At 64.9% G+C, this 55,129-nt stretch carries 53 protein-coding genes, 1 tRNA gene and 2 pseudogenes (2 of these 56 only partly in view); 22 read left to right on the top strand and 34 right to left on the bottom strand.

The genetic code is table 11. The features are described from left to right. Positions 1-1,137, bottom strand: the 5' portion of a protein-coding gene (locus LZ016_RS02570) for a CaiB/BaiF CoA transferase family protein (RefSeq protein ID WP_241445646.1). It extends 63 nt beyond the left edge of the window; the window shows 1,137 of its 1,200 coding nt (coding positions 1-1,137); its start codon is at positions 1,135-1,137; its stop codon lies off the left edge, out of view. After that, positions 1,134-2,729: pseudogene (locus LZ016_RS02565) on the bottom strand (phytoene desaturase family protein); the annotation flags it as partial. The pseudogene LZ016_RS02565 and the gene LZ016_RS02570, both read right to left, overlap by 4 nt. Positions 2,730-2,886: 157 nt before the next feature. Here LZ016_RS02565 and LZ016_RS02560 point away from each other — a divergent pair. Then, positions 2,887-4,218: a S41 family peptidase gene (locus tag LZ016_RS02560; protein WP_241445644.1), complete on the top strand. Its 1,332-nt coding sequence runs from the start codon at positions 2,887-2,889 to the stop codon at positions 4,216-4,218. On the opposite strand, the gene gorA is transcribed toward LZ016_RS02560, so the two are convergent. Both gorA and pgi read right to left on the bottom strand, forming a co-directional pair. Further along, positions 4,215-5,555 (bottom strand): glutathione-disulfide reductase, encoded by a 1,341-nt coding sequence (gene gorA / locus LZ016_RS02555; protein WP_241445643.1) that lies wholly within the window; start codon positions 5,553-5,555, stop codon positions 4,215-4,217. The genes LZ016_RS02560 and gorA overlap by 4 nt on opposite strands. Beyond that, entirely contained in the window at positions 5,555-7,054 is a 1,500-nt protein-coding gene (gene pgi / locus LZ016_RS02550) for a glucose-6-phosphate isomerase (RefSeq protein ID WP_241445642.1), read from the bottom strand. The genes gorA and pgi overlap by 1 nt, the downstream gene beginning before the upstream one ends. A 79-nt stretch (positions 7,055-7,133) precedes the next feature. Between pgi and lepB the strand changes: the two genes are divergently transcribed. From lepB to era, 3 genes are read left to right on the top strand one after another with little or no spacing between them, the layout of a single operon-like run. Next, positions 7,134-7,982, top strand: a complete 849-nt coding sequence (gene lepB / locus LZ016_RS02545; RefSeq protein WP_241445641.1) for a signal peptidase I — start codon at positions 7,134-7,136, stop codon at positions 7,980-7,982. After that, on the top strand, positions 7,979-8,641 hold the full coding sequence (gene rnc, locus LZ016_RS02540) for a ribonuclease III (protein ID WP_241445639.1): 663 nt from the start codon (positions 7,979-7,981) through the stop codon (positions 8,639-8,641). The genes lepB and rnc overlap by 4 nt, the downstream gene beginning before the upstream one ends. After that, a complete protein-coding gene (gene era / locus LZ016_RS02535; RefSeq protein ID WP_241445637.1) occupies positions 8,638-9,540 on the top strand; it encodes a GTPase Era in 903 nt (300 codons plus the stop codon). Before rnc ends, era begins: the two co-directional genes overlap by 4 nt. Here era and LZ016_RS02530 read toward each other — a convergent pair. Continuing rightward, a complete protein-coding gene (locus LZ016_RS02530) occupies positions 9,537-10,238 on the bottom strand; it encodes an NAD-dependent deacylase (RefSeq protein WP_241445635.1) in 702 nt (233 codons plus the stop codon). The genes era and LZ016_RS02530 overlap by 4 nt on opposite strands. A gap of 375 nt (positions 10,239-10,613) precedes the next feature. Here LZ016_RS02530 and LZ016_RS02525 point away from each other — a divergent pair, with 375 nt between their 5' ends. From LZ016_RS02525 to nth, 9 genes are all read left to right on the top strand, one after another. Continuing rightward, a complete protein-coding gene (locus LZ016_RS02525) occupies positions 10,614-12,440 on the top strand; it encodes an SGNH/GDSL hydrolase family protein (protein ID WP_241445633.1) in 1,827 nt (608 codons plus the stop codon). A 249-nt stretch (positions 12,441-12,689) separates the two neighbouring features. Continuing rightward, on the top strand, positions 12,690-13,673 hold the full coding sequence (locus tag LZ016_RS02520) for a histidine kinase dimerization/phosphoacceptor domain -containing protein (protein ID WP_241445631.1): 984 nt from the start codon (positions 12,690-12,692) through the stop codon (positions 13,671-13,673). A gap of 47 nt (positions 13,674-13,720) precedes the next feature. After that, the gene (locus tag LZ016_RS02515; RefSeq protein ID WP_241445630.1) at positions 13,721-14,215 is read left to right on the top strand and encodes a YybH family protein; all 495 of its coding nucleotides are present in this window, start codon (positions 13,721-13,723) and stop codon (positions 14,213-14,215) included. A 22-nt stretch (positions 14,216-14,237) separates the two neighbouring features. Then, complete coding sequence (locus LZ016_RS02510) at positions 14,238-14,987, top strand: DUF72 domain-containing protein (protein WP_241445629.1); 750 nt, start codon at positions 14,238-14,240, stop codon at positions 14,985-14,987. 136 nt (positions 14,988-15,123) lie between these two features. Beyond that, positions 15,124-15,561 (top strand): hypothetical protein, encoded by a 438-nt coding sequence (locus LZ016_RS02505; protein WP_241445628.1) that lies wholly within the window; start codon positions 15,124-15,126, stop codon positions 15,559-15,561. Positions 15,562-15,623: 62 nt separating this feature from the next. Beyond that, positions 15,624-16,340: a 4-hydroxy-tetrahydrodipicolinate reductase gene (gene dapB, locus LZ016_RS02500; protein WP_241445627.1), complete on the top strand. Its 717-nt coding sequence runs from the start codon at positions 15,624-15,626 to the stop codon at positions 16,338-16,340. After that, positions 16,337-17,668 carry an APC family permease gene (locus LZ016_RS02495; RefSeq protein ID WP_241445626.1) on the top strand — a complete coding sequence of 444 codons (1,332 nt, stop codon included), beginning with the start codon at positions 16,337-16,339 and terminating at the stop codon, positions 17,666-17,668. Before dapB ends, LZ016_RS02495 begins: the two co-directional genes overlap by 4 nt. After that, a complete protein-coding gene (locus tag LZ016_RS02490) occupies positions 17,665-18,744 on the top strand; it encodes a pyridoxal phosphate-dependent aminotransferase (protein WP_241445625.1) in 1,080 nt (359 codons plus the stop codon). Before LZ016_RS02495 ends, LZ016_RS02490 begins: the two co-directional genes overlap by 4 nt. Beyond that, a complete protein-coding gene (gene nth, locus LZ016_RS02485) occupies positions 18,741-19,502 on the top strand; it encodes an endonuclease III (RefSeq protein ID WP_241445624.1) in 762 nt (253 codons plus the stop codon). The genes LZ016_RS02490 and nth overlap by 4 nt, the downstream gene beginning before the upstream one ends. On the opposite strand, the pseudogene alr reads toward nth, so the two are convergent. The 3 genes and pseudogenes from alr to LZ016_RS02470 form a co-directional block, all read right to left on the bottom strand. Then, a pseudogene (gene alr, locus LZ016_RS02480) lies at positions 19,450-20,409 on the bottom strand (alanine racemase); the annotation flags it as partial. The gene nth and the pseudogene alr overlap by 53 nt on opposite strands. Positions 20,410-20,427: 18 nt before the next feature. Continuing rightward, positions 20,428-20,808, bottom strand: a complete 381-nt coding sequence (locus LZ016_RS02475; RefSeq protein ID WP_241445623.1) for a GFA family protein — start codon at positions 20,806-20,808, stop codon at positions 20,428-20,430. 87 nt (positions 20,809-20,895) lie between these two features. Continuing rightward, positions 20,896-21,246, bottom strand: coding sequence for a UrcA family protein (locus LZ016_RS02470; protein WP_241445622.1), 351 nt, complete (start codon positions 21,244-21,246; stop codon positions 20,896-20,898). 152 nt (positions 21,247-21,398) lie between these two features. On the opposite strand from LZ016_RS02470, the gene LZ016_RS02465 reads away from it, so the two are divergent. Beyond that, positions 21,399-22,313: a LysR family transcriptional regulator gene (locus tag LZ016_RS02465; protein WP_241445621.1), complete on the top strand. Its 915-nt coding sequence runs from the start codon at positions 21,399-21,401 to the stop codon at positions 22,311-22,313. On the opposite strand, the gene LZ016_RS15625 is transcribed toward LZ016_RS02465, so the two are convergent. The 11 genes from LZ016_RS15625 to LZ016_RS02410 all read right to left on the bottom strand — a co-directional run bounded on the left by LZ016_RS15625 (position 22,310) and on the right by LZ016_RS02410 (position 36,150). Continuing rightward, complete coding sequence (locus LZ016_RS15625; protein ID WP_241445620.1) at positions 22,310-22,843, bottom strand: YcxB family protein; 534 nt, start codon at positions 22,841-22,843, stop codon at positions 22,310-22,312. The two genes, LZ016_RS02465 and LZ016_RS15625, sit on opposite strands and share 4 nt — an antisense overlap. Next, on the bottom strand, positions 22,840-24,663 hold the full coding sequence (gene glmS / locus LZ016_RS02455) for a glutamine--fructose-6-phosphate transaminase (isomerizing) (RefSeq protein ID WP_241445619.1): 1,824 nt from the start codon (positions 24,661-24,663) through the stop codon (positions 22,840-22,842). The genes LZ016_RS15625 and glmS overlap by 4 nt, the downstream gene beginning before the upstream one ends. A gap of 205 nt (positions 24,664-24,868) precedes the next feature. Further along, positions 24,869-26,227, bottom strand: a complete 1,359-nt coding sequence (gene glmU, locus LZ016_RS02450) for a bifunctional UDP-N-acetylglucosamine diphosphorylase/glucosamine-1-phosphate N-acetyltransferase GlmU (RefSeq protein ID WP_241445618.1) — start codon at positions 26,225-26,227, stop codon at positions 24,869-24,871. Between the two features lie 21 nt (positions 26,228-26,248). After that, the gene (locus LZ016_RS02445) at positions 26,249-27,388 is read right to left on the bottom strand and encodes a site-specific DNA-methyltransferase (protein WP_277622497.1); all 1,140 of its coding nucleotides are present in this window, start codon (positions 27,386-27,388) and stop codon (positions 26,249-26,251) included. Between the two features lie 152 nt (positions 27,389-27,540). After that, a complete protein-coding gene (rnhB, locus tag LZ016_RS02440; RefSeq protein ID WP_241445617.1) occupies positions 27,541-28,212 on the bottom strand; it encodes a ribonuclease HII in 672 nt (223 codons plus the stop codon). Between the two features lie 59 nt (positions 28,213-28,271). Continuing rightward, complete coding sequence (gene thiD, locus LZ016_RS02435; protein ID WP_241445615.1) at positions 28,272-29,453, bottom strand: bifunctional hydroxymethylpyrimidine kinase/phosphomethylpyrimidine kinase; 1,182 nt, start codon at positions 29,451-29,453, stop codon at positions 28,272-28,274. 82 nt (positions 29,454-29,535) lie between these two features. Further along, complete coding sequence (glmM, locus tag LZ016_RS02430; protein ID WP_241445614.1) at positions 29,536-30,876, bottom strand: phosphoglucosamine mutase; 1,341 nt, start codon at positions 30,874-30,876, stop codon at positions 29,536-29,538. Between the two features lie 40 nt (positions 30,877-30,916). After that, entirely contained in the window at positions 30,917-31,564 is a 648-nt protein-coding gene (locus LZ016_RS02425) for an NnrU family protein (protein ID WP_277622596.1), read from the bottom strand. Positions 31,565-31,569: 5 nt separating this feature from the next. After that, positions 31,570-32,955 (bottom strand): amidohydrolase family protein, encoded by a 1,386-nt coding sequence (locus LZ016_RS02420; protein WP_241445612.1) that lies wholly within the window; start codon positions 32,953-32,955, stop codon positions 31,570-31,572. Continuing rightward, a complete protein-coding gene (locus LZ016_RS02415) occupies positions 32,952-34,352 on the bottom strand; it encodes an amidohydrolase (RefSeq protein ID WP_241445611.1) in 1,401 nt (466 codons plus the stop codon). The genes LZ016_RS02420 and LZ016_RS02415 overlap by 4 nt, the downstream gene beginning before the upstream one ends. Continuing rightward, entirely contained in the window at positions 34,339-36,150 is a 1,812-nt protein-coding gene (locus LZ016_RS02410) for a peptide MFS transporter (protein WP_241445610.1), read from the bottom strand. The genes LZ016_RS02415 and LZ016_RS02410 overlap by 14 nt, the downstream gene beginning before the upstream one ends. Positions 36,151-36,259: 109 nt before the next feature. Between LZ016_RS02410 and LZ016_RS02405 the strand changes: the two genes are divergently transcribed. Then, entirely contained in the window at positions 36,260-36,847 is a 588-nt protein-coding gene (locus tag LZ016_RS02405) for a nitroreductase family protein (RefSeq protein ID WP_241445608.1), read from the top strand. Between the two features lie 31 nt (positions 36,848-36,878). Beyond that, the gene (locus LZ016_RS02400; protein WP_241445607.1) at positions 36,879-37,235 is read left to right on the top strand and encodes a GntR family transcriptional regulator; all 357 of its coding nucleotides are present in this window, start codon (positions 36,879-36,881) and stop codon (positions 37,233-37,235) included. On the opposite strand, the gene LZ016_RS02395 is transcribed toward LZ016_RS02400, so the two are convergent. After that, entirely contained in the window at positions 37,232-38,923 is a 1,692-nt protein-coding gene (locus LZ016_RS02395; protein WP_241445605.1) for an acyl-CoA dehydrogenase family protein, read from the bottom strand. The genes LZ016_RS02400 and LZ016_RS02395 overlap by 4 nt on opposite strands. A gap of 46 nt (positions 38,924-38,969) precedes the next feature. Between LZ016_RS02395 and LZ016_RS02390 the strand changes: the two genes are divergently transcribed. Next, positions 38,970-39,890, top strand: a complete 921-nt coding sequence (locus tag LZ016_RS02390; protein WP_241445603.1) for an L-threonylcarbamoyladenylate synthase — start codon at positions 38,970-38,972, stop codon at positions 39,888-39,890. Here LZ016_RS02390 and msrA read toward each other — a convergent pair. Next, entirely contained in the window at positions 39,887-40,435 is a 549-nt protein-coding gene (msrA, locus tag LZ016_RS02385) for a peptide-methionine (S)-S-oxide reductase MsrA (RefSeq protein ID WP_241445601.1), read from the bottom strand. The genes LZ016_RS02390 and msrA overlap by 4 nt on opposite strands. 76 nt (positions 40,436-40,511) lie before the next feature. Beyond that, positions 40,512-41,213, bottom strand: a complete 702-nt coding sequence (locus LZ016_RS02380; RefSeq protein ID WP_241445599.1) for a PilZ domain-containing protein — start codon at positions 41,211-41,213, stop codon at positions 40,512-40,514. Positions 41,214-41,350: 137 nt separating this feature from the next. Between LZ016_RS02380 and LZ016_RS02375 the strand changes: the two genes are divergently transcribed. Together LZ016_RS02375 and LZ016_RS02370 are read left to right on the top strand one after the other, a co-directional pair. Beyond that, on the top strand, positions 41,351-41,740 hold the full coding sequence (locus LZ016_RS02375) for a response regulator (protein WP_241445597.1): 390 nt from the start codon (positions 41,351-41,353) through the stop codon (positions 41,738-41,740). Continuing rightward, positions 41,737-42,588 carry an EAL domain-containing protein gene (locus LZ016_RS02370; RefSeq protein WP_241445595.1) on the top strand — a complete coding sequence of 284 codons (852 nt, stop codon included), beginning with the start codon at positions 41,737-41,739 and terminating at the stop codon, positions 42,586-42,588. Before LZ016_RS02375 ends, LZ016_RS02370 begins: the two co-directional genes overlap by 4 nt. On the opposite strand, the gene amaB is transcribed toward LZ016_RS02370, so the two are convergent. The 3 genes from amaB to LZ016_RS02355 are packed head-to-tail and all read right to left on the bottom strand — an operon-like array spanning position 42,547 to position 46,243. Continuing rightward, entirely contained in the window at positions 42,547-44,010 is a 1,464-nt protein-coding gene (gene amaB / locus LZ016_RS02365; RefSeq protein ID WP_241445593.1) for an L-piperidine-6-carboxylate dehydrogenase, read from the bottom strand. The two genes, LZ016_RS02370 and amaB, sit on opposite strands and share 42 nt — an antisense overlap. After that, positions 44,007-45,158 carry an aminotransferase gene (locus LZ016_RS02360; RefSeq protein WP_241445591.1) on the bottom strand — a complete coding sequence of 384 codons (1,152 nt, stop codon included), beginning with the start codon at positions 45,156-45,158 and terminating at the stop codon, positions 44,007-44,009. The genes amaB and LZ016_RS02360 overlap by 4 nt, the downstream gene beginning before the upstream one ends. After that, entirely contained in the window at positions 45,155-46,243 is a 1,089-nt protein-coding gene (locus LZ016_RS02355) for a CaiB/BaiF CoA transferase family protein (RefSeq protein ID WP_241445589.1), read from the bottom strand. Before LZ016_RS02355 ends, LZ016_RS02360 begins: the two co-directional genes overlap by 4 nt. 92 nt (positions 46,244-46,335) lie before the next feature. Between LZ016_RS02355 and LZ016_RS02350 the strand changes: the two genes are divergently transcribed. Both LZ016_RS02350 and LZ016_RS02345 read left to right on the top strand, forming a co-directional pair. Continuing rightward, a complete protein-coding gene (locus LZ016_RS02350; protein WP_241445588.1) occupies positions 46,336-46,548 on the top strand; it encodes a hypothetical protein in 213 nt (70 codons plus the stop codon). Between the two features lie 11 nt (positions 46,549-46,559). Beyond that, positions 46,560-46,811 carry a glutaredoxin domain-containing protein gene (locus tag LZ016_RS02345; RefSeq protein WP_241445587.1) on the top strand — a complete coding sequence of 84 codons (252 nt, stop codon included), beginning with the start codon at positions 46,560-46,562 and terminating at the stop codon, positions 46,809-46,811. Here the strand turns inward: LZ016_RS02345 and LZ016_RS02340 are convergent. The 3 genes from LZ016_RS02340 to LZ016_RS02330 form a co-directional block, all read right to left on the bottom strand. Next, positions 46,808-47,926, bottom strand: a complete 1,119-nt coding sequence (locus tag LZ016_RS02340) for a glycoside hydrolase family 53 protein (RefSeq protein ID WP_241445586.1) — start codon at positions 47,924-47,926, stop codon at positions 46,808-46,810. The two genes, LZ016_RS02345 and LZ016_RS02340, sit on opposite strands and share 4 nt — an antisense overlap. Then, a complete protein-coding gene (galA, locus tag LZ016_RS02335; protein ID WP_241445585.1) occupies positions 47,923-50,391 on the bottom strand; it encodes a beta-galactosidase GalA in 2,469 nt (822 codons plus the stop codon). The genes LZ016_RS02340 and galA overlap by 4 nt, the downstream gene beginning before the upstream one ends. Before the next feature lie 52 nt (positions 50,392-50,443). Continuing rightward, positions 50,444-50,518 (bottom strand) — tRNA-Gln (locus LZ016_RS02330). Positions 50,519-50,610: 92 nt separating this feature from the next. On the opposite strand from LZ016_RS02330, the gene LZ016_RS02325 reads away from it, so the two are divergent. Next, positions 50,611-50,955, top strand: a complete 345-nt coding sequence (locus LZ016_RS02325) for a DOPA 4,5-dioxygenase family protein (protein WP_241445584.1) — start codon at positions 50,611-50,613, stop codon at positions 50,953-50,955. 13 nt (positions 50,956-50,968) lie between these two features. Here the strand turns inward: LZ016_RS02325 and LZ016_RS02320 are convergent, their stop codons facing one another. The 6 genes from LZ016_RS02320 to LZ016_RS02295 all read right to left on the bottom strand — a co-directional run. Continuing rightward, positions 50,969-52,072, bottom strand: coding sequence for a branched-chain amino acid aminotransferase (locus tag LZ016_RS02320; protein WP_241447428.1), 1,104 nt, complete (start codon positions 52,070-52,072; stop codon positions 50,969-50,971). A 74-nt stretch (positions 52,073-52,146) separates the two neighbouring features. Next, a complete protein-coding gene (locus LZ016_RS02315) occupies positions 52,147-52,944 on the bottom strand; it encodes a pyrroline-5-carboxylate reductase family protein (protein WP_241445583.1) in 798 nt (265 codons plus the stop codon). A gap of 41 nt (positions 52,945-52,985) precedes the next feature. Further along, on the bottom strand, positions 52,986-53,495 hold the full coding sequence (locus tag LZ016_RS02310; protein WP_241447427.1) for a type III secretion system chaperone family protein: 510 nt from the start codon (positions 53,493-53,495) through the stop codon (positions 52,986-52,988). Further along, positions 53,492-53,797, bottom strand: coding sequence for an accessory factor UbiK family protein (locus tag LZ016_RS02305; protein ID WP_241445582.1), 306 nt, complete (start codon positions 53,795-53,797; stop codon positions 53,492-53,494). The genes LZ016_RS02310 and LZ016_RS02305 overlap by 4 nt, the downstream gene beginning before the upstream one ends. Positions 53,798-53,901: 104 nt before the next feature. Further along, positions 53,902-54,876 (bottom strand): aspartyl protease family protein, encoded by a 975-nt coding sequence (locus tag LZ016_RS02300; protein ID WP_241445580.1) that lies wholly within the window; start codon positions 54,874-54,876, stop codon positions 53,902-53,904. A 75-nt stretch (positions 54,877-54,951) separates the two neighbouring features. Next, a protein-coding gene (locus tag LZ016_RS02295) for a TspO/MBR family protein (protein WP_241445579.1) crosses the window boundary here: on the bottom strand, positions 54,952-55,129 show its final stretch. 341 nt of this gene lie beyond the right edge of the window; 178 of the gene's 519 nt are visible here — the last part of the coding sequence; the start codon falls outside the window, past its right edge — the gene reads right to left on this strand; its stop codon occupies positions 54,952-54,954.

Genomic DNA, 55,129 nt, shown 5'->3' with positions numbered 1-55,129 from the left:
GAGCACTTCATCCGTATGCTCGCCCAGGCCCGGGGGCGGCAGGTCCGAATCCGCCCGCTCTCCATCCAGCCGCACCGGGGATCCGACCAGCGGCATCCCGGCAATCGTCCTGACCGTCTGTCGATGCTGCGCCTGGACGTCGTGCAGCGCCTGAGTGATCGTGTTGATCGGACCCGCCGGAATACCCGCAGCCTCCAACTCGGCAAACCATTCGTCTGCAGACTTCTGGCGGATGCACTCCGAAACCAGCTTCACCATCTCCGCCCGGTTCGCGACGCGCGCGGCATTGGAGGCGAAACGCTCGTCGCTGGGCCATTCCGGATGGCCGCAGATCGCGGCAAGCTTTGCGAACTGGCGATCATTGCCCACCGCAATCACCAGCGGCTTATCGGCCGCCTCGAACGGCTGATACGGCACGATGTTGGGGTGTGTGTTGCCCTGCCGCGGCGGGTCCTTGCCGGAGACCAGGGCATTCGACGCCTGGTTGGCGAGCACCGCCAGCTGCGTATCGAACAGCGCGGCGTCGATGTGCGCGCCCTCCCCGCTCCGCTCGCGCCGGAACAAGGCCGCCAGGATCGCGACGGCTGTGTAGAGTCCGGTGAACAGATCGACGACCGCAACGCCAACCCGCATCGGTCCGCCGCCGGGCGAGCCGTCGGGCTGGCCGGTAATGCTCATCAGCCCGCCCATGGCCTGGATGATGTAATCGTACCCGGCGCGCTCGGCGTAGGGGCCGTCCTGACCGAAGCCGGTGATCGACGCGACGATCAGGCGCGGGTTCGTCGCACGCAGGCTCTCCGCGTCCAATCCGAACTTCTTGAGACCGCCCACCTTGAAGTTCTCGACGACGATGTCGCTCTGCTCGGCGAGCTTGCGCACGAGTGAGGCGCCTTCAGGCTTCGCAAAGTCGATTGCCGTCGACTTCTTCCCTCGGTTCGCGCTGAGGAAATAGGCCGCGACGCGGTCTTCTCCGTCGCCGTACCACGGCGGACCCCAATGTCGCGTATCGTCTCCCGCTCCGGGGCGCTCGATCTTGATGACCTCCGCGCCGAGGTCGGCGAGAAGCTGCGTGCACCAGGGACCGGCGAGGACGCGGCTCAGGTCGAGCACGCGGATGCCGGCAAGCGGTGGGCTCACGGCTTGCGCCTGCTCCACGGCTTGCGGTCGGCAAGCACGGCGTGGGCCGCATTATGGCCCGGCGCGCCTGTCACGCCACCGCCGGGATGCGCGCCCGATCCGCAGAGATAGAGGCCCTTGAGCGGCATGCGATAATCGGCTGCACCGATCATCGGGCGTGCGCTGAATAATTGGTCCAGGCTCATCTTGCCGTGGAAGATGTCGCCGCCGATCAGGCCGAAGCGGCGCTCGAGGTCGAGCGGCGAATGGATCTGCCGCCCGATGACCGATTTGGCGAAGCCCGGGGCATGCGAGTCCACCTTGGCGATAATCGCATCCGCCGCCTTCTCGCGCTCGTCGTCCCAGCTGCGGCCGGGCCCAAGATCGTAGCGGAAGTGCTGGCAGAACAGCGACGCGACATGCTTGCCGCGCGGGGCCAGCGTCGTGTCCAGCGTCGACGGGATCAGCATCTCGACGATCGGGTTCTTGGTCCAGCCGTTGAGCTCCGCATCGAGCCAGGCCTGGTGCATGTAGCCGAGGCTCGGCGCCATGATGATGCCGGCGGTCAAATGGTCGCCCTTCTTCGGCAGCACGGTGAACTTCGGCAGCTCCGACAGCGCCACGTTCATGCGGAAGGTCGCGCTTTCGCCCTTCCAGTGATGCATCCGGTTCTGGACGTCGGCATCGACCGCGCCCTGCGGGATCAGCCGGTCGAACAGCAGCTTCGGGTTGACGCCCGCGACGACGGTCTTCGCCCGCCACGCCTTGCCGCCCGCGACGACGCCGGCTGCCTTGCCCTTGTCGACGATTATCTCCTCGACCGGCGTCCCAAGAAGGATGTCCACGCCCTTCTCTCGCGCAGCGCGGGCCATCGCCTGAGTGATCGAGCCCATGCCACCGATCGCATGGCCCCAGGCACCCGGAACGCCGGCGGCCTCGCCGAACAGATGATGCAGAAGAACGTAGGCGCTTCCCGACGCGTTCGGCGACGCGAAATTGCCGACGACGCCGTCGAAGCCGAACAACGCCTTGACGATGTCCGTCTCGAAATAGCGGTCGAGCACTTCGGTCGCGCTGCGCAGCGCGAAATCGTGGACGATGCGCGTCTCGGCGAGCGAGAGCCCGGCCATGTCCTTGCCCAGCGTCAGGACCTTCGGCAGCGCGCTCAGCTTCGCACCGACGTTCGGTGGGGCGCGGAGCAGCCACTTCTTCAGCAGGCCCACGACCGCGTCGAGGTCGGAAACGTAGCGGTCGTAGCCTTCCGCGTCGCGCTTCGAATGCCGCGCGATCTCCTTGCGGGTGAGCCCGTTGCGGCCGGACAGCAGATACTGCCCGTCGCCCGGTAGGAAATTGTCGGTCTTGCGAAGGACGACCTTCAGCCCGTGCCGCTCCAGCTCCAGGTCGCGGATGACCTTCGGATTGAGCAGGCTGACGGTGTAGCTCGCCGCCGAATTGCGGAAGCCCGGCAGGAACTCGTCGGTGACAGCGGCCCCGCCTACCGTCTCCGCGGCTTCCAAGACCGCGACCTTCAGGCCCTTGGCAGCGAGATAATAGGCGCAGGTAAGGCCGTTATGACCCGCGCCGATGATGATGACGTCGAATTCCATCCAGTCCCCACCGGTATCGAAGCTTTCCGCCTAAAGGGGCGGCCTGCCCGCGTCCAGTAGCCGACAGCCGCGCACAAATTTGGCATGAACAACCGCGACTTTGCGCTTTTTGGCTACCGTATTGCTCTAGTAATACGCCTACAGGTGTTTTCGGAGTGCGGAGATGAAGTACGTGACCTTGATGATCGGTGCCGCGACGCTCGGCATTTCGGCGGCGAGCAATGCGGCACAACCCGCGCCCGCGCCTGTTGCGAGCGCCACCCAGGTGGACGCCAAGGCGGTCGTAGCGGACGTCCGCCGCATCATCGCCGCCAACTACGTGCTCGCCGATGTCCGTCCGAAGCTGGACGCCGCGCTGGCCAAGGGGCTCGAGGCCGGCCGCTACAACGTCAGCGACCCCGGCGATCTCGCAGCGCGGCTCAACGAGGATATGACCGCCGTCGCGCACGACAAGCATCTCGGCATCCACTACGATCCACGCGAGCAGGCAAGCCTCGCCGCCCGGCCGCCCGGAGCGGGCGACGATGACGCCCCTCCGAGCCCCGAAGAGCTGCACCAGGCGACGCAGTTCAACCACGGCATCCTTCAGCTCAAGGTCCTGCCCGGAAACATTCGCTACATGGAGACGCTCGGTTTCTTCTGGGGCGGCAAGCCGACCGCCGAGGCCTACGACAACGCGATCCGCTTCCTGCGGGACGGCGATGCGATCATCATCGACCTGCGCCGCAACGGCGGTGGCAGCCCAGACGCGGTCCAGTACCTGATCAGCCACTTCCTGAAGCCCAGCACGCCGATCGTGACCTTCTACATGGGCGCGAACAAGGTCGATAAGCTATCGAGCCTGCCGAACCTCCCGGCCGGCCGCCTGATCGGGAAGCCGCTTTACGTGCTGACCAGCGGCAACAGCGCCAGCGCCGCCGAGGAATTTATCGGCCACGTCGCCGGGTTCAAGCTTGGCGAGATCATCGGCGAGAACACGGCCGGCGCGGGCTTCCGCAACAGCTTCTTCCCGGTGACCGGCGGCTACGTGATCAGCGTTTCCGTCGGCCGTGCCGTTCTCGCCTCGACCGGCAAGGACTGGGAAGGCGTCGGCATAGCGCCGACGACCCAGGTCGACGTGGACAAGGCCCTCGAGGTTGCCCAGGTCCACGCCCTGAAGCGCATCGCCAGGACCGCCACGGGAGAAGACAAGCGCGTCCTCGAAGCGCGCGCCGCCGTGCTCGACGCGCAGCTAAATCCGGTCGCGACGGCGCTCCCGCTGAACGATTATGCGGGTGCCTATGGCGAGCGGTCGGTCAGCCTCACGAACGGGAAGCTGTTTTGGCAGCGCGGAAACGGCCCCAAGATCGCAATGGTCGCCATCGCGCCGAACGAATTCTCGTTCGAGGACGACCCGGTGACGCACGTGAAATTCAACGTTGCGGGCAATGCCGTGACCGGGCTCGAGCTGTTGCGTGGTGACGGCAGCAGGGTCGCCGCCTCCCGCAACCGCTAGCGCATCAGGACCAGCTCTTCCGCCATGGTCGGGTGGAGCGCGATCGTCGCGTCGAAGTCGGCCTTCTTGAGCCGCGCCTTCACTGCGACAGCAGCCGCCTGGAGAATCTCCGGTGCATCCGGGCCGATCATGTGGACTCCCACCACATGGTCGGTCTCGCCGTCGAGCACGAGCTTGTAGAGCGAGCGCTCGTTCCGGCCCGCCAGCACGTTTTTCATCGGCCGGAAGTCGGACACGAACGTCTTCACTGATCCAAGTCGGTTGCGCGCCTGCCCTTCCGTCATCCCGACTCCCGCAAGCGGCGGGTGGCTGAAGACGGCGCTCGGCACGCAGGAATAGTCGACCCGGTGCGGCTTGTTGCCGAAGAAGGTGTCCGCGAACGCATGACCCTCGCGGATCGCGACCGGGGTCAGCTGGATGCGGTCCGTGACGTCGCCCACCGCGAAGATCGAGGGCACGCTGGTGCGATTGTCTTCGTCGACTTTGATCTGGCCCTTCTCGCCGAGCTCGACGCCCGCCGTCTCGCAGCCGAGGTTCTCGACGTTCGGTCGGCGGCCTACCGCGAACAGCACCTGGTCGGCCTCGATATCGTCGCAGCCGGTCATTCGGACGTGCAGAGTGCCGTCGTCGCGTTTCGTGATTTCCTCGATCGTCGAGTTGAACCGGAAGTCGATGCCCTTCTTGACGGAAATCTGCATCAGCCGGTCGACGACCTGCTGGTCGTAGCCGCGCAGCAGCACGTCCGTCCGGTTCACCAGGATCACGTGGCTTCCGAACTGGTGAAAAATACCCGCGAACTCATTGGCGATGTAGCCGCCGCCGACGATCACGATCCGCCTGGGCAGTTGATCAAGATGGAAGGTCTCGTTGGAGCTGATGGCGTGCTCAATGCCGGGGATGTTGGGCATCAGCGGCCGGGCGCCGGTGGCGATCAGGATCTTGTCCGCGGTGACCGTTCTGCCGGATGCAAGCTGAACGGAGTTCGGCCCGGTCAGTACTGCACGTTCCTTGAAGACCGTGACCTGGTGGTTGGTCAAAGTCTCGGTGTAGGCGCCTTCCAGCCGACCGACTTCGCTCAGCACGTTGTCGCGGAGGACCGCCCAGTCGAACTTCTTTTTCGGCACGTCCCAGCCGAACATCGCAGCATCGTCCAGGTCCTCGGCGAAATGCGCGCCGTAGACGAGCAGCTTCTTCGGAACGCAGCCGCGAATGACGCAGGTCCCACCGACCTTATATTCCTCGGCGATGGCGACGCGCGCACCATAGGCGGCGGAGACACGCGCTGCGCGCACTCCGCCGGAGCCGGCGCCGATAACGAAAAGGTCGAAGTCGGCCATTACAGCCCCGCTCTCTCGATCAACGCACGCGTGGACGGGTCGAAGCTGTCGTCGTCGGCGGACTCGTCGAGCTTGCGCGCGATTTCCTTGCCGAGCTCAACGCCGAACTGGTCGAACGGATTGATGCCGAGCAGGACTGCGTTGGCAAAGGTCCGGTGCTCGTAGAACGCCAGCAGCGCGCCAAGCGTCCGCGCATCGAGCCGGTCGAGGAGGACCGTAATGCTCGGACGGTCGCCCGGATAGCTGCGGTGCGGATCGTCGCTCTGCCGCCCCGCCATCAATGCGGCACCCTGCGCGAACGCGTTGAGGAGAAGCTGCCGATGATGCGCGGGGGGAAGCGAGTCCTCTGCCTCCGTCACCGCAACGAACTCCACCGGCACCAGAACCGTGCCTTGGTGCAGCAGCTGGAACACCGCATGCTGAGCGTCCGTGCCCGTCCCGCCCCAGGTGACCGGAGCGCTTGGCTGACCGACCGGCGAGCCGTCGACCTTCACCGACTTACCGTTCGATTCCATCTCCAGCTGCTGGAGGTAGAAGGGCAGCAGCCGCAGGCGCTCGTCGTAAGCGAACACCCCGCGGGTCTGGCATTCGAACTTGCGCACGTAGAGCCTGTCGATGAAGGCACCCACGAGCGGCACGTTCTTGCTAGGCTCCGCATAGCGGAAGTGGCGGTCCATCTCCGCGGCGCCTTCGAGAAGCTCCTCGAACACGCTCCAGCCGAGCGCCAGCGCCGCCGACAGGCCGACAACGCTCCACAGCGAATAACGCCCGCCCACGCCTTCCGAGAATTGCAGGATGCGGCTCTCGTCGATCCCCGCTTCGAGAGCGGCTTCTGGACGAGCCGTAACCGCGATGACGCGCCCGTAGGGGTCGTCGACGCCGCCTTCCTTCAGCCATTCCATCGCCGCGCTGAGGTTCGCCATCGTCTCGGCGGTCGTGAACGTCTTGGACGCGGCAACGACGAGCGTCGTCTCCGGGTCGAGCATGCTGACCGCATCGTCGAACGCCTCGCCGTCGATGTTCGAAAGGAAACGCACTTCCAGCCGTTCCAGCCGCCGGCCGAGAGCATCGACCAGGAGCGCGGGGCCGAGCACCGAGCCGCCGATCCCGATGTGCAGGATGCCGGTGATCTCGCCGAAGGCTCCGGCCTCGATCGCGTCGACCAGAGCCCGCATCCGCGCGCGTCGGCTCGCGGCCAGCTCCACGGCATCCGGCGCGCCCGTTCCACGCTCGGCTGCATGCTCGGCGGGACGGCCTTCGGTCGGATTTACGATTCCGCCCTGGAAGAAGGAATCGCGAAGGGCTGCAAAGCCTTGGGCCTCGGCAATGCTCGTGAACGCGGCAAGCAGGTCGGCCGACAGATGCGTCTTCGACCAATCGAAATAGATTCCGGCGACTTCCTCGCTGAACGACGCAATTCGGTTGTCGTCTCGCTCGAACAGAGTTGCGAGCGGCTTCACGTCGTACGCGTCGATCGCGTCCCAAGCCTTTCCAGTCATGCCGGGCGTCATAGTCAGGCGCCGCGCAAAAACCATCCCCGCTTGACGCGGGGGGTCCGCCCCGAAAGAAGCTCAAGCGATGGCATTCAGTTATGCTCGCCGGGCCGGCGCAAGGGATGGTCGTAAGGAGCGCCGGGGCAGCCTGCTGCGCCTCGTCGTGGAAGTCCTCCTGATCGCCTGGGTGATCCGGAGCTTCGTCTTCGCGCCCTTCAACATTCCGTCCGGGTCGATGCTGCCCGCATTGTACATCGGCGACTACGTCCTCGTCGCGAAGTGGCCCTACGGCTTTTCGCGCTACAGTTTCCCTTGGGATATCCCTTCCTTCGACGGCCGCCTGTTCGGCGATTTGCCCAAGCGCGGCGACGTGGTCGTCTTCCGCGTTCCCGGCAGCGAAGACGATTACATCAAGCGCGTCGTTGGGCTTCCGGGCGACACGATCGCGGTCCAGGACGGCATGCTGATCGTGAACGGGCGGCCCATCCCGCGTCAGCAGGAGGGCACGTTCGCGATGCCGATCTCGGCTAACAGCCCATGCCGGGTCGTCTCGGGTGCAACGGCGATGACTGGACAAACGGACAGCGGCGAACCGGCCTGCCTGTACCCCATCTATCGCGAGACCCTGCCGGCGGGACGGTCGTACCGCGTCATCGATCAGGTCGATAACCCGCGCGCCGACCATGTCGCGCCGATCAAGGTGCCCAACGGCCATGTCTTCCTGATGGGCGACAACCGCGACGACAGCCTCGACAGCCGCTTCACGACTGCGGAAGGCGGCATCGGCTTCGTCCCCGTCGAAAACCTGATCGGTCGGGCGACGACCGTCTTCTGGTCCACCAACGGGACCGCCGAGTATGCGAAGCCGTGGACCTGGTTCAGCGCGCTTAGACGCGACCGGATCGGCAACGGATTCAGCGGCAAAGAGCAATGAGCGAGACCGCGAAGTTCCTTCAGGACACACTCGGATACCGGCCCAAGGACTCCTCGCTCTTCGAACGGGCGCTCACCCATTCAAGCGTCGGGAAGGATAGCTACGAGCGTCTCGAGTTCCTCGGAGACCGCGTCCTCGGCCTCGTCATCGCCCGCTGGCTTTGCGAGCGCTTCCCGAATGAGCCCGAAGGCAAACTCTCCCGCCGCTACAACGACCTCGTGGCGCGCCAGACGTGCGGCGAGATCGGGCGCGGCCTCGGGCTTCCAGCAGTCATCCATGTCGGCAAGCAGGCGCGCGAGGATGGAGCGAACTGGAGCGAAAACGTCGTCGGCGACGTCGTCGAAGCGCTGCTCGGGGCAATGCTGCTCGATGCAGGGCTGGAGCAGGCCGAAAGTTTCATCCGGCGCGCCTGGGAGCCCTTCGTCGAATCGCAGGGCAAGGCGCCGAAGCATCCGAAGTCCGCGCTTCAGGAACTCGCCGCGGCCCGCAACCTCAAATCCCCGGAATATGAGCTTGAACGCAAGAGCGGCGCGCACCATGCCCCGCGCTTCACCGTCCGCGTGTCCGTCCCGGGCCTGGGGGACGCCACGGCGGAGGGATCGAGCAAGCAGGAAGCGGAAACCACCGCGGCCGCCGAACTGTTGAAGAAGGTGCAATGACCGACGCCACACCTCGCGCAGGCTTCGTCGCCGTGATCGGCGCTCCGAATGCCGGCAAGTCGACGCTGGTGAATGCGCTCGTCGGGCAGAAGGTCGCCATCGTCAGCCCGAAGGCTCAAACCACCCGCGCCCGTCTCATGGGCATTGCGATCAAGGAGACGTCGCAGATCCTCCTCGTCGACACGCCCGGCATTTTCGAACCGCGGCGGCGGCTCGACCGCGCGATGGTCGCCGCGGCATGGGGCGGTGCCGGGGACGCGGATCTCATCCTGCTCGTCATCGATGCCGACGCTGGCCTGAACCGTGCAGTCGAGCGGATCGTTGAAAGCCTGCAGGAGCGCCAGCATCCGCTGTGGATCGCGCTCAACAAGGTCGACATCGTGAAGAAGCCCAAGCTCCTGGGTCTGTCCGCGGCGCTGACGGAGCGGCTGAACCCGGACAAGGTCTTCATGATCAGCGCGGCGCAAGGCGAAGGCGTGTCCGACCTCAAGGAAGCGCTTGCCGAGGCTATGCCCGAAGGGCCTTGGCTCTACCCGGAAGACGAAGTCTCTGACGCCACCGACCGCATGATTGCGGCCGAACTGACGCGCGAGCAGGTCGTCAACCAGCTCCACCAGGAACTGCCCTACGCGACGGTCGTCGAGACCGAGAGCTGGGAGGACCGGGAAGACGGCTCAACGGTGATCCACCAGCAGATCCTCGTCGAACGCGACAGCCAGAAGGCGATCGTGATCGGCAAGGGGGGGTCGCGGCTGAAGGCCATCGGCGCAGGCGCGCGCGAGGAAATCATGAGCCACCTCGGCCGCAAGGTGCACCTGTTCCTGCACGTGAAGGTCAATCCGCGCTGGGACGAGGACCGCTCGATCTACCGCGAGATCGGCCTGGAATGGGCCGACTAGCCCAGCAGCTCGTCCACCCACTCGGGCACCAGCTTGCCCGCCGGACCGGTCCGGCTCTCATCGAAGAAATAGCTGCCGAGGCTGGGCTCGAGGTTCATTTCCAGCGTCTTCGCGCCGCAATAGCGGGCAGTCTGGACGAAGCCGGCCGCCGGATAGACTGCGCCTGACGTTCCGATCGATACGAACAGGTCCGCGCGCTGAAGCGCCTCGTCGATCCGCTCCATGTCGTAAGGCATCTCACCGAACCAGACGATATCCGGCCGGACGTGACCAGCGGCACCGCAGTCGGGGCAGACAGCCCCTTCGCCCATTGGCCCCTCCCACGCGAACTTCTCGCCGCAGGCCAGGCACCAGCCGCGGGTAAGCTCCCCATGCATGTGGAGCAGGCGCCTCGACCCCGCCCTCTCGTGCAGGTCGTCGACGTTCTGGGTGACGAGCAGCAGGTCGCCCCGCCATTCGGCATCGAGCCGAGCCAAGGCCTTGTGCGCCCCATTCGGCTGCACCGTACCAAGCTTCTCGCGGCGGGCGTCGTAGAAGGCATGCACCAGAGCCGGGTCGCGTCGGTATGCCTCGGGTGTGCAGACGTCCTCGACGCGATGCCCCTCCCAAAGGCCATCCGGACCGCGAAAAGTGGCGAGGCCACTCTCCGCCGATACGCCGGCGCCTGTCAGGATCACGATGTTTCGAATGTCGGCCATGCCGCAGACTTACGACCCATCACGAGTATCCGCTACGGGTCGAAAGGACATCACCAGGGTACGACGAACCCGATTACTATGAGCGTGAAAAGGGCGGTCAAAAGCCATACATTCGCCCGGCGGCCCAGGACGAAAACCGTGACCAACGCCCTAGTGAAAAAACCGCGTTGAACCCGATGACCCACCACGACGGCTGAACTTTGGTGCGGGGACCGGAAAGTTAGAGTCTGGCCGCGGTTCTTTCCGGACGCCGTACGATTTCAACGGCCGCTGGCGAAGGTGCGCTAAGCAGCTCAATCAATATCCAATTGAAATATAAAGCATTTTGGCTTTCAATCCGTACCGGCGACTGAGTCGAGGCTTGAGAGGCAGGTCATGGGCTACTCCGGTGTCATCGTGTTCGGCGACAGTCTGGTCGACCCCGGAAACGCACTCGGTCTAGCCAACTGGTACGGCAGCCTGCCCTTTACCGAGGACGTCGATGCAGCACCCGCCGCTGCCAAGGGGTATTACGCCGGCAGGTTCACGAACGGGTTCACGTTCGCCGACTTGATCAGCAACAAGTACATCGGCGTCGCGACGAAGCCCGTCTTCCCTTACGAGTATAAGGACCCGTATCTCGGCGTCCGAATAGCGCCGTTCGCATCCGACCCGACGGGTAACAATCTAAATTTCGCGTACGGCGGAGCCCAGATGCGGCGTGGCGACGAGAAGGTTCCCGACATTGACGGTCAGACGGATGCCTGGCGCGATGCCGTCGACGGTGATGCGGACCCCAACGCCCTTCACCTGTTCGCATTCGGTGCCAATGATGTGCACGATCTCGTCCCTAAAACAGGTGCTTGGGCCAGCCTCGCGACCGCCACTGCGACGCTGACCAAAGCGGCCGACAAGTTCATCCACGAAATTCTCCAGACGATCGAGGACGGCGTAAATCACGTGCTCGTGATCGGAGTGCCCGATATTGGCATTCAGCCGTACTACAACGGCCTCACGGACGAAGCGGCACGGCGGGCCGTCGCCACACAATATTCGGCGCTGCTGGACAGCATGACCCAGTCCAGGGTCGCGGCCCTTCAATTACCGGCCGACGTAGAGTTCCGCTACGTGAGCTTCACGCAGATGGCGGCACAAGTGATCGATAAGATCGATGACTTGTACCCGGCCTCGCAGATCTATCCGCTCAATCAGAGCACAGTCGTCTTCTTCGACAAGGCTCACCCGACAGCTCAAGTGAATGCGTTGGGCGCGGCATATCTTCTCGACCAGCTGAACGGAACGGTCTCGGGTGACAAGCTGCCTCTGAACGCGCCTGATTACAGTTTGAACGCCGCCATTAGTGTGAAGGGCGAGGTCGACAGCGTCGTTCTCTCGCTCGCTGCGAACACCACTTACACCCTCAACATGTTGGGCTTGAGCTCCCTCGGTGGCAATTACTCCGTACTTGCGGATTCCACGCTTAAAGTACTCGGGCCGACAGGAGCGGTTATTGGCTCGAACGATGACGGCGGCGTCGGACTGGATGCCAGCCTGACCTTCACGACGACATCGGCTGGCGATTACGTTCTTCAATTAGCCGGCGTTGGCAGCATGACCGGGACGTACAAGCTGCAGGCCGACGGAACTGCGGCAGCCAATACCAACTACTTCGTGACCCACAGTTCGGCGGTCATCCTCGAGCGTGCCGGCGAAGGGACCGACACCGTTTTCAGCAGCGTCAGCTACGTTCTTCAGCCGGAGGCATCGATCGAGCTGCTGAGAACTGCATCCGATGGCGGAACGCCAAGCATCAATCTCACCGGCAACGGCTTGGCCCAGACCATCGTCGGCAATGCTGGCAACAACATCATCGAGGGAAAGTCTGGCGCGGACTCACTGTGGGGCCTCGCCGGGAACGACAAGTTCGCTTTCAGCACGCCCCTTGGACCGGCCAACGTTGATCGGATCTACGATTTCAATGCGGTCGATGACACCATCCTCCTTGAGGATACGATCTTTTATGGTTTGAGCGTTGGAGCTTTGACTGTTGGCGCCTTTGTCGCTGGAGCCTCGGCGCAGCAGGCGGATGACCGTGTCATCTACGACCCGCTTACGGGCTCGCTCTATTTCGATCCGGACGGTGCAGGCGGCGTGGCACAGATCCAATTTGCCACGCTGTCGAGCAGCCTAACGATCTCCGCGGCTGACTTCGTCGTGGTTTGATGAAGAAACTTGAAGCCGATACCCTTCCCAAAGACCATCTCCACCGCGGAGTCGCGGGGCCATTCTCTCCCGGAACGCCGCCGACCGTCAGAATAACGATGTTTGTCAATAACATGTCGGTCTACACATATGTTAGAAGCTTTTGTGCGCGTGTATCGGTGACAGGAAATTCCCGCTTGATATACAGTGGCTTCGACGGGAACTCTTTGACTGGCGGGGGCCACGATCCGGAAGATCCTTCATTCGCGATTGCCGCAGCGTTTCGCCGACCGGGTGCCGCCGTCGCTCCTGGAACTCGCGGTGGGCTTGGCGCTTGCGTTCATCGCCTTTCTCGTTCGCGCGAACCTTACGCCCATTCTCGGCGGCGTCGCCCCCTACGCGACGGTGTTCATTGCCACGGCACTTGCCTCGGTTATTGGGGGCTGGCGCAGCGGGCTCGTCTGCATGCTGGCCGGGCAGATGCTGGTGTCGATCTACATCCTGGAACCGGCGGGGGCTTTTTCTCTTTCGAACGAGCAGCAGCGCAGCACCTTCATCGTTGCGACCATTTCACAGCTCATCCTGCTGCTCATCATCGGCCTCTATCAGCGCGAAGTGGACAAAGGCCTTGCCGAACGTGAGCGTCGGCTCGACCTCCTCGACAAGGCGCTGAACGAGATCGATCACCGCACGCGCAACAATTACCAGACGGTACTCGCGCTGGTTCACCTGCAGGCGCAGCGCGCCGCGGAGCCAAAGGTCAAGGAGGCCCTGCAGCAGGTGACTGATCGCATCCAGGCGATTGCGTCCGCATCGGAGCGGCTGGCGCTCAAGAGCGGCGACCTGGGCCAGATCCGTCTGGACGAACATCTCACCGAACTCTGCGATCAGATCGGCCGCGGACTGTCGCGGGAAGAGATACGGGTAACTTGCGAGGTCGACAGCGTGACCGCGAACGCGGATGCCGCGACTTCCATCTCCATCATCGTCAACGAGCTCGTGACCAACGCGATCAAGCATGCCTTCAACGGCGAGCAGTCGGGCAGCGTGCATGTCAGCGGCAAAGGCGGCGGGGCCTTTGAGTTGACCGTTGCCGACGATGGCCGGGGCATCGCCGCGGTTGGGAAGAGCAAGCGGGCCGGGCTGGGCACCAAGCTCGTCGAAAGCTTCGTGCAGCAGCTCGACGCGCACCATGAGGTGATATCGAGCGAGAATGGCACTATTCACCGCCTCGTCATTCCGAACCTGGAGTAGCGATCGGGTTCCAGTCCGCGTGCGTTCGACATTGGGGAGGACACGCGATGATCATCAAGACTGCAACAGCCCTGGCGCTTGTCACCATGGCATTGTCCGGTTGCAACAAGGAGGCCCCGGCCAAAGTCGACACGGCCGCGATCGAGCAACAGATCCGCGACAATGAAGGGAAGTGGCAACAGAGCTACAATGCGCACGACGCCAAGGCGCTGGCGGCCAATTACGCCGCCGATGCCGCGCTGGCGAACCCCGGCGAACCGCTGATTACGGGCACGGAGGGGATCAACAAGACGACCGCCGGCTTTGCTTCCGATCCGAACCTGAAGGTCGAGTTCGCGGCCGACCGGGTCCAGGTCGCGGCGTCGGGGGACCTCGCCTACACGCGCGGTCATTACACGATGACCACGACCGATCCGGAAACGAGGAAGCCGGTCGAGGGCGCCGGAAGCTATCTGACGGTTTACAAGAAGCAGACCGATGGAAGCTGGAAGGCGGTCGAGGATTTCATCACGCCTGGTCCGGCACCGGCTGCAGCCAAGTAGCGTCGAAGGAGTTACTGCCGTTGTGAGCGAGGGCACGATCCGCATCGGTGTCGGCGGTTGGACGTACGAACCGTGGCGAGGGACCTTCTATCCCTCCGACCTGCCGCAGAAACGCGAGCTGGAATATGCGTCGCGTGCCCTCACGGCCATCGAGATCAACGGCACCTTCTACTCGCGGCAAAGCCCGAAGAGCTGGGAAGCCTGGGGCAAGACCGTGCCTGACGACTTCCAGTTCGCGGTCAAGGCGTCGCGCTACTGCGTCACTCGACCGAAGCTCGCCGAGGCAGGCGAAGGCATCGGCAATTTCTTCGCCCAAGGCATGACCGCGCTCGGCTCAAAGCTCGGGCCGATCCTCTGGATGCTCGCTAAGTTCCGCAGGTTCGATCGCGAGGACATCGCCGGGTTCCTCAAGCTGCTGCCGAGCGAGTGGGACGGCATTCCGCTTCGGCACGCCATCGAGCCGCGGCACGAGAGCTTTCGCGACGAAGCCTTCTACGACCTCTGCCGCAATCACAATGTCGCGATCGTTTACGGGGACGACGACGAGTTTCCGTGCGTCGACGCCGACACGGCCGATTTCCGCTACGCGCGCCTTCAGCGGATGAACGAGGACGTCCCGACGGGATACGACAGTGCTGCGCTCGACAAGTTCGCCGAGCAGGCGCGCGGATGGGTTTCGGGCGGCGATTCCGCCTACATTTTCATGATCAACGGAGCGAAGGTCCGCGCTCCGGCGGCAGCGCAGGCGCTCCAGGCTAGGCTGGCCGTCTAACTGGCGTTAGGCGCGACTCGGTACGGCAGTTTATCAACGCACGCGGAACGCCGTAGTTGTTGCTTCCAGCTTGAGCGCCGGTCCTTTTGGCCGGTCGGCCGCTAGAGAGCGCGGCCCAATATCGGGGGACAATCCAATGCGGAAACTTCTACTCGGCGCTGTTGCGCTGGCTGCCTTCACGTGGGCGCTTCCGGCGTCGGCGCAGGACAGCTCCGTGAAATCGGGTCCATTCTGGCAAGCGAACCGCATCTATGTCGAAGACGGACAGTTCGAGAACTACATGGACTGGCTGACGAAGACCTGGGCGTCGAACCAGGAATTCGCCAAGTCGCAAGGCTGGGTGCTCGAATATCACATCCTCAACAGCGTGAACCCGAGGGACGGTGAGCCCAACATCATTCTTCTCACGCGCTTCAACGACTTTCCTTCTGCCAAAGAGGCAGACCGGCGAGGCGCGCTCATCAACCAGCACATGCAGCAAACGGACCATACCGCCGATTCAGCGAGCGGTGACCGCACCAAGATGCGCAAGCTGATGGGCAGCGCTCTCTACGTCGAGATGCTCAAGCGCTAAGACGGCGTCAGCGCCGGTGCCTGTTGCGCGGGCACCGACGCTGAGCCATCAGTGCCACCACCATGCGCACTGACGACCAGCCGATCCGCATCAGCCTTTTCGCTCCGAACGGCCGCATGGGCATAGCCATTGCTGCGGCGGTGGCCGAAGACCCTGGGTTCGAGATCGATGCGGACCATGGCGACGTGCTCGTAGACTTCTCGGCTCCGTCAGCCCTGCAAGCGAGCCTCGATCGAGCGATTGCGGCAGGGACTCCGATACTGGTCGGCACGACCGGGCTCGACGACTTCGCGAGCCGCCGGATCGCAACCGCTGCGGAGCAGGTTCCCGTCCTTCGCGCGGCGAACACGTCTCTGGGTGTCGCCCTGCTCTCCGATCTCGTGGAGCGCGCCGCGCGCGTGCTTGGGCCGCAGTGGGACATCGAAATCCTCGAGATGCATCATCGGATGAAGGCCGATGCGCCTTCGGGAACGGCCCTCGCTCTTGGCGATGCGGCAGCGCGTGGACGCGAAGCGAAGATGAAAGCGGAGCGCGGACGCGACGGCACCAACCTCAAGCGCGAGGAGGGCGCGATCGGCTTCGCATCGCTGCGCGGCGGAACGGTGGCCGGCGATCATGACGTGATCTTTGCCGGGCCGGAGGAGCGGCTGATCCTCTCCCATCGCGCCGAGAACCGCATGATCTTCGCGCGTGGAGCGCTCGCTGCAGCGCGTTTTCTCGTTGGCAAGCCTGCCGGTCTTTACTCAATGCGCGACGTCATCGGGGCCGACGAAGCTTGAACGAGGCCGCGGCGGCGCCCGCTACGTCTCACGGGCTCGTCCGGCGGCTCGGCCTGTTCGATGCGACGATGCTGGTCATGGGCGGCATCATCGGATCGGGCATCTTCGTAAATCCCGCCGAGGTCGCCCGGCACGTGCAGAGCCCCGGACTGATGGTCGGCGTCTGGCTGCTCGGCGGCCTTATCGCCCTCACCGGAGCGCTGGTTTACGCCGAACTGGCGGCGAGGCGCCCGGAAGTGGGCGGCCAATACGCCTATCTTCGCGACGCCTACGGGCAAACCCCCGCCTTCCTCTACGGATGGTCGCTGCTGCTCGTCATCCAGTCGGGCGGGATGGCTGCGGTCGCGATCACCTTCTCACGCTACTTTAATGATCTGACGGCGCTGCCCCTGTCGGACAGCCTGGTGGCCGTCGCGGCCCTCGCCCTCCTGACGCTCATCAACTGTTTCGGCGTCCGCTCCGGCAGCAATACGCAGAATGCGCTGATGGTCCTGAAGATTGGAGCAATTGCGGTGCTGGTGGTCGCGGGACTCTGGTTCGCACCGGCGAACACCCAGGTACTGCCTCCGCCGCAAGAATCCGGATCCATGCTTGCCGGCATCGCGGCCGCCATGACCGCCGTCATGTTCTCCTACGGCGGTTGGCAGACGTCGAGCTTCGTCGCCGGGGAAATGCGCAACCCGCAACGCGACCTCGCCCGCGGCCTGCTCCTGGGCGTCGTCGGCGTCATCATCCTTTACACGGCGGTCGCATTCATCTGCGTGCAGGCGCTTGGCCCGCAGGGGCTCGCGGAGTCCAAGACACCGGCCAGCGACGTGATGCGGCTCGCGTTTGGCGAGAAGGGCGCTGCCTTCATCGCTCTGGGAATCGCCATCTCGGCACTCGGCTTCCTCAGCCAAGGCATGCTGACGGCGCCGCGCGTCTATTTCGCGATGGCGGAGGACGGCGTCTTCTTCCGCGCGCTTACGAAAGTGAATGAGCACAGCCGCGTGCCCGTTCTCGCAATCGCGCTCCAAGGCGTGGCCGCCGCCGTAATCGCGCTGTCTGGCACGTACGGGCAGATCCTCGCCTATGTCGTTTCCGTCGACTTCCTGTTCTTCGGCCTGACCGGCGCGGCGCTCTTCATCTTTCGCCAACGCGATCCCGAATCCTCGGGCTTCAGGGCTCCCGGCCACCCAATCACGACGGGCATCTTCGTCATCGCCTGTTTCGTAATCGTCGCCGCAACCGTCGCGAACAATCTGGCGAATAGCCTGATCGGCTACGCGATCCTGCTCCTCGGCATCCCCGCCTGCCGCTTCTGGCAACGCAGGAACCAAGCCGCGTGACCGGCCGCATCATGCAGTCCGACTACATGCACTGGGCCAAGTTCAAGCCGCCCGTGCGCTACGCGCTGACCTCCAGCGAAGTGGCGCATTTTCGCATGGACCGGCTGCCGCTCGCCCTCGCCAACCTCGACATGGATGGCGCGAGCCACCCGCGTTACGCGCCCCTGCGGGAGGCGATGGGCAGGCGCTACGGCTTTCCGGTGGAGCAGATCGTTGCGGCCGACGGGACGTCGATGGCGAATTTCCTCGCGATGGCGGCGCTGATTTCTCCCGGCGACGAGGTGCTGATCGAGCAACCGACCTACGAACCGCTGATCGGAGCTGCCAGCTTTCTCGGCGCCGAGATCAAGCGGTTCGACCGGCGGGCTGAAGACGGTTTTTGCGTCGATCCGGCCGCTGTGGCGGGAGCGATGAGCGATCGAACGCGGCTGATCGTCATCACCAACCTGCATAATCCGAGCGGCGCACTGATCGAGGAAGACGTGCTGCGCGATCTCGGCGCGCTCGCCGCCGACCGGAACGCCCGAATCCTGATCGACGAAGTCTACCTCGACTCCGCCGTTCCGCCGCGCAGCAGCGCCGCCCGTCTCGGTCCCGAGTTCGTCTGCACGAACAGCCTGACCAAGGTCTACGGCCTGAGCGGACTGCGTTGCGGGTGGATCCTTGCGGAGCCGGAACTTGCCGAACGGATGTGGCGGCTGAACGATCTGTTCGGCGTGAACCAGGCGCATCAGGCCGAGCGCCTAGCCTGCATCGCGTTCGAGCATCTCGACGAGATCAACGCCGGCAACCCTGAAATGCTGGCCGCCAACCGAGCCCTGTGGAACGAGTTCGCTACCGCCCGGGACGATCTCCAGTGCATGCTGGCTGAGCACGGAATCACTGTCTTCCCGCGCTGGACCGGCGGCGACACGCAGCGGATCGAAGACCGCCTGCGCGAGGAATACGACGCCGCAATCGTGCCTGGCCGCTGGTTCGAAATGCCGGGGCATTTTCGCGTCGGCCTCGGCCTGCCCATGACGGACTTCGCGGAAGGCCTTAGCCGCCTCGGACAAGCGCTGGACGACCTCCGATGAATCGCGAGCAGATCTTCGAATTCTTTCGCAGGCTGGCCGAGGAGAACCCCTCGCCGACCACTGAGCTGGAGTATGAGAACCCCTACACGCTGCTGGTCGCGGTCGTTCTTTCGGCACAGGCAACAGACGCCAGCGTCAACATTGCGACGCGGCCCCTGTTCGCGCACATCAGGACGCCCGAGCAGATGGTCGCCTTCGGCGAGGAACGCCTGCGCGACGCGATCAAAACGATTGGCCTGTTCAACACCAAGGCGAAGAACGTCATTGCGCTCAGCCAGGCGCTGATCGACCAACATCACACCCAGGTGCCGCGCACCCGCGAGGAGTTGGAGGCGCTGCCCGGGGTCGGCCGCAAAACCGCGAACGTCGTTCTCAACACGGCATTCGGTGAGGAGACGTTCGCCGTCGACACGCACATCTTCCGCGTCGGCAATCGCACCGGCCTCGCCCCCGGCAAGGACCCGCTTCAGGTCGAGCTCAAGCTGGAGAAGGTCGTCCCGCAGCCGTTCCGGCTGAACGCGCACCATTGGCTGATCCTGCACGGCCGCTACATCTGCAAGGCACGCACGCCCGAATGCTGGCGCTGCCCGGTAATCGACCTCTGCCGTTACAAGCCGAAGACGCCGCCTCCGGGGACTAAGCCCAGCGCCTCTCGAACCGCGAGCCCAAGGTCGTCAGCAGCTCGTACTGCGACAGGCCGGAAGCCTCGGACGCCGTCGGCAAATCGTAGTCGATCTCGACCCACTCGCCTTCCCTGAGGTCCCTCGCGACGTCGCAGCCGACCGCGATCAGGTCCATCGATACGCGCCCGAGCACCGGCAGCGCATATTCACCCGCGAAGACGACCCCCTTCGACGAGAACCCGCGCAGGTAGCCATCCGCATAGCCGACGTTGAGAATGGCGGCCTCGGTGTCCTCGCGGGCCTCGAACGTGGCTCCGTATCCGCAGCTCTCGCCCGCGCGGATCGTGCGGCGCTGCACGACCTGCGCCTCGACGTGCGCGACGCGGCGGATTTCGCCTTCCGCCTCGTGCCGCGGGATGCCGCCGTATAGGGCGAGTCCGGGCCGAACGAGGTCGAAGCTATAGTCCCGGCCGAGGTAGATGCCGGCGGAATTGGCAAGGCTGTACCGCTTCGCTGCCACCGCCGCGGCGACTTCGCGGAAGCGCGCGAGCTGCGCGGCGTTGAGATCGCTGTCCTCGTCGGCGCACGCGAGATGGCTGTGCAGCGTCTCGATCGCGAGACCGTCGAGCACGGCTACTTCTTCCGGCCGCAGACCGAGGCGGTTCATGCCGGTGTCTATCATCACGTCGCAAGGCCCGCCGGCGCCAACTTCTTTCCACCGCGCGACCTGCTCGACCGTGTTCAGCACCGGCCGCGCGTTGAGCCCCGCTGCCGCCTCGATATCGTCAGGACCGACGCCGTGGAGGACGGCGAGGTTCGCATCCTCGGGGATGCGCCCGAGCTCTTCGGCCTCGGCCCAGATCGACACGAAGAAGTCGCGGCAGCCGGCCTCGTAGAGCGCGTCGAAAGCCTCGCGAGCGCCGAGGCCATAGGCGTTCGCCTTGATTGCCGCACCCGCGATAACGCCGGCATGCTCGGCGAGCGTCCGCCAATTGTGGACAAGCGAGGCGCGATCGATCGTCAGGCGAAGGGGGCGGTGCATCGAGCGGCGATAATGCGGTCAGTTCGAAGCGTCGAGGCGCGCTTTCGACTGTTCCCAGTTCCGCCCGTCGAATTCCTCGATCACGAGCTCGACGGGCTCGTCGAAGCAGTTCGCGTTCACGCTCCAGCAGTCGGGATGCGAGCGCGGCTGGTAGAAGCTCTTCACTCCACAGGTCGAACAGAAGAGATGGTCTGCCGCCCCTGTCCCGAAGCGATAGCTTTGCAGCGCGTCACGGCCCGTCAGGAGTTCGAAGTCGCCATGCGCAACCATCACGTGGAGGAAGCCGGTCATCGAGCAGATCGAGCAATTGCAGTCGAGCGCGGGCACGGGGCCGTCGGGCAATTGCATGGTGAAGCGGACCGCGCCGCAATGACATCCGCCTGACATCTCTCTGCTCATGCGGCGCTGGTATGACGGCCGCCTGCTCCGGACAAGGCGAAGGGCGCCTCGGGGGTGCGAGGCGCCCTTCTGGGAGTGGGCCGGACGTTACCGGCTTGCGGTGATGGCGATGGTCGCTCCACGCTGGGCGGCGGCGAGAAGCGCCTCACGCTCACCGGCGGCGCGGCCGACTGCGTCCTTGCGGCACTGGCGGACCTCGTTCTTGCCCTTCACGTCGACGTCGGACGCGGTGCCGCAAACGTCACGGGCGGCGAGCGATAGACGCTTCTGAAGGACGCGTTGGCCCTGCTCGCTCGAAAGATCGAGGTCGGAGGTGTGGACGTAGCTGGTGTAGGTCTGGACCTCCGGCGAAGCGGGTTCAGCGAGCGCCGGCGCCGCCTTAATCGCGCCTGCAGTGATCAGTGCGGAGATCAGGACGATGCGAAGAGTGTCTTTCATGGTCGCTATCCCTTTGATTTGTTGGGACCGGTTTCCCGGAGCGACCTTCCATCTAGTCCTTCACAACAGTTCGCGGGAGCAACGAGTTCGTGCTATGGTTCTGCAAAATTGCAGAACGGAAGTAGCGCCTAAAGGCGCTAGATTGACCGCAGATGATGGACTGGAACGACCTTCGTTACTTCCTGGCGGTGGCTCGCGACGGCAGCACCCTTGCCGCCGCGCGGGTGCTTCGCGTTAGCCAGACGACGGTCGCGCGCCGTATTGCCGCGCTAGAGGAAGCACTCGGTTTTCCGCTCTTCGAGAAGAGACAGGCCGGTTACGCGCTGACGCCGGCAGGCCAGGATTTGCTAAAGCGAGCCGAAGGCGTCGAGACGGCCGCCAACTCCTTCTCCGAAGCAGCCTCGGCCCAGTCGCGCGACGTCACCGGCATCGTAAAGATCACGACCGAGGAGGTCTACGCGATCACCATCCTCGCGCCGCTCCTGCGCGAACTCCACGAGACACACGGGGAGATCGTGATCGAGCTCGATACCAGCCAGCAGGTTCGCGACCTTGGCGCGGGCGAAGCAGACATTTCCCTGCGAAGCACGAAGAATAGCACGCAGCTTTCCGCCGGCCTCGTCGGCCGCCAGCTCTGCATCGACGATTGGGCGCTTTACTGCAGCCGGGATTATGCCAGCCGCCACGGCGTGCCGAGGAACCGCGCCCAGCTGCGGCAGCACGCCTTCATCGGCGGCGGCGGCGGCAATTTGTGGATCCACTATCAGAACTGGCTCCAGACGCTCGGCCTGGAAAGCAACGTCGCCATGCACCACGCGACATCGGGAGGATTGCTGTCCGGCGTCCGCTCAGGCTTCGGGATTGCGGTGCTGCCGTGCATCGTCGCGGACAGCGATCCCGATCTTGTTCAGTGCCTCCCGCCGCGCGGAGAGCATGGCCGCGTCCTGTGGCTCTTCACGCACGAACGAGTCCGCCACACGCCGCGCGTGCGCGCCGTCATCGACTTCCTTTACGAGCGCCTCAGCCGCCACGTCCGGCAGCTCGAGGAGAAACGAGCCGCTGCCTAAAGGCGGTGATGCCGTTCCCAGTGATGCTTGGCCGCAGCGGCGAACGCATCGAAGTCCGCACGGGTAGCAAAAGCGCGCTCAGGCACGATGAAGGCTTGGTGCCGCGTCGAATAGACAAAGACGCGCGTATCATCCTCGACGATCCTGGGGACTGCGGACCAACGCACTTCGGTCTTGCCGCGTGAGGATTCTGCGCGAAAGCAGTCGGCAGCAACTGTGAACGTCTGCTCCCTCAGGATGTCGCTGCGCCGCGCCATTCGGTCGAGTGCCCAGGCGCTAATGTCGTAGCCGAAGCGGTGAAGCAGCAGGTACACTACGAGCAGAGCGAGCAAGGCAAAAGCGTAGGGCAGCACCCGCGTCGAGCCATTCAGCATGCAAAGCGCGATCAGCAGCGCGGCGAGGGCGAACAACACCCATGCCAGCTTGAACAGCCAGCCGACGATCCGCGGGCGGCCAAGCTTGGCGAGAGCGAGGAAGTCCGCTCGATCGTAGCGGAACGGCAGCGTGTGAGGGCCGCCGGTCTCGCTCACTCGACCGTGACGCTCTTCGCAAGGTTGCGCGGCTGGTCGACGTCCGTCCCCTTCGCAACGGCCACATGATACGCCAGCAGCTGCACCGGCACCGCGTAGACGAGAGGCGCGATCAGCGGGTGCACCTCCGGCATCTCGATCGTCGCGATGCAGCCCTCGCCCGCCTCTTCGAGCCCCTTGGCGTCGCTGATCAGGACGATCTTGCCGCCGCGCGCACGGACCTCCTGCATGTTGCTGACGGTCTTCTCGAACAGCGGGCCCGACGGCGCGAGCACGATGACGGGCACCGCCTCGTCGATGAGTGCGATCGGCCCATGCTTCATCTCGCCCGCGGCATAGCCTTCCGCGTGGATGTAGCTGATTTCCTTGAGCTTCAACGCGCCTTCGAGCGCCAGCGGATAGTCGGGACCCCGGCCGAGATAGAGCACGTCGCGCGCAGGGGCGATCAGGTGCGCCATCGCCGCGATGTCGTCGTCATGGCCGAGCGCTGCGTTCAGCGCCGCCGGCGCTTCCTGCAGGTGGGCGACGATCTCCTGCTCTTCGTCGCGGCTGAGACGGCCCTTCGCTCGCGCCAGGTTCGCGGAAAGCGCCGCGAGAACGGCGAGCTGGCAGGTGAAGGCCTTCGTTGAAGCGACGCCGATTTCGGGCCCCGCGTGCGTAGGCAGGAGCAGGTCCGCCTCGCGCGCCATCGAGCTGGTCGGGACGTTCACGACCACGGCGATACGTTGTTGCTCGGAACGCGCGTGCCGCAGCGCAGCTAATGTGTCGGCCGTCTCGCCCGATTGGCTGATGAAGAGCGCCAGGCCGCCCGGCTCCAGCACCGGCTGGCGGTAGCGGAACTCGCTGGCGACATCGATGTCGACGGGGACGCGGGCGAACTGTTCGATCCAGTATTTCGCAACCATGCCCGCGTAGAAGCTGGTGCCGCAGGCGACGATGGTGACGCGTCCGACTGTCGCCAGGTCGAGGTCGCCGGTCGGCAGCGCGACCTCGCCTTCGAAGGGACGCACATAGCTCTGGAGGGTCTGGGCAACCACGATCGGCTGCTCGAAGATCTCCTTCTGCATGTAGTGCCGGTAATTGCCCTTCTCGACCGGCGCCGACGAGGCTCCGGACTGGACGACCTCCCTCTCGGCCGGCTCATTGTCGCGGTCGAAAATCTCGATGCTGTCGCGGCGAACCACCGCCCAGTCGCCCTCGTCGAGATAGGCGATGCGCTGCGTCCACGGCGCCACGGCAAGCGCGTCGGAGCCGAGGTAATTCTCACCATCGCCATAGCCGACGGTCAGCGGTGCCCCCATGCGGGCGCCAATGATCAGGTCGGGATAGTCGCGGAACAGGAAGGCGATGGCGAAAGCGCCCTGCAGCCGCGGAAGGACGGTGGCGACGGCGTCCTGCGGCGAAGCGCCGGCCTCGACTTCGCGGGCGACGAGATGGGCGACAACCTCCGTGTCGGTCTCGCTTTTGAACTCGCGCCCATCGGCGATGAGCTCCTCGCGAAGCGGCTTGAAGTTCTCGATGATGCCGTTGTGAACGATCGCCACCGGCCCCACGATGTGCGGGTGGGCATTGTCGACCGTTGGCGCCCCGTGCGTCGCCCAGCGAGTGTGAGCGATGCCGATCGTTCCCCCGAGAGGATGCTGCGCCAACTCTCGCGCGAGATTGTCGAGCTTGCCCTCGGCCCGGCGCCGTTCAAGCTCGCCATGGTCGATCGTGCAGATGCCGGCACTGTCATAACCGCGATACTCCAGCCGCTTCAGCCCATCGAAAAGGCGCTGAGCGACCTCGGACTTGCCAACAATTCCAACGATTCCGCACATAGACCCTCACTGGACGATCACGTCCGACCCGTGGGTTCAGCCGTACTAGGTCCATTTTGGATGTAAACATCTCCACATTGGACCGGCCAATTCCTCGTAACCGTAAGCGGAATAACGGAAATCCGCTCCACATTCGCTTCAGAGGGTCCAGTTTGGTGTCATCTCGAGGCGACCTCGCGCGAACGAGTTCGATTATTGCGTGGATTTAGCCGACAGCCTTCTTCGCCTGCATCTTCTCGCGGAAGCGGCGTGCCCAGCCGGCGATGCCGCGTTGCTCGCTTCTCTCGACTGCGAGGCTATCGGCCTCGACGTCCTTGGTGATCACCGAACCGGCGCCGACGATCGCGCCCGCGCCCACGGATACCGGAGCAACCAGCGCCGTGTTGGAACCGATGAAGGCGCGCTCGCCGATCACGGTTCCGTACTTGCCGAAGCCGTCGTAATTGCAGGTTATCGTGCCCGCGCCGATGTTGGCGTCGGCACCGACGTCGGCGTCGCCGATGTAGCTCAAGTGGTTGGCCTTCGCACCGGGGCCGAGCACGGCCTTCTTCACCTCGACAAAGTTTCCAACCTTGGCCTTCTCGCCGATCTTCGCCCCGGGGCGGAGCCGTGCGAACGGGCCGATGACGGCCTTGGTGGCGATGGTTGCGCCTTCGATGTGGCTGAACGCCTTGATCGTCGCTCCATCGGCGACTTCGACGCCGGGGCCGAAGACGACGTGCGGCTCGACCGTCACATCCCGGCCGAGCTTGGTGTCGGCGGCAAACCAGACGCTCTCGGGGTCGATCAAAGTCGCGCCGTCCTGGAGCGCCTGCTCGCGCCGGCGGCGCTGCCAGTCGAGCTCGAGGTGGGCGAGCTCGGCGCGGCTGTTCACGCCTGCGGTCTCGTACGGATCCCCTTCGATGACGACCGCGTCGCGACCCTCTGAAGCGGCGACGTTAACAACGTCGGGCAGGTAAAATTCGCCCGCGGCATTGTCGTTTCCGACCTTGTCCAGCCAGCGGAACAGGTCCGTCGCGCGGACCGCCATCATGCCGCTGTTGCAGAGGCGGACGGCGCGCTCCTCCTCCGTCGCGTCTTTATACTCGACCATCTTGGCGATGTGGTCGCCCTCGCCGAGGATGATGCGCCCGTACTTTAGCGGATCGTCGGGCGTGGACGCCAGGACGACGACACCCGGGCCGCCGTCGCCATCGAGGCGATCGAGCATGCGCTTCAGCGTCTCCGGCTCGACGAAAGGCGTGTCGCCGTAGAGGATCAGGACGGCGCCGTCGTACCCCGCGAGCGCATCCGCAGCCTGCTGCACCGCATGTGCCGTGCCCTTCTGCTCCGCCTGATGCGCAATCAGGACGTCGCGCCCTGTCAGCGCCGTCTCGACCTGATCGCGGCCCTTGCCGACGACCACGACGCGCTTCTCGGCGCCGAGCCGGTCGACGCTGTCGAGCAGGTGCATCAGCAGCGCCTTGCCGGCGATTGGATGCAGGACCTTGTGCGTGTCAGAGCGCATGCGGGTGCCCTGCCCCGCCGCGAGGATCACGACTGCGAAATTGGGTGTGTCGCTCATTCGGGTGCGAGCAATGGCACCTTAGCTGAGACCGGCCAAGTGCCTTTGCCGGAGCGCGTCGATCGGCTGGAGCAAACCACACTCTTCGACATGCCAGAAGCTCCAGCCGTTGCAGGATGGGGCGCCCTGCAGCGCGGCGCCCACCTTGTGGATCGACCCGGCATGCAGTTCGCAGGCGATCGAGCCGTCCGCACAGACCTTGGCCTGCCACCGCCGTTTGGAGTCCGTCAGCATCGTCCCCGGTGCGACCATGCCGCTTTCCACGAGCAATCCGAACGCGACACGCGGCGCGGAACGCTTGTCCGGTACCACCTGCATCGCGCTCTCATCGAGCGGAAGGGTCGACGCGATGCGCTGCTTCGCGACTTTCACGTAGGACGGTTCGCGCTCGATGCCGATCCAGCGGCGGCCGAGGCGGCGTGCGACGGCCCCCGTCGTACCCGTGCCGAAGAATGGGTCGAGCACCACGTCGCCCGGCTTCGTGCAGGCGAGCAGGATGCGGTAGAGCAGCGCCTCGGGCTTCTGCGTCGGATGGGCCTTGATCCCATCCTCGTCCTTCACGCGCTCCTGGCCACTGCAGATCGGCAGGACCCAGTCGGACCGCATTTGCAGGTCGTCGTTGAGCGCCTTCATCGCGCGATAGTTGAAGGTGTAGCGCGCCTTCTCGTCTTTCGCGCACCAGATGAGCGTCTCATGGGCATTGGTGAACCGGGTGCCGCGGAAGTTCGGCATGGGGTTCGCCTTGCGCCAGATCACGTCGTTGAGGATCCAGAAGTCGGCGTCCTGCAGAAGCGAGCCGACGCGGAAGATGTTGTGATAGCTGCCGATGACCCAGATCGTGCCGTTGTCCTTGAGGATGCGGCGGGCCTCGGCGAGCCATTCGCGGGTGAAATCGTCGTAGGCGCCAAGGCTGTCGAACTTGTCCCACTCGTCGTCGACTGCGTCGACACGGCTGCCCTCTGGACGGAACAGGTCTCCGCCGAGCTGCAGATTGTAGGGCGGGTCCGCAAAGATCATGTCGACCGACTTGTCCGGAAGGCGCGCCATTTCGGCGATGCAATCGCCCATAAGAATCTGGTCCAGCGGCAGCTCCCGCTTGGGCTTTGCCGTGCGCGAGCGCACACGGATCTCCGGCTCCGCAATGCGGGCAATTAGGTTCATGCGACTGGCCCCTTCTCTCGGCAGGAAAGGTGAGTCAGGCCCGACTCGCGGTCAAGCGAACAGAGGTTAACGCGGTTCGGCCGGCGGGTGGAACGAAGAGAGTCCATGAGGACTCCGCCACAACATATTGAGTCTGCGGGGTCCGTGGGGACTCAACCGATGGTGGTGTGACTCAAAGGACTCGCGGTCGCGATTTCAGAAAGACCGAGCTCCGGCTGGGCTGCCGCGGCGATCATATCGCGGACCAAGCCGAAGCTTTTGCGGTGCAATGGCGTCGGTCCAAGCTCGCGCAGCGCGCGACGATGATCGGGCGTCGGATAGCCGCGGTTCCGCTCCCAGCCGTAGCCGGGATAGGTCTCCGCGTGCTGCACCATCATGCGGTCGCGCGTGACCTTGGCGATGATCGATGCGGCGGCGATCGAGCGGCACTTGGCGTCGCCGTCGACAATCGCCTTCGACGGGCGCTGCCACTTCGGACAGGCATTGCCGTCGACGAGCACCCAGGCGGGTTCGACGCCCAGCGCCTCGACCGCGCGAGTCATGGCGAGCATCCGCGCCCAGTAGATGTTGATGCTGTCGATCTCTTCGACGCTGGCAATTCCGACGCCGAAGGCGGCGACCTTTGTCAGGCGCGCGTAGATCGCCTCACGCTTTTCCAGCGGCAGGTTCTTCGAATCGTCGATCCCGCGCGGAAACTTGTCGCGGCTGAGGATGCACGCCGCGGCAACCACCGGACCCGCGAGCGGAGCGCAACCCGCTTCATCCACGCCCGCGAGCGGTTGCGGGAAGTCGAGCTCGATCTTGAAGGAGCAGCGGCGCGGCATGGCTCAAGCCTATGAACAGGCTGCCTGAGTCGCCAGCCGTCGAATCGCGAAATTGTGGATTAATCGATCCGCCAGGGCGGGAAGCGGCGCGCTTCGCCGGCCTTGTAGAGGAAGATGATGTTGCCCGAGGGGTCGCGAAGTCGCGCCTCGCGCCACATCCACGGCTGGTTGCGGGGCGCGTGCTCGAACGGAATTCCGGATCGTGCCAACCGCTCGACCTGAACGTCGAGGTCGTCGCATTCGAGATAGACCGCCGTCGTCGCGGAGATCTTCTCTTCGGGATCGGCCTGGATCGACAGAGTCGCGCCGCCCGCCGTTTCGAAGCGGGCGTACTGGTTCTCCGGGCTGTCGACGATCTGTTTAAGCCCAAGCAGCGCGTAGAAGTGAACGGACTTGGCATAGTCGTTCACGGTCAGCGTCACCTGGTTGAGCCGCGGCCCCGGCCCGACATCGAGGCGAACGTCGCCGGAACCGACGGGCCCCGACCCCTGCCCCAGGACGGGCGCCGCATGGAGCGCAACGCGTACGAAAGTCCGTGCACGCTCGACCGCGGAGGAAAGGCTGTCGCCACGACCGAGGAAGGTCGCAATGGCGCTCGCCATCGTGCACCCGGTGCCGTGAGTGCTGCTGGTATCGATGCGATGACCTTGCCAGCTCGTCATATTGTCGGTTTCGATCAAGGCGTCGGCGAGCGCGTCGCCTTCCTCATGGCCGCCCTTGATCAGCACCGCGCAGCCATGATTGCCGACCAGGCCGAGCGCGGCGGACACCGGGTCGTCCTGCCCGCTGAGCTTGGCCAGTTCCGGCAGGTTCGGCGTCGCGATCGTCGCGATCTCCATGAGCTCGCCGAAGGCCTCGATCGTCGCATCGTCGGCGAGAACCGAGCCGCTGGTCGCAATCATCACCGGATCGAAGACGATCGGCAGGTCGGGCTGCTCGTCCTTCAACGCCTTGAGACGCCTCGCAACCTGTTCGGCCGCGAAGGCGCTCCCAATCATGCCGATCTTCACTGCATCGACGCCGATGTCCGATACGACCGCGTCGATCTGCGCGAGGATGATCTCTGCAGGCACCGGGTGCACTGCCGTGACGCCGAGCGTGTTCTGGGCGGTGATCGCGGTGATCGCCGTCATCGCGTGACCGCCGAGCATGGTGATGGTCTTGATGTCTGCCTGGATGCCCGCGCCGCCGCCGGAATCGGAGCCGGCGATGACGAGAACGCGCGGAACGACTGCGGTCATGGCGACCTTTCGCGAGCCTCGCGGATCGAGATTCTCCATGCGCACAATCGCAGGGTTTCGCGTGCAATTGCGAACAAAGTGTTCACGCCGCGCTCTGAACCGCCTCGCAAATGTCGTCTACCAGACGTTGTACCAGCACCGGATCGTCGCCCTCCGCCATCACCCGGATCAGCGGCTCGGTGCCCGACTTGCGGATGACGAGACGGCCTCGGCCCTGGAGTTCCGCCTCGGCCGAGGCGATTCGTTTCTGCACGCTCTCGGCCTCCAGCGGCGCGCCTCCGCCGTTGAAGCGGACGTTCTTGAGCAGCTGCGGCACCGGCTCGAACTGGCTCAGCACCTCACTGGCCGACTTGCCTGAGTCCACCAGAGCGGCGAGCACTTGAAGCGCCGCCACCAGCCCGTCGCCGGTCGTCGAATGGTCGCTAAGGATCAAGTGGCCGGACTGCTCGCCGCCAACGTTGCAGTCCTTCTCACGCATCGCCTCGAGGACGTAGCGGTCGCCGACGGCCGTGCGCACGAGCGCGATGCCCTGCTCCTCAAGCCGCCGCTCAAGTCCGAGGTTGGACATCACCGTTGCGACTACCGCGCCTCCGCGAAGCTCGTTCCGGCGTGACAGGTCGAGCGCGACCAGCGCCATCAACTGATCGCCATCGATGATGCGGCCGTTCTCGTCCACGACGATCAGGCGGTCCGCGTCGCCGTCCAGCGCGATGCCGATGTCCGCACCGCTGGCCACCACCGTTTCCTGGAGCAACTGCGGCTTGGTCGATCCGCAATCCTGGTTGATGTTGAGGCCGTCCGGCTTCACGCCGATCGGGATGACGTCGGCGCCCAGCTCCCACAGCGCCTCGGGCGCGACGTGATAGGCAGCGCCGTTTGCGCAATCGACGACGATCTTGAGGCCGTCGAGGCGGAGACGCTCCGGGAACGTCGACTTCACATGGTGGATGTAGCGCCCCCGGGCATCGTCGATGCGGCGGGCCCGGCCGATCTTGTCCGGCGCGACGAGCTTCACGCCCTTCTCGATCTTGCTCTCGATCGCCTGCTCGGTCTTGTCGCTGAGCTTGTACCCGTCGGGCCCGAACAGCTTAATGCCGTTATCGGCGAATGGGTTGTGCGAAGCGGAGATCATCACGCCGATGTCGGCGCGCATCGAGCGCGTCAGCATCGCAACCGCAGGCGTCGGCATAGGGCCGAGCAGGACGACGTCCATGCCGACCGAGGTGAAGCCGGCGACCATCGCCGATTCCATCATGTAGCCGCTGAGGCGCGTGTCCTTGCCGATGACCACGCGATGGCGGTGGTCACCGCGAAGGAAGTGGGCGCCGGCCGCCTGGCCAACGCGCAGGGCGGTTTCGGCCGTCATCGGCTCGGCGTTGGTAAGGCCGCGGATCCCGTCCGTTCCGAAGAATTTTCTCGTCATTGCCTGCGGTTTAGCGCGGCTGCCCCGGCAGCGCGAGTGGTCAGCCAATCCAGCGCCAGAACCCTGCAGGAAGCGGGTGGAACCAGGTCGCAAGGAAGAAGAGCAAGGTCCCGCCCACAAATGCCGTTGTGCCCGGATAGGCGCCGCCCTTCGCGAAGGGGGTGAACGCGGTCTGCGCCCGCCACTCGTGCCAGCGCTCGCCCATCAATCCCTGCTTCTTTCGGTCCTGCGCGGCCGCACCGACGAGGGCGAGGAACAGGATCGCGCCGTCCAGGACCAGCGCCTTTGGCGTGGCCTCGACGAGGATGTGCACGATCGCCCAAAGCGCGAAGCCCCACATCATCGGGTGGCGCGTGATCCTGAACACGCCTGTCGGCGCTCCCTTCGGGCGCCGCGCTCCCGGAAGCGCCGGATTGCGCATGAAGGAGCCCACGAACAGGATCGATCCGAACCACATCAGCAGCGACGCGAGCAGCCACAGCGCATCGCCCGCCGACCATAGCGGAGCCTCACGGCCGATCTTCCCGTAGAAGTAGATCATCGGCACAAACGTCGCCGCGGCAACGAGCGAGTAGAAGGCCTGGAAGAGTCTCTCGCCCATTCGTCCCGCCAGCGGGGCGCGCAAGGGATGCGAGAGCAGGAAGTGCGTGCCAACGAAGACGACCGAGGCAAGGACCAAGGCCGCCATCGGGCTCACCGGCTGTACGCCTCGGGCAGGACGCGCTCATCGATGTCGCGATAACGGTCGCGGAGCTTGGTCTGCCGCGTTTCCAGCGGTTGCTGGACGCCGTCGATCAAGACCATCTCGACATTGCTCGAAACTTGGAGCGGATCGTCCGACCAGACGACCACGTCGGCACGCCGCCCCGGAGCGAGGCTCCCGAGTTCCGAGCCCAGCCCGAGGGCCTGCGCGGGCCGGGAGGTGATCATCGCCAGCGCTTCGCCCCAACGAACGCCCGTCGCCCCCGGCACGTTGGTCAAGCCGACGAGGTTTCCGGCATACTGACGCTCGTTGAACAGATAGCGGGTGTCGTTGTCGTCGATCATGCCGATCGAGACGTTGACCCCGGCTTCGCGCATGCGGCCGACGTTCGATTGGGTCGCAGCCAGCTGCTCGAAGCTCGCCGGCAGGTCGTTCACCGCGGAAGCGATGACGGGCACTCGCGCAGCGGCGATACGGTCGGTGACGAGCCAGCCTTCGGACGCGCCGACGAGGACGATCTTTAGCGCAGGATAGTCGCGCCTGAGGCCGAGCACGTTGAGGATGTCGCGCGCCCGCTCGACGTGGACGAGCAGTGCCTGCCGGCCCTGTAGAACCGGGACCAAGGCCGCCGCGTCGAACCGTGTCAGCAGGACGTCGTCGCTCCTCTGCGCGTCGGGTCCATAGAGGCGGGACTCGTTCGGATTGCGCACGACGGGTTGGTTGCGGGCGTCTGGCGTGCCGACGCCACTCGACGTCAGGCTCGGGGCGTAACGGCGCAATTCGGAAGCTTCACGAAGGGCATTGCGGAACAGCACGTACGCGGAAGGCCTGGATCCACCCGCCGTATTGCCGCCGGTCTCGCCCAGCTCGACGAACTGGAATGCGCGGGCGTGGGTGATCGGCTCCATGTCGGCACCGAGGTCGATGACCGCGCCCTGCCCGCCGAATATGCTCCGCGCGACATTCGGCGCGACGATGGCGCGCGTCACTCCATCGGCACGGTTCACGGCGATAGTGGAATCGCTCGGATTGATCCCTGGAGCGACGTCGATGGCGGCGCCGAACGGGCCGCTCTCCGCCTTGTCATCGGTCAGTCCGCCGGAAAGATCGACTTCCGACAGGCCGAGCCGCGAGAAGCCCGCGACGATCCCGGGCGTCACCCACTTCCCGCGCGCATCAACCATCTGCGCGCCTTGCGGGATCGGCACGTTCATCCCTGCTGCGACGATGCGACCGTTGCGCACTACCACCGTTCCGCCGGGCATCGGGTCCGACCCATCGCCAAGCGCGACCGTCCCGCCGGTGATGGCGATCGTCTGCGCCGCGACTGGCGCAGCGCTCGCTAGCAGGACTGCGGCCATAAAGAGGCGGATCATTTCACGTCTCCCTCGCCCGGCTGCCCAAGCTCGAAGTCGGTTACGGGCCGCAGACGCGGGTTGGCGCTGTAGTAGAGCAAGGCGCCGTCGATCCACACGCGCTCCGGACGCGCATAGGTGCTGAACGGGTCGGCGTTCCACAGCACGACGTCCGCCATCTTGCCGACGCGCAAGCTCCCCGTCTTGTCCGAGATACCGAGCGCCCTGGCCGGATTGTAGCTGAGCCACCTCCACGCATGCTCTTCGGAGATGTTGATCGCCGCGTGCCGCGCGTAACCGAGAACCTTTGCGACCTCCTGGTTGAGACGCTGGATGCCGTTCGGATCGTCGGAATGGATCATCGCGCAGGCGCCGGCCCGGTCGAGAAGCGCGAGGTTTTCCTTGATCCCGTCATAGGCTTCCATCTTGAAGCCCCACCAGTCCGCCCAGACCGCCGCGCAGGTGTTGTTCGCCTTCAACAGGTCGGCGATCTTGTAGGCTTCGACGGCGTGATGGAACGCGGTGATGTGGTAGCCCATCTCCTTCGCGAGATCGAGCATGATGGCCATTTCGTCGGCGCGATAGCAGTGGTTGTGGACGAGGATCTGGCCGCTGAGCACGCCCATGAGCGTGTCCATGGCGAGATCGCGCTCGGGCATCTCGCCGCCGTTCTTGTTATACTTGTCCCACTTGCGCTTGTACGCCTGAGCCTTGATCCAGGTCGCGCGAGTGACGGCGATATTGCCCATGCGGGTCTGCGGCATCTGGCTCTTCGAACCGTAGACGCGCTTCGGATTTTCGCCGCAGGCCATCTTGAGTCCGTAGGGCGCACCGGGGAACTTCATCCCCTGCACCGTGCGGGCGGGCACGTTCTTCAGCGTGACCGAGCGCCCACCGAACAGGTTCGCCGAGCCGGGCAGGATCTGCAGCGTCGTGACGCCTCCGTTCATCAGCGCACGGCTGAAGCCCGGGTCCTGCGGCCAGACGCTATGCTCGGCCCAGACTTCGGGGCGGACCGGACTTGTCGCCTCGTTGCCGTCGCTCAGCGCCGGAACGCCGGGCGACGGATAGTCGCCGAGGTGGCTGTGCACATCGATGATGCCCGGCGTCACGTATTTGCCGGTACCGTCCACCTCATACGCGCCCTGCGGGACCGGAGTGTCAGCACCGCCGATGGCGATGACCTTGCCGTCGCCGAAGATGACCGTCCCGCGATCGATCCGCCCGCCCTCGCCGTCGAAGACGGTCGCGTTGCGGATCGCCGTCAGGGCGCCGGGATAGGCGTGGTACGTCGACGGGTACGGGTCGAGGTTGACCCGTACCGGCGGCGCAAGCTTCTTCGGCTGCTCCGTCGCACATCCCGGGAGCAGCAGGACGACCGCGGCGAGCGCCGCGATCAGCCCTTTATTTGACACCATGCATCCAGCGCTGGAGCGGCCAGCTCAGCAGGAACAGCACGACACCCGCGCCAATCGCGATCCATGCAATGGTCGTGAACGTCGCCGTGTAGGTGTCTAGGCTGACCTTCAGGTTGGTGACCTGACCGCCGACCGTCTCGACGCTCGCGAACTGCGCGACGACGCCGGCCACGTACTGCGCGACCGAGATCGACAGGAACCAGACGCCCATCATCAGGCCGACCACGCGGGCGATCGACAGCTTGGTGATCATGCTGAGGCCCACCGGCGAGATACACAGCTCCGCCAGCGAGTGGATCAGGTAAAGACCCGCGAGCCACCAGAGGCCGACCTGCCAGTTGTTCTCAGCCGTCGCGAACTGCGTACCCAGGACGAGGAACAGGAAGCCTGCACCCACACCCATCAGCGCGATCGAGAACTTCACCGGGATCGACGGTTCGAGCCCGCGCTTGGCCAGGAAGCCCCACAGGATGCTCATCAGCGGCGCGAAGAGCACGATGCTGATCGGGTTGAAGTTCTGAGTCTGCGGTGCGGACATGGAGAAGAGGCCGAACACGCTGCGATCGGTGTTGCGGTCCGCGAACAGGGTCAGCGAGGAGCCAGCCTGTTCGAACAGGGTCCAGAAGAAGACGTTGAAGACGATGAGGATCATCGCCGCCGTCATCATCTGCGCTTCCTGCTTCGTCCCCTTCGCATAGGACCAGGCGAGGATGCCCGGAACGGCGATGAGGAACGTGCCGAACAACAGCTTGCCCATCAGCGGAAGCGAGACGAGGTAGCCCAGGAAGCCCGAGCCGGGCTCGGCTTCGGTCGCGTTCATCAAATTGCTGAACAGGAACACGAAGACCGGCACCGCAAGCAGCGCGCAGACGTAGATCACAATGTCGCGGTTCTTGCCCGTCTCCGGCCGTTCCCCGTAACCGGAGAGGCGTCCGCCATCGAACTGGATGAGCGCGTAACTGATCAGCATGCCCACGCCGGCGAGGCTCAGACCGGCCCACCAGCCGAAGGCATCGGCCAGGAACGGACAGAGCAACTGCCCGCCGATCGAGCCGAGGTTGATACCCATGTAGAAGATGGTGAAGCCGCTATCGCGGCGGCGGTCGCCCTGCTCGTAGAGTGCGCCGACGATCGTCGAGATGTTCGGCTTGAAGAAGCCGTTGCCGACCGAGATCAGGGACAGTGCGATCAGCATGATCGTCAGCGTGAGCGGATTGCGCTCACCGCCGAACTCGACCGAGCCTTTCGGAAGATTGCGCGCTTCCTGGCCATTGTTGAGGAGCGAGACCGAGCCGTCCTCATTGCCGCGAATCTGCAGCTTCTGGCCGTTGTCGACGATGTAGCGAGCCTCGTTCGGGTCGCTGGTCGGGCGGTCGACGAAATTGTCGCGTACCACCTCGTAGCGCTGGCCGTCGATCGTCGCGATCGGCTTAGCTGGCGAGCCGCCGAAGGCGAGCGTGAAGTAACCGATTGCCATCAGGATGGCGCCGAATTTGATCGACCGCTTCGAGCCGAGATACTGATCGGCGATGAAACCGCCCACGAGCGGCGTCAGGTACACCAGCGCGGTGTAGCCGCCATATAGGCCGGTCGCCTGCTGGTCGGAAAAGAGGAAGTGCTTCGTCAGGTAGAGCGTAAGCAACGCCCGCATGCCGTAATAGCCGAAGCGTTCCCACATCTCGGTCGTGAACAGTCGCGCGAGTTGTCGCGGATGACCGAACCACGTTTCTTTTTTGGCAGGATTAGTTCGCCCGGATGCTGGCGAAAAAGGTTCTTCAACGGCCGGTGTATCGACCATCAGCTACTCTCCCCGAAGCGGATGCGTTTTCGGGCGGGACCGTAACGGGCAATTCCGCCTTGTGAAGCGGATTGTTGCGGACGCTCCACATCCCTAGATGAACGGCCACATGCTGAATGACCGCTCCACGCCGCTCTCCCTGCTGGAAACCCGCCGATCCGGACGCCCTCGCGAAATGGTCGCGCCCGGACCGACCGATGAAGAGCTTCAGCGCATCCTGACCATTGCGATGCGGGTGCCCGACCACGGCAAGCTTTCGCCTTGGCGGTTCGTCGTCGTCGGCAAGGACCAGCGGGAGCATCTCGCGGTGCTGCTGCACAAGGCCCTCCAAGCCGAGGACGAATGTGCGGGCCCGGCACATCACGAGAAAGAAGACGAGTTCGCTCGCCAGGGCGAGACTCTCATCGTTGTCCTTTCTGCCCCGACCCCGGATCACAAGATCCCACTTTGGGAGCAGGAGTTGTCGGCAGGCGCCGCGGCGATGAACCTGCTGAGCGCCGCGCATGCCATGGGTTACGTTGGCGGCTGGCTCACCGGGTGGCGCGCCTATTCGCCGATGGTGAACGCGGCCGTCGCGCGGCCTGGCGAGCGGATTGCAGGGTTCGTCTTCCTCGGCTCGCCGGGACGGGAACTGGAAGAGCGCCCGCGGCCCGATCCTGCTCAAATTGTTCGGAAATGGGACCCACCCTTGGATTGACCCTTTCTGCGCGGTGCTGTATTAGAACAGCATGACGCTTCGCACGAGCCACGAAAAGCCCGTTTACGTCCGCCTTCGCGAGACGATCGCCGACGCAATTCTCTCCGGAAAATATCGCGACGGGGACCCGCTTCCCTCGGTGCGGGCGCTTGCCGCCGAACAGCAGGCGAACCCGCTGACGGTCGCCAAGGCCTATCAGGGCTTCCAGGACGAAGGGCTCGTGACCGTCCGGCGCGGCGTCGGCCTGTTCGTCGCACCGGGCGCCCGTTTGCGCCTTCGCGACGGGGAACGCCGCCGCTTCGTGGAAGAGGAATGGCCGGCGATCCAGGAGCGCATGGCGCGCCTGGGCCTCAACCCTTCCGAGCTTCTGAACCGTGAGCGGGCTTAAGCCAACTCCTCGGCAGGAGCACGGAAGAGCAGTTCCGCTCCTGACTCCACCGCAGAACCGAGCCCGATCGCTTCGGGCACGATGACCGACAGGAAATATTCGATTGCCGAGCGGCGCCCGGCGTTGATGTCGCCCGCCTCGCCCATGTCGATAGCGCGGCTCAGCCGTTCCATCAGCCAGCCCGCGGTCATCACCGCGGTCATCGTCATCAACGCATAGCTTCCAGCGAGCCGGTCGTTCGGCTCGGCCTCTCGCGCCGTTGCGACGAGGATTTCCACGGCATCGGTCAGCGCGATCAGCTGCTCATGCTGAGCCTCGGCACGAACGTCCGCGATAAGGCCGTCGAAAGGCAGCCCGCCCTCAAGGCTGATCTTGCGCGCCACCAGGTCGGCCGCCTGGATTCCGTTGGTGCCCTCGTAAATCGGCGCAATGCGGGCGTCGCGCAGGTACTGCGCTGCTCCGGTCTCCTCGATGAAGCCCATGCCGCCGTGGACCTGGATGCCGAGACTCGCGACTTCGCAGCCGACGTCGGTGCACCAGCCCTTCACCAGCGGCGTCACGATGTCCGCGCGCAAGCCGGCCTCGCGGTCGCCGAGGGTCTCCCGGTCAACCTGGCCGAAGGCGTAATAGGCGAGGGCCCGCGACGCCATCGTCAGCGCGCGCATCCTCACCAGCATACGGCGAACGTCGGGATGATCGGCGATCGGCATCGGAAGCCCGGCGCGCTGCCCCTGCTTGCGCTCCAGCGCATAGGCCACCGCGCGTTGCGTCGCCCGCTCCGCAATGCCCACGCCCTGCAGCCCGACGTTCAGCCGCGCATTGTTCATCATCGTGAACATGGCGCGCATGCCGCCGCGCTCCGGCCCGACCAGCCAACCGGTCGCCCCTCCATTCTCGCCAAAGCCCATTACGCAGGTCGGCGAGGCGTGGATGCCCATCTTGTGCTCGATCGACTGGCACTGCAGATCGTTCGCTTCGCCGCTGTCGAGAACCTTCGGGACCAGGAACAGCGAGATGCCCTTCGTTCCTTCCGGCGCATCCGGGGTCCGGGCCAGCACGAGATGAACGATGTTGTCCGTGAGGTCGTGCTCGCCGTACGTGATGAAGATCTTCGTCCCCGAAACGCGCCAGCTGTCGTCGCCCGCAGGCACGGCGCGGCTCTTGAGCGCTCCGACATCGCTGCCCGCTTGCGGCTCGGTGAGGTTCATGGTCGCGGTCCATTCGCCGCTGACCATCTTCGGGAGATATCGCCGCTTCAACTCGTCGGAGCCGTGCGCCTCGACGGCCTCGATCGCACCGAGGCCGAGCATCGGGCACAGAGCGAACGCCACGTTCGCCGCGTTGAAATCCTCCATCATCGCGGCGGTCAGGCTGTGCGGAAGCCCCTGCCCGCCCCACTCCACGGGCGCGGAAAGCCCCATCCAGCCACCCTCCACGAACTTGCCGTAAGCCTCGCGCCAGCCGGTCGGCGTGGTGACGGCGCCCTCGTTCCAGCGGGAGTGCTCGCGGTCGCCGACTTCGTTGAGCGGGGCCAGCTCGCCCTCCGCGAACTCCGCAGCCGCTTCGAGAAGCGCGTCTACGGTATCGGATGTCGCTTCGGCGAAGCGGTTCGACTTCGCCAGCTCCGGCATACGCACGATGTGGGTGAGGACCAGGCGCTGATCGGCAACAGGGCAGGCAAAACTCATCGGCTCATCCTTGCTGAAGACCTGCCGCGCCTATAGCGGCGGCGCGATGCCCGAGGCCACCCGCATACTGCCGTTCAGCGACGATTCGATCGCCGAGGCGGCGCGCCTGATCGGCGAAGGCCAGCCCGTCGCGATTGCCACCGAGACCGTCTACGGCCTCGCCGCAGATGCCGAGAATGCGGAGGCGGTCGCTCGCATCTACGAGGCAAAGGGCCGCCCGAGCTTCAATCCATTGATCGTCCATGTGCCGGACCTGCTAGCGGCACAACGCATCGGCGACTTTTCCGATGACGCCAAAAGGCTTGCGGAACAGCATTGGCCGGGGCCACTGACGATCGTCCTTCCGCTGAAAGCGGATGCAAGGGTTGCGTCGCTGGTGACCGCAGGTCTTTCCACCATCGCGCTGCGAGTCCCGGCGCATCCGGCGATGCAGGCGCTTCTGCGCGCTGTGGGTCGGCCGCTAGCGGCCCCATCGGCGAATGCGAGCGGGTCGATCAGCCCCACACGAGCCGAGCACGTGCTGAAGAGCCTTGGCGGGCGAATTCCCTTGATCGTGGATGCGGGACGCACCGAGCGAGGGTTGGAGTCCACGATCGTTGCTTCAACCGGAGGGGAGTTGCGGCTGCTTCGGCGGGGTCCAATCGAAGTGCCTGACGCGCGAGAGGAAACTAGCGGTGCGATCGAAGCGCCGGGCCAACTCGCGAGCCACTATGCGCCCTCGAAGCCGCTGCGGCTGAACGTCACCGCGCCCGAGCCCGGCGAATTCCTCATCGGATTCGAAAGTATCGGCGGAAGCGAAAACCTCAGCGCCACCGGAGACCTCGTCGAAGCGGCAGCGCGTCTGTTCGACCTGCTCCACCACGCCGATGCTTCTGCGGAGCCGCGCATCGCCGCCGCCCCCGTGCCCGACAGCGGCCTCGGCGCGGCGATCAACGACCGCCTGCGCCGAGCCGCCGCACCACGCTAGGCGTCCGCGCCTGCGCTCTTCACGCGCGCCTGGAAGCTCTTGCGAAGCTTCTGCAGCTTCGGCGGGATAACGGCGAGGCAATAGGGGTTACGCTGGCCTTCGCCTTCCCAATATTGCTGGTGGTAGTCCTCGGCGGGATACCAATCGCCCAGAGGCTCGATCGTCGTGACGATGCGCCCGCCGTGCCCTTCATTGTTGCGCTCGATTGCCGAGCGGGCCTTGGCCTCCTGCTCGTCATTCAGCGGGAAGATCGCCGAGCGGTATTGCGTGCCGATGTCGTTGCCCTGCCGGTTGAGCTGGGTCGGATCATGGGTCGCAAAGAAGATGTCGAGCAGGTCGTCGTAGCTGACGACTTCGGGATCGAAGGTGACGCGGATCGCTTCGGCATGGCCGGTGTCGCCGCCGCAGACCTGTTTGTAGGTCGGATTGACGAGGCTTCCGCCGGTGTAGCCGCTTTCGACTTTCGTCACGCCCACGACGTCGTTGAACACGGCCTCGGTGCACCAGAAGCACCCGCCCGCGAAGATTGCGACTTGCTCGGCCATCATCCGCTCCTTGCTTGAGAGCGGCTGAGATAGGGATGCACAGCCGTACCTGCCAGTACCTTCGCGGCGGCGAAGCTTATTGCTTCTGGAAAGACGCCTTCAGGCTGGCCAGTTCGAGCCTCTTGCCGACCCACTCGGCGAGTTCCTCGAACTCCAGCGGCTGGTCGAACACGATGCCGGCCTTGCGGTCGGAATACCAGCGGACCTCCCCGCGGATCGGGCGAAGGCTTTCGACGACCACGACGACCTTCTTGCCGAGGCAATATTCGTCGATCGGCTCGACCTTCATGCCCTGAAGCGAGATGTCGTGGACGTCGACCGTATAGTAGATCTTGTCGACGCGGAGCGACGCCTTGCAGGCAACCTCCAGACGCGGCGGACGCGGGCGGAAGCCGTGACGGGGCTTGCGGCCGGCGAGAAGCTCGCCGAGATCGAGGTTCTGCTCGAACTTGATGCCGATCGTCCCCTCGCGAACCCAGACGATGGAGCCGGGGATTTGCTGCGACGACAGTTCGATCTTCACGACGTCGCCGACGTTCACCGACTGACCCGATTCCGCCATCAGTCCGCCCGCCGATACATTACGGACGCGGACGAGCTGTTCGCGGTCTCCGACCTTCAGTTTCGCGATCCGCAGCATGGGCAGAACGCGCTCGTCGGTGCGGCGCTCCGATGGTCGCGGAACGGCGGTGCTCAGCGAGAAAGTGGTCGAATCAAAGGCGCCGTCCTCGACGCCCAACGGGCGCGAAGGCTTCCGGCGAATCAGCGATCCGAACATGAAACAGTCTCCGAAGCGTCAAATTAGGACAGGCAATGCTACTAACTTGCGGTTAAAAAGGCGTTTCATTCGTTTGACGCCGACCATGGTTCAGGCGCAGTGTTGTAAAGCCGGATCGGCGAGGGAGTGTTAAGCCGATGAAGCAGCCTCAGCTGCTGCTGATTGACGATGAGCCGGCTCTCGCCGAGTTCGTGGCGAACGCGGCTCAGGAAGCCGGATATTCTCCATCCGTCACGTCCGACGACGCCACGTTTCGCGAGGTTTTCCGGTCCAGCCGCCCCGATGCCGTGGCTCTCGACCTCGGCATGCCGGGCATGGACGGCGTCGAGCTGCTGCGCTTCCTTTCGGACGAGGATTTCCAGGGGCCGGTGCTGATCATCAGCGGTTTCGACCGGCGTGTGCTCGATTCCGCCTTCCGGCTCGGCGAAGCGATCGGGCTCAACATGGTCGGACCGCTGGAGAAGCCGGCGCGGCTCGAGGAGCTCGAGGATTTGCTCATCCGGTTCAAGCCGGTCGTGACTTCATGACGGCAGCCGACCGCAAGTTACTGGAAAGCTTTCGGAAAGCGCTCGCAGCGCAAAAGCTCAGTCTGGTCTATCAGCCGAAAGTCAGCCTTAAGGACGGACATCTCGGCCGCGTCGAAGCGCTCGTCCGCTGGGACGACCCGGAGCTTGGCCCCATCTCCCCGTCGCGCTTCGTGCCGCTGGCCGAGGAACATGGCCTCATCGACCCGCTGACCGAATGGGGCCTGCGCACGACGCTTCGCCAATGGCGCATCTGGCGCGACCAGGGGCTCGAAACCCGCCTCGCCTTCAACATTTCCGCGGTCAGCCTGCAGCGCCTCGATTTCCCCGACCTCGTCGAGCGCATGTGCCGCGCTCTCGACGTGCCGACGGATCGCCTGGTCCTGGAGCTGACCGAAGGCGCGACGCAGCCGCTTGTACGGCTGATGGACACGCTCACGCGCTTCCGCATCAAAGGAATGGGCCTGGCGATCGACGATTTCGGGACGGGTTATTCTTCCCTGATGCAACTTCGGCAGCTGCCTTTCACCGAAGTAAAAATCGACCGTTGCTTCGTCAAAGACCTCCCGGCGGCCCATGATTCCCGATTGATCGTGAAAACGATCACGGAGCTTGCCCACGGCCTCGGGCTTATTGCCACAGCGGAAGGCGTGGAAACCGTTGAGCAACTCCGCAGCGTTCGCGAGCTCGGCTGCGACGTCGTCCAGGGCTACCTTATCGCGCCGCCACTGCACCCGGACGAACTGATCGCCTGGAACAGCGATTTTGCCCGCCGCTGGCCGACTTTGCTTTCCGACGAAAGCCTTGAACTATGGAGCGACGTCGAAACGGATGCCCTGGGCGAGCGGTAGGTCGGTCCCGTAATTGATGGTGTTGGTCTGCCGCCGCATGTAGGCGCGCCACGCGTCCGAGCCGCTCTCGCGTCCTCCGCCGGTTTCCTTCTCACCGCCGAACGCGCCACCGATCTCGGCGCCCGAAGGACCAATGTTGACGTTGGCGATGCCGCAGTCGGACCCGGCCGCGGACAGGAATTGCTCAGCCTCGCGCAGGTCGTTGGTGAAGATCGACGACGACAAGCCTTGCGGCACCGAATTGTTGAGCGCGAGCGCTTCTGAGAAGTCGCGATAGCGCAGCACGTAGAGGATCGGCGCGAATGTCTCCTGGAGCACCGTTCCCTCCTGCGCAGGTGCTTCGACGATCGCGGGCCGGACGTAGAAGCCTCCGGAAACCGCCTCCACGCGTTCGATGCCGTCCCCGAGCACACGTTCCATTCCGTCGAATGCTGCCTCGTCGATCAGAGGACCGATCAGCGTATCCGGCTCCCGCGGGTCGCCGATCCTCACGTTGGCGAAGAGTTGCTTGAGCCGCGCGACCAGAGCGTCAGCCACGCTCTCGTGGATGATAAGGCGCCGAAGGGTTGTGCAGCGCTGGCCGGCCGTTCCTGCTGCGGAGAACAGAGTCGCACGCTCCGCCAGCGCCAGGTCCGCCGTGGGGCAGACGATCATGGCGTTGTTGCCACCGAGCTCCAGCAGGACCCGACCGAAGCGCTGCGCCACGCGAGGACCCACTGCGCGCCCCATCGCTGTCGAGCCGGTCGCTGAAACGAGCGCAACGCGCGGATCGTCGACGAGAGCCTCGCCGACGTCACGGCCACCTTGGATTAGCGTGACGAGCCCCTCGGGCGCGTCGCCGAACCGCTCCAGCGCGCGACCCATGAGCGCAATCACAGCCTCGGCGACCAGCGGCGTCTTCTCGCTCGGCTTCCAAATGACAGGGTCGCCGCAGACCAGCGCTAGCGCCGCATTCCACGCCCACACGGCCACGGGAAAGTTGAACGCGCTGATGACGAGCACCGGGCCGAGCGGATGCCATTGCTCCATCATGCGATGGTTCGCGCGTTCGCTGGCGATCGTCAGGCCGTAGAGCTGACGCGACAGGCCGACGGCGAAGTCGCAGATGTCGATCATCTCCTGGACCTCGCCGAGGCCTTCCTGAACGATCTTCCCGCTTTCGAGCGTGACCAGTTGGGCCAGAGGCTCCTTCGCCGCGCGCAATTCCTCGCCCAGCAAGCGCACGAGTTCGCCACGACGCGGAGCCGGTACAGTCTTCCAATGATCGAACGCCTGCGCCGCTTTCGCCGCAGCGACCGATGGGTCGCCCGTCGCCACGCGCCCGATCTCGCTGCCGTCGATGGGCGACGTGCTCGCAAGGTCGCCGCTTGAGCCGACGCCGAACTGCTTCAGGATGGATGCGGCTTCTTCGGCCGGTGTCATGTGAATAGCTCCCTGGCGCGGGCCATTGCTTCGACCCCCGCATCGATGGTTTCGTCACGCTTGGCGAAGCACAGGCGGACGAGGTGCCTAGACGGGTCCTGCTCCGCAAACGCCGACACAGGCACGGTCGCCACTCCGGCCTGCTCGACCGTCGCCTTTGCGAAGGTCTCGTCGTCCACGTCCAGTCCGGAAGCGCGAAGATCGACGCAAAGGAAGTAGGTTGAGGCGGGCTCCAGGACTTCGAATCCGACCTGCTTCAGCCCCTCGCTCATCCGCTCCAGCGCACGGGAAAACCGCTCCCGCATCGGGGCGATCCACTCGTCGCACCCGAGGCCAAAGGCGACGGCGGACTGAAGGTTGGGTGCCGTCGAGAAGGTGAGGAACTGGTGCGCTCGCGCGGCGAGGGCGGCATTATCCGGCGACGCCACGATCCAGCCGACCTTCCACCCGGTCAGCGAGAAAATCTTGCCCGCCGATCCCGCCTTCAGCGTCCGCTCTGCCATCCCCGGAAGGCTTGCGAGCGGCGTGAACTTCTCGCCGTGAAGGAGCACATGCTCCCACACCTCGTCGCTGAGGACGGTCAGGTCGTGTTCGACAGCGAGGTTCGCGATGACCTGGAGCTCGTCCGCGCCGAACAAGCGTCCCGTCGGGTTATGCGGATTGTTGAACAGGATGGCGCGGGTTCGCGGTGTCACGGCCGCCTCCACGGCATCCCGATGGATGCGCCAATGCGGGGGCTGGAGCGCCACTTCGCGAGGCGTGGCCCCGGCCCTGCGGATCATCGGCGCGTAACTGTCGTAGGCCGGCGTCAGGATGATCACCTCGTCGCCAGGCTCGACGACCGACAAGATCATCGCGCCCAGAGCCTCGGTCGCTCCGCTCGTCACGCAGACGTGGTCCGGATCAAGTTGCTGCCCGAAGTGACGATCGTAATGGGCGGCGACGGCCTCCCGCAGCGCCGGCGAGCCGCGCGACGGCGCATATTGGTTCGACCCCTCTTTCACAGCTCGAGCGGCGGCATCGAGAATCTCTTCCGGCCAGCCGAAATCGGGGAAACCCTGGCCTAGGTTCACCGCGCCATGCTGCGCGGCAGCGAGGCTCATGCGCTCGAACACGCTGACTTTCATGTCGCGGTACAGCGGATTCAAAGCAGCACGCCTTCGGAGCGCAGCCGCGCAATCTCGCCGTCGGTGTAGCCGAGCTCCACGAGGATGAGTTCGCCGTCCTGGCCCTCTACACGGGGCGGATCGGGGCGATCGAGCGACATCGCCGAATAGCGCGGGGCCGGAGCTGGCTGGAACACGCCGTCCAAGTCGAGGAAGGCTCGCCGGGCGATGTTGTGCGGGTGAACCGGCGCCTCTTCGAGGTTGAGGACGGGCGCCACACAGGCGTCGGTGCCAGCGAAGTGCGCCGCCCACTCGTCGCGCGTCCGGCTCTTGATGACGGCCGCGATCTCCTCGCGCCCCGACCCGGGCCGCAACGCCAATCCTTTCAGCAAGGCCTCCTGAAACGGGCGCTCGATCGCTCCGATAGCGAGGAACTTGCCGTCGGAGCAGCGGAAGATGCCGTAAGTGTCGCCGCCGCCGTCGAGCAGGTTGGCTTCGCGCTCATCCTTCCACAGCCCGGCCGCCCGCAGACCGTAGGTAAGTGCGCCGATCAGCGCCGTGCCGTCGCTCATCGCTGCGTCAACGACCTGACCCGGCGCTCCTCGCTGCACGGCGAGTAAGGCTGCAGTCATCCCGAACGCCAGCATCATGCCGCCGCCGGCATAGTCGCCAAGATAATTGCCGGGAACGACCGGCCGCTCCCTCGGGCCGATGCCGTTCAGGAGTCCGGTGATGGCGACATAGTTGATATCGTGACCGGCGCTGGAGCTCAAAGGCCCGTCCTGCCCCCAGCCCGTCACGCGGCCGTAGACCAGTTTCGGGTTCGTCTTGAGCAACTCGTCCGGGCCTAAACCGAGGCGCTCCATCACGCCCGGGCGGTAGCCCTCGATCAGGCCATCGGCTTTCGCGACCAGCCGGCGGAGGGCCTCACAGCCCTCGTCCCGCTTCAGATCGAGCGAGATGCTCCGGCGCGATCGCAACAACGGGTCATTGTCGAAGCCGATCATCCCTGCCCGCTCGACGCGGATGACCTCGGCGCCGTGATCCGCCAGCATCATCGCGGCGAATGGCGCGGGGCCGATGCCGCCCATTTCCACAATCCTGATGCCCTGGAGCGGCCCAGCCATGTCCGGAGCCATACTGCGGACAGGTACATTCACAAGCCCGACGTCGGAACGAGCGCCGCCCGGCGCGAGTTGAATCGGCAAAGGAGCTTGAAATGTCAGAAGAAAAGCAGCCGGCTTCGCGGCCGATGACGGAAGGCCAGACCGGAAAATCCGGCGGCGGTAACTATCCCAATCCGCATCGCGGCAAGGAAGTGGACGCCGGCGATTTCAAGGGCGGCCAGTCCGACCAGGCCTATTACGGCGAGAGCCAGCTCGGGGACGAGCAGCTCGACGAAAACCACAACGCCGCATCCAAGCAGCACTAAGGGAGACATCCATGGCCGAGGCCAATGAGGCCATCCTGTATCGGATGGTCCTACCCGAACACACTTGTCCCTACGGCGTGCGCGCCAAGGAGATGTTCGAGGACGCGGGGATCGACTTCGAAGACCGCGTCCTGAAAACGCGCGAAGAGGTCGAGGCGATCGAAGAGCAATTCGGCCGTTCTACAACACCCGTCGTCATCATCGGCGGACAGGTGATCGGCGGAAGCGAGGATCTCGAGGAGTATCTCGCCGAGCGCGCTTAGCGCGTCTTGGGCAGCCGGTAGTTGTGCCGAAGCCATTCGAAAACGGGTAATGCGTCATGGTTCTTGTAGTCGAACCAGGCCGCATTCTCCCAGTCTGAGCCCTTGCCCCAGCGCGTCCCGCACTTGGTCGAGACCCAATAGGGCTCCCAGTAGACGACCCCGATGCCGCCCGCGTCGAGGGTGAGCTGCGTGAGATCGATCATGAACTTGCGCTGCCCCTCGGGCGTGGCGGGATAGCCGGGCACTAGTCCATCGGTTCCGAGGAGATTGCTGGCGGTGTCCGCGCCCTCCAGCGTGAACGGATAACCCGTTTCCACCACGATCACGTCCTTGCCGTAGCGCGACTTGGTCTCGGCAATCGTCGCCTTCAGCTGATCCGGCGAATAGGTAGACCACTTCTTGTAATAGCTGATGCCGATGAGGTCGTACCCCGTCACACCGAATTTGGTCGCTGCGTCGAACCACGGCAGCACATTCTCGGGCTGCGCGATGTGCAGCATGATCCGCGGCATCTTGGAGCTTGATCGGCCCGCCTCCTGCACCGCCTGGATCCCCGCATTCAGCAGGCGCGCGTTCCGCTCCCAATTGATGGGTGGGCCGGGCACCTTGCCGCCGAGCAGCTCGGGATTGGTCTCGTTGCCGACCTGAACCATCTCCGGCATCGCCTTGTCGGCGTCGAGCTTGCGCAACGTGTCGAGCGTGTAGTCGTATAGCGCCTTCACCTGATCGTCGGTGCTGAGCTTCGCCCAGGCGGCAGGCGTCAACTGCTTGCCGCCGTCCGCCCAATCGTCCGAATAGTGGAAGTCCAGCAGCGCCTGGAGCCCGGCCGCATGGGCTCGACGGATCGTCTTCAGAACGTCGTCGTAATTGCTGTACTTCGTCCAGGTCGGATCGACCCAGATGCGGACGCGAACGAGGTTGCCGCCTTCCTTCTTCAAGAGGACGAATGGGTCGATCGGCTTGCCCTTGAGCCGGTAGACCGCCCCGCAATCCTCCATCTCGTTCACGTAGGACAGGTCCGCGCCGAGATAGAGGCCGGGCTGTGCCGCCAGCAGCTGCGAAGGCGCAACGGCAGCCGAAAGCGCGGCCAAAGCCGACAGAATGCGAACCTTCATAGGGCAACGATCCTTAGTCGCGAGCCGGCCAACCCGGCACTGGATACCGCCAGATTGACGGGCCCGGACCGATTGATCCGGACGATCGCCTGCGCGAGCCCGTTGAACGCACGCCGTTCGGTGGCGAGGTCAGGCTCTACGCTGTTGGGATTGCCGTTGCCTACGCCGATCACCTCGCCGTTGGCGACGGTAAAGCGCAGCAGGTTATCAGCTGTGGGCATCGGCCGCCCGCGCGAGTCCACTACCTCGGCATTCAGGATGACCACGTCGCCGGCCTTCGCCATGCGCCGATCGACCTTCAGCTTCACAGCATGCGCAAGACCGCTGGTTTCGCGCACGTCGCGAGCGACCACCCTGCCCCCGTTGTAACCGATCGCCTCGAGCCGGCCCGTAGCATAGGGCACCTGCCATTCGAGATGGCGGTTGCGAGGCATGCCCTTGCGTCCGAGCGAGCGGCCGTTGAGCTTCAACTCCACCTCTTCCGCATTGCCGTGAGCCCAGACCTCGATCGGCTGGCCCTCGCGCCCTGCCCAGTTCCAATGTGGCAAGAGGTGCACCAGCGGCTGATCCGGCCGCCACCAGGCGCGGTAATAATAGTAATTGTCCTTCGGGAAGCCGCAGGTGTCGAGGATGCCGAACTGCGAGGAAACGCTCGGAAAGGCCGCGTAGGGCGTTGGCTCGCCGCGATAGTCGAAGCCCGTCCAGACAAAGCCGCCCGCGATGTACGTGCGCTCGGCGACGATGGTCCACCACTCCTCGGCCGTGCTGGCCCACCAGGGATGCTCGGTGTCGTAGGCGCGAACAATGTGGCGCGCCGGATCGTTGGTATATTCGCCGCGCGTGGCGACGGTGCTTCCGGTCTCCGAACCGTAGACCGGCTGGTCCGGGTGCCTGCCGTGATACGCCTCGATCTTGTCGGTGCGGTAGTTGAAGCCGAGCACGTCCACGACGCGGCCGACGCCCGTGTCCCAACCCTGGTCCATCGCAAAGGTGCTCTGACGGGTCGGGTCGAGCCGCTTCACGCGCGCGGCCAGTTCTGCGTTTATGCGCGCGCCCCGCTCGGTCGCCTGGTGCGGCTCCTCGTTGCCGAGCGACCAGAGGATCACGCACGGGTGGTTCCTCGAGCTCAAGACCATCCGCTCGATTTCGCCAAGCGCCTCGTCGCTGGTCGAGTTCTGGCGCGCTTCCGCGATCATCAGCATTCCCATTGAGTCGCAGGCATCGAGCAGAACCTGCGCGGCCGGATTGTGCGCGCTCCGCCAAGCGTTTGAGCCCATCTCCTTGAGTTGCGCGACGCGCCACGCGTGCAGCGCATCCGGTATCGCGGTGCCCACGCCGGCATGGTCGTGATGGTTGCACGTGCCGAGAAGCTTCACCGGCTTGCCGTTGAGGAAGAAGCCGCGCTCCGCGTCGAAGCGAATGCTACGGATCCCGAAGCGCGTTTCGACACGGTCGATTACCTGCCCGGCAACGATCACCTCGCTCACCATCGTGTAGAGATCGGGGTTCTCGAGGGACCAGAGCGAGGGCGCGTCCACGAAGGTGCTGCCGTCCTGCGCACTTCGTTGACCCGGCGCGAGCGTGAAGCGGGCGTCCTCACATTCCGCGACGATGCGCTTGCGGCTGTCGAACATTTGCTGGCGGAGGAGCACTTCGACCGGCGCCGCCCCGTCGTTGACGACATCGGTCGTGACCAGAAGCTGGGCGCGGCCGGACCCGAGCTCGCTTCGGACGAAGGTTCCCCACTGCGGAATGTGCACCGGCGCCGCGCGGACCAGATCGACATGACGGTAGATCCCGGCGCCCTCGTAGAACCAGCCCTCGCCGAGGCTCGCATCGACGCGCACCGTCAGGACGTTCGGGCCGCCGTCGTAATCGAGGAAGTCGGCGATATCGACGCAGAAGGGTGCGTATCCGCTCGCGCTTCCTCCGGCGGCATAGCCGTTCACGAAGACGATACAGTCGCGGAAGACGCCGTCGAACTCGAGCCAGATCGACTGGCCCTTGTCGGCCGGTCCGACAGGAAGCGTAACGCGGTACCAGCCGATACTGTTCTGCGGGAAGTCGCGTCCAATGGCCTTGAAGCCGTGCGCCGCCATGGCATCTGCGCGGTCCTTAGGCGGCGACTTCGGTTCGGCGAAGGGCAACGCGACTGCCCAATCGTGCGGCACGCGCACGGATTGCCAGACGCGGTCGTCGAACTTGGCCAGCGTCGCGTCGGCTGTGCCCGCTCCCGCCTTTGCAAATGTCCGCTGGTCACGGCCAAAACCGAAGTCGCGCTCGACATCTACGGCATGGCCGAGGCTGAACTTCCAGCCTGTTTCGAGACGAGTGACTCGACGCGGCTGCGGCGCTCCGTCGGGGGCGGCTGTGCTTGCGAACGCTGGCCGATGGGCAATCAGGCAGGTCCCGGCGACCGCCGAAATGAACTCGCGCCGCTGCAGGGGAAGGTCCGATGGAGGCATCGAACGCATCCGATATCAAGATCGGCGCGCGGTCAACGGCTGGAGGAAGTGCTGGCTGGGGCGGCAGGATTCGAACCTGCGAATGCCGGTACCAAAAACCGGTGCCTTACCACTTGGCGACGCCCCAGCAGGCGGCCCGTCGATGCGGGGAAGGCGCGCTTATAGCCGCGACTTCCCCCAAGGGAACCCCAACTTAGCGTCTGGCGCGTCTTCTGCTAAATGGCGCGCATGCTCGGCATCCGGGACTTCCACGCCCACATCTATTTCGACGCCGACCAGCTCGATCGTGCGCAAAGCCTTGCGCGTGCCGCCCGCGAGCGGTTCGGAGTTCCGGTGGGCCATTTCCACACCGATCCCGTGGGCCCCCACCCTCGCGGAAGCTGCCAGCTGACCGTCCGTCCTGAGCAGTTCGGGGAGTTCGCGCAGTGGATGGCGTTGAACCGGGACGGGCTGACGATCTTCGCACACGCGAGCACGGGCTACGACCTGTCCGACCACACGGAGCACGTGATTTGGTTCGGGGAGAGCGAACCGCTGCACCTCGACATTTTTGCCGAGGGTTAGCCGCGGGGCGATCTCAGATAATTTCGGTCCAGCCGTAGGGATCCGGTGCGTCGCCCCGCTGGATGTCGACCAGCGCTGACCGCAGCCGCATTGTCAGTGGACCTGAAGACTGGCCACCGATCGTGAAACCCCCGTCCACGCCTTTGACGCTGCCGATCGGGGTGACGACCGCCGCGGTTCCGCAGGCGAAGGACTCCGTAAGGCGGCCGCTTTCGGCATCGGCCTTCCACTGGTCGACCGAATAGAGCTCCTCGCGAACGGTCAGCCCCATGTCGCGGGCCAGCCGGAGCAGCGAATCGCGCGTCACCCCGTGCAGGATCGTCCCATCGAGCGGCGGTGTCTGCATCGATCCGTCGTCAAAGACGAAGAAGACGTTCATGCCGCCCAGTTCTTCGACCCACTTGTGCTCGATCGCATCGAGGAAGACGACCTGGTCGCAGCCGTTCCGGATGGCCTCAGCCTGGGCGATGAGGCTGCCGGCGTAATTGCCGCCGCACTTCGCTTCCCCGGTACCGCCGCGAACGGCCCGGACGTAATCGCGCGTCACCCACAGCGACAGGCTCGGCGCGTCCTTAAAATAGGACCCGACCGAGGAAGCGATCACGGCGTAGATGAATTGCGTGGACGACCGCATGCCGAGGAACGAGCCACTCGCGATCATGAAGGGCCGCAGATAGAGCGACCCATCTTCCGTATCCGGAATCCACTCGCGATCGGCTCGAACCAGCTCGCGGATCGACTCCAGGAACATCTCTTCCGGCAATGGCGGCATCGCGAGGCGGATGGCCGACTGCACGAAGCGCCGCGCGTTGGCGTCAGGCCGGAACAGCGCCGCGCCGCCTTTGGGACGGCGGTACGCCTTCATCCCTTCGAAGATTTCCTGCGCATAGTGCAGGACGGGGGACGCGGGATCCATCTCGAACGACTGGCGCGCCGTGATCCGCGCGTCGTGCCAGCCCTTCTGATCATCATATTCGATGATCGCCATGTGATCGGTGAAGACGCGTCCGAAGCCCGGGTCTACGAGGAGGCGCGCACGTTCATCCGCGGGAACGGGCTTTGCAGCCGGTTCGAAGACAAGGCTCTTTCCGTTCACTTCGTCAATTTCGCCGATCATCATTGGCCCTTCCCAGGGTCTGCGGGCGTAGTGCAGCGGGCCGGTTGAATCAACTTGAGCGGGGGGCGCAGCCTCTATGCCGTTCCCTGCGGCTCGGCGAGGAGCGACGAGCGGCGCGCCTCTTCGGCAAGCTCGGAACCGCGGCGCGAAGCTGCGCTGATCGTCAGCGTGATCAGCTTGTCGAAGACGTCGTCGCGGCTGAGAACCGCGAGGCCAGCCTCGGTCGTGCCGTTCGGACTGGCGACCCGCCGGACCATCTCGTCCATGCTCTCCTGTGTGGTGGCCGCCATCCATGAGGTACCCAGCACCGTCTCCAGCGCAACCGTCTGCGCCAGTTCCTGCGTAAGGCCGCGGTCGACGCCCGCCTTGGCGAGCGCGTCGATGAAGCGTGCGACATAGGCCGGTCCGGCGCCAGCCACGGACCCGATCGCCGCGAGCGCGCTCTCGCTACTGCTCCACATCGCATAGCCCAGCATGGCGAACAGCTGCGAAAGCTCGAAGCCGAGCTCCTCGGAGACTTCCTCGCTGTATAGGCCGATCACGCCGCGGCGGATCGAAACCGGAAGGTTGGGAATGGCGCGAACGATCACGCCGGCCTTCGGAAAGCGCTCGCGCAGGCTCTTGGCTTCGACACCGGCCAGGATTGAGACGAGAGTCGTCTTCGACGTGATCCAGCCGGCAAGCTTCGGCCCGACCTCGTCGAGCTGCTGCGGCTTGACGCCGAGGATCACCAGCCGCGGCGGCAGACCCGCGTCGGCGAAGTTCGTGACGACGCGAAGCCCTTCGACCGGGCGGCCGCTCGGCCTGATCGCTACGGCGTTGCTCAGGTCCAGCCCGGCAAGGCGCCAGCCTTCGACCATGGCTCCGGACATATTGCCGCAGCCGACGAACCAGATCGGATTGAGAGTCAGGGCTAAGCCTCCCCGTGAGTATCGATGAGCGCCGCGGCGATGGCTTCGCCCGGCGATTTTCCGCCCCAGAGGACGAACTGGAAGACCGGATAGAAGCGCTCGCATTCTTCCATCGCGGCTTCGATGATGGCCTCAGCCTGGTCGAGGCTTAGGCCGTCGCTTTCGCGCGTGTCGAGGATGGTCGCGTGCCGAAACACGATGAGGCCCGAGCCGGACCACATTTCGAAATGCCCGAGCCAAAGCTGCTCGTTGATGAGGCCGAGGGACTCATAGAGGGCCTGGCGCTTTTCCGGCGTCGCCTTGATGTCCGGGAAGGCCAGGAACTGCAGAACCTGGTCCTCCGGGCGCCAAACGCCGCGCAGCTCGTACTGCGTCCAGCTGCCGGTCGCCGAGGCGACGATCTCGCCCTCGGCCGAACGCTCGCACGCCCAGCCCCGCGCCTCGAAATATTGCTCGAGAACCTCGATAGGAGCGCCGTCGTCCCGCTCTTCCTGGGTTTCTTCGTCGCTCAGGATGAGGTCTCCGGGCTATCCTTGGGCTTGGACGCGCGCTTGGTTCCAGCTGCCGGACCGGCAACCTTCGCCTCAAGGGCTGCAAGGCGGCTCTTCAGGATTTCGTTCTCGTCGCGTGCGGCGGCGGCCATTGCCTTCACGGCCTCGAACTCGTCGCGGCTCACGAAATCAGCGCCGGCCATCCATTCGCGCATCTTCTCGCGCATGGAGGATTCGGCCTCCCGGCCCATGCCGGCCATCGTCCCTGCGACGCCGTTCACCATCTTTACGAAGTCGTCGAACATCCTGTTCTCGGACTGCATGTGCTTCTCCTCAAAGCCGAAAAGGCCCTCCGCGGCCTGTCCTGCCCCGAAGCTCTACGCGCCCAAATAGGGGAGCAGTGCTGACTTCGCCAGTAGGCCCCTCGTCAGAGCTTCGCGAAAGCGGACCGCTCTAGCGAACCTTCCTCGGGAAGCACGACCCGAAGCTTCTTCTTGGCAAAGTCGATCGAAACCTTGTCGAAGCTCCGCAAGGCATTCATCCCGAGCAGCAGAGCGGGCCGGGAATCGAGGCCAAGGCGCTTGAAAGCGTGGGAGTTTGCGAAGACGATCGGCAGGTCCTTCATGGTCACGCCGCCCACGTTGAGCTCGTGAACCATCATATATTCGCCGACCAGCTTCTCGCCGGTCACGGACTGCAGCTCGACCGGCACCGCCCTCTTAAGCCTGCCACCGCGGCTCATTTTCTGGCGGAGCGCCTCGTTGCCGATCGACACCTGAGCGCCCGTATCGACAACCAAGGTGACTTGGCGCCCTTCGAGCAAAGCGTCGGCGAGGATCAGGCGGCCGTTCTTGACCCTGCCCGTCACGACGATCGTGTCCTTGTCGACCGGCATCTTGGCGTCCGCCGGCACCATCGTCAGCGTCTGCTGCTTGAAGTCGAAGAGGATGCGCTGCGACCGTAGGGAATCCAGGCCGAGTATACCGTCGGCGCCGATATGCTCGGATTCGAGAAGCGCGGCGTCCACATTGCGAACCCGGTTGGCCGTCATGTCGAGCACCGGGACGTTCGCAGTGCCGATCAAGGATTCACCGGTCACGGTATGCAGCACCGTCTTGCGGCCGTCCTTCAAATGCAGGCGGCTCGCCAATTGCGTCGAAATGGCGGTCCGATCCGCGCCGGTGTCGATGAGGAACCTGTAGGGACCATAACCGGCCACGCGCACGGCGACCGTCATCCGGTCGTAGGCGTCCTGCTTGAACTTGAGGTCGGTCGCCTGCGTCTGGCTGTCGACGGCTTCGGGCTTGGACACAGCGTCGTATTGCTGGGTCCTCGTCGGCTGCGCGGCAGCCGGCAAGGCTGCGCAAAGGCCCACAATCGCTACGGCCGATAGAACACGCATCTCCGACACCCCTCTTTCAGAGCGCCTTATATCACGAATCGGGGCCGGCGCGGGATATTCGACGAACGGGAGACGTCAGCCGAGGAGCGACGTACCGGCACCCGGATTCAGCCGGTCGATGCTCGTGTTCAGCGCCCAGGCGAAGCACAGCCAGAGCAGGTATGGTACGAGCAGCCATCCGGCGACCGGACGAATGCGGCGGAACACCGCGGCGGCACCGACCGCAAGCACCAGCATGACCATGATGACGGCC

The organism is Sphingomonas telluris (genome assembly GCF_022568775.1).
Taxonomy (GTDB): domain Bacteria; phylum Pseudomonadota; class Alphaproteobacteria; order Sphingomonadales; family Sphingomonadaceae; genus Sphingomicrobium; species Sphingomicrobium telluris.
This window is presented reverse-complemented; position numbering and strand designations above follow the sequence as displayed.

What these genes read in the sequence shown, in the direction of transcription:
- LZ016_RS02560 (WP_241445644.1), top strand. Translation starts at nt 2,887, where the DNA reads ATGAAGTACGTGACCTTGATGATCGGTGCCGCGACGCTCGGCATTTCG.
- gorA (WP_241445643.1), bottom strand. Translation starts at nt 5,555, where the DNA reads ATGGCCGACTTCGACCTTTTCGTTATCGGCGCCGGCTCCGGCGGAGTG.
- pgi (WP_241445642.1), bottom strand. Translation starts at nt 7,054, where the DNA reads ATGACTGGAAAGGCTTGGGACGCGATCGACGCGTACGACGTGAAGCCG.
- lepB (WP_241445641.1), top strand. Translation starts at nt 7,134, where the DNA reads ATGGCATTCAGTTATGCTCGCCGGGCCGGCGCAAGGGATGGTCGTAAG.
- rnc (WP_241445639.1), top strand. Translation starts at nt 7,979, where the DNA reads ATGAGCGAGACCGCGAAGTTCCTTCAGGACACACTCGGATACCGGCCC.
- era (WP_241445637.1), top strand. Translation starts at nt 8,638, where the DNA reads ATGACCGACGCCACACCTCGCGCAGGCTTCGTCGCCGTGATCGGCGCT.
- LZ016_RS02530 (WP_241445635.1), bottom strand. Translation starts at nt 10,238, where the DNA reads ATGGCCGACATTCGAAACATCGTGATCCTGACAGGCGCCGGCGTATCG.
- LZ016_RS02525 (WP_241445633.1), top strand. Translation starts at nt 10,614, where the DNA reads ATGGGCTACTCCGGTGTCATCGTGTTCGGCGACAGTCTGGTCGACCCC.
- LZ016_RS02515 (WP_241445630.1), top strand. Translation starts at nt 13,721, where the DNA reads ATGATCATCAAGACTGCAACAGCCCTGGCGCTTGTCACCATGGCATTG.
- LZ016_RS02505 (WP_241445628.1), top strand. Translation starts at nt 15,124, where the DNA reads ATGCGGAAACTTCTACTCGGCGCTGTTGCGCTGGCTGCCTTCACGTGG.
- dapB (WP_241445627.1), top strand. Translation starts at nt 15,624, where the DNA reads ATGCGCACTGACGACCAGCCGATCCGCATCAGCCTTTTCGCTCCGAAC.
- nth (WP_241445624.1), top strand. Translation starts at nt 18,741, where the DNA reads ATGAATCGCGAGCAGATCTTCGAATTCTTTCGCAGGCTGGCCGAGGAG.
- LZ016_RS02475 (WP_241445623.1), bottom strand. Translation starts at nt 20,808, where the DNA reads ATGAGCAGAGAGATGTCAGGCGGATGTCATTGCGGCGCGGTCCGCTTC.
- LZ016_RS02470 (WP_241445622.1), bottom strand. Translation starts at nt 21,246, where the DNA reads ATGAAAGACACTCTTCGCATCGTCCTGATCTCCGCACTGATCACTGCA.
- LZ016_RS02465 (WP_241445621.1), top strand. Translation starts at nt 21,399, where the DNA reads ATGATGGACTGGAACGACCTTCGTTACTTCCTGGCGGTGGCTCGCGAC.
- glmS (WP_241445619.1), bottom strand. Translation starts at nt 24,663, where the DNA reads ATGTGCGGAATCGTTGGAATTGTTGGCAAGTCCGAGGTCGCTCAGCGC.
- glmU (WP_241445618.1), bottom strand. Translation starts at nt 26,227, where the DNA reads ATGAGCGACACACCCAATTTCGCAGTCGTGATCCTCGCGGCGGGGCAG.
- LZ016_RS02445 (WP_277622497.1), bottom strand. Translation starts at nt 27,388, where the DNA reads ATGAACCTAATTGCCCGCATTGCGGAGCCGGAGATCCGTGTGCGCTCG.
- rnhB (WP_241445617.1), bottom strand. Translation starts at nt 28,212, where the DNA reads ATGCCGCGCCGCTGCTCCTTCAAGATCGAGCTCGACTTCCCGCAACCG.
- thiD (WP_241445615.1), bottom strand. Translation starts at nt 29,453, where the DNA reads ATGACCGCAGTCGTTCCGCGCGTTCTCGTCATCGCCGGCTCCGATTCC.
- glmM (WP_241445614.1), bottom strand. Translation starts at nt 30,876, where the DNA reads ATGACGAGAAAATTCTTCGGAACGGACGGGATCCGCGGCCTTACCAAC.
- LZ016_RS02425 (WP_277622596.1), bottom strand. Translation starts at nt 31,564, where the DNA reads ATGGCGGCCTTGGTCCTTGCCTCGGTCGTCTTCGTTGGCACGCACTTC.
- LZ016_RS02420 (WP_241445612.1), bottom strand. Translation starts at nt 32,955, where the DNA reads ATGATCCGCCTCTTTATGGCCGCAGTCCTGCTAGCGAGCGCTGCGCCA.
- LZ016_RS02415 (WP_241445611.1), bottom strand. Translation starts at nt 34,352, where the DNA reads ATGGTGTCAAATAAAGGGCTGATCGCGGCGCTCGCCGCGGTCGTCCTG.
- LZ016_RS02410 (WP_241445610.1), bottom strand. Translation starts at nt 36,150, where the DNA reads ATGGTCGATACACCGGCCGTTGAAGAACCTTTTTCGCCAGCATCCGGG.
- LZ016_RS02405 (WP_241445608.1), top strand. Translation starts at nt 36,260, where the DNA reads ATGCTGAATGACCGCTCCACGCCGCTCTCCCTGCTGGAAACCCGCCGA.
- LZ016_RS02400 (WP_241445607.1), top strand. Translation starts at nt 36,879, where the DNA reads ATGACGCTTCGCACGAGCCACGAAAAGCCCGTTTACGTCCGCCTTCGC.
- LZ016_RS02395 (WP_241445605.1), bottom strand. Translation starts at nt 38,923, where the DNA reads ATGAGTTTTGCCTGCCCTGTTGCCGATCAGCGCCTGGTCCTCACCCAC.
- LZ016_RS02390 (WP_241445603.1), top strand. Translation starts at nt 38,970, where the DNA reads ATGCCCGAGGCCACCCGCATACTGCCGTTCAGCGACGATTCGATCGCC.
- msrA (WP_241445601.1), bottom strand. Translation starts at nt 40,435, where the DNA reads ATGGCCGAGCAAGTCGCAATCTTCGCGGGCGGGTGCTTCTGGTGCACC.
- LZ016_RS02380 (WP_241445599.1), bottom strand. Translation starts at nt 41,213, where the DNA reads ATGTTCGGATCGCTGATTCGCCGGAAGCCTTCGCGCCCGTTGGGCGTC.
- LZ016_RS02375 (WP_241445597.1), top strand. Translation starts at nt 41,351, where the DNA reads ATGAAGCAGCCTCAGCTGCTGCTGATTGACGATGAGCCGGCTCTCGCC.
- LZ016_RS02370 (WP_241445595.1), top strand. Translation starts at nt 41,737, where the DNA reads ATGACGGCAGCCGACCGCAAGTTACTGGAAAGCTTTCGGAAAGCGCTC.
- amaB (WP_241445593.1), bottom strand. Translation starts at nt 44,010, where the DNA reads ATGACACCGGCCGAAGAAGCCGCATCCATCCTGAAGCAGTTCGGCGTC.
- LZ016_RS02355 (WP_241445589.1), bottom strand. Translation starts at nt 46,243, where the DNA reads ATGGCTGGGCCGCTCCAGGGCATCAGGATTGTGGAAATGGGCGGCATC.
- LZ016_RS02350 (WP_241445588.1), top strand. Translation starts at nt 46,336, where the DNA reads ATGTCAGAAGAAAAGCAGCCGGCTTCGCGGCCGATGACGGAAGGCCAG.
- LZ016_RS02345 (WP_241445587.1), top strand. Translation starts at nt 46,560, where the DNA reads ATGGCCGAGGCCAATGAGGCCATCCTGTATCGGATGGTCCTACCCGAA.
- LZ016_RS02340 (WP_241445586.1), bottom strand. Translation starts at nt 47,926, where the DNA reads ATGAAGGTTCGCATTCTGTCGGCTTTGGCCGCGCTTTCGGCTGCCGTT.
- galA (WP_241445585.1), bottom strand. Translation starts at nt 50,391, where the DNA reads ATGCCTCCATCGGACCTTCCCCTGCAGCGGCGCGAGTTCATTTCGGCG.
- LZ016_RS02325 (WP_241445584.1), top strand. Translation starts at nt 50,611, where the DNA reads ATGGCGCGCATGCTCGGCATCCGGGACTTCCACGCCCACATCTATTTC.
- LZ016_RS02320 (WP_241447428.1), bottom strand. Translation starts at nt 52,072, where the DNA reads ATGATCGGCGAAATTGACGAAGTGAACGGAAAGAGCCTTGTCTTCGAA.
- LZ016_RS02315 (WP_241445583.1), bottom strand. Translation starts at nt 52,944, where the DNA reads ATGTCCGGAGCCATGGTCGAAGGCTGGCGCCTTGCCGGGCTGGACCTG.
- LZ016_RS02305 (WP_241445582.1), bottom strand. Translation starts at nt 53,797, where the DNA reads ATGCAGTCCGAGAACAGGATGTTCGACGACTTCGTAAAGATGGTGAAC.
- LZ016_RS02300 (WP_241445580.1), bottom strand. Translation starts at nt 54,876, where the DNA reads ATGCGTGTTCTATCGGCCGTAGCGATTGTGGGCCTTTGCGCAGCCTTG.